Source organism: uncultured Neglectibacter sp. (assembly GCA_937958185.1).
Taxonomy (GTDB): domain Bacteria; phylum Bacillota; class Clostridia; order Oscillospirales; family Acutalibacteraceae; genus Acutalibacter.
The window spans coordinates 1-54,981 of record CALFFN010000031.1 but is presented as its reverse complement, the minus strand read 5'-3'; the positions used below and the strand labels follow the sequence as shown (position 1 = coordinate 54,981).

General features: G+C 51.4%; 38 protein-coding genes and 1 pseudogene. 21 read left to right on the top strand and 18 right to left on the bottom strand.

Annotated features, from left to right (window positions below):
• Nucleotides 1-398: 398 nt before the first annotated feature.
• The 7 genes from AB8996_RS10340 to AB8996_RS10310 form a co-directional block, all read right to left on the bottom strand.
• Entirely contained in the window at nucleotides 399-3,224 is a 2,826-nt protein-coding gene (locus AB8996_RS10340; protein WP_369298903.1) for a TrlF family AAA-like ATPase, read from the bottom strand.
• Nucleotides 3,225-3,541: 317 nt separating this feature from the next.
• On the bottom strand, nucleotides 3,542-5,353 hold the full coding sequence (locus tag AB8996_RS10335) for a restriction endonuclease FokI C-terminal domain-containing protein (protein WP_369298902.1): 1,812 nt from the start codon (nucleotides 5,351-5,353) through the stop codon (nucleotides 3,542-3,544).
• Complete coding sequence (locus tag AB8996_RS10330) at nucleotides 5,346-6,170, bottom strand: Dam family site-specific DNA-(adenine-N6)-methyltransferase (protein ID WP_369298901.1); 825 nt, start codon at nucleotides 6,168-6,170, stop codon at nucleotides 5,346-5,348. Before AB8996_RS10330 ends, AB8996_RS10335 begins: the two co-directional genes overlap by 8 nt.
• A gap of 31 nt (nucleotides 6,171-6,201) precedes the next feature.
• On the bottom strand, nucleotides 6,202-7,209 hold the full coding sequence (locus tag AB8996_RS10325; protein ID WP_369298900.1) for a DNA adenine methylase: 1,008 nt from the start codon (nucleotides 7,207-7,209) through the stop codon (nucleotides 6,202-6,204).
• A 623-nt stretch (nucleotides 7,210-7,832) separates the two neighbouring features.
• On the bottom strand, nucleotides 7,833-9,047 hold the full coding sequence (locus AB8996_RS10320; RefSeq protein ID WP_369298899.1) for a tyrosine-type recombinase/integrase: 1,215 nt from the start codon (nucleotides 9,045-9,047) through the stop codon (nucleotides 7,833-7,835).
• Between the two features lie 85 nt (nucleotides 9,048-9,132).
• The gene (locus AB8996_RS10315) at nucleotides 9,133-10,995 is read right to left on the bottom strand and encodes a UvrD-helicase domain-containing protein (protein WP_369298898.1); all 1,863 of its coding nucleotides are present in this window, start codon (nucleotides 10,993-10,995) and stop codon (nucleotides 9,133-9,135) included.
• A 4-nt stretch (nucleotides 10,996-10,999) separates the two neighbouring features.
• Nucleotides 11,000-13,195 (bottom strand): ATP-dependent endonuclease, encoded by a 2,196-nt coding sequence (locus AB8996_RS10310; RefSeq protein ID WP_369298897.1) that lies wholly within the window; start codon nucleotides 13,193-13,195, stop codon nucleotides 11,000-11,002.
• Between the two features lie 346 nt (nucleotides 13,196-13,541).
• On the opposite strand from AB8996_RS10310, the gene AB8996_RS10305 reads away from it, so the two are divergent.
• Complete coding sequence (locus tag AB8996_RS10305; RefSeq protein ID WP_369298896.1) at nucleotides 13,542-13,673, top strand: hypothetical protein; 132 nt, start codon at nucleotides 13,542-13,544, stop codon at nucleotides 13,671-13,673.
• A gap of 107 nt (nucleotides 13,674-13,780) precedes the next feature.
• Here AB8996_RS10305 and AB8996_RS10300 read toward each other — a convergent pair whose 3' ends face one another.
• The 3 genes from AB8996_RS10300 to AB8996_RS10290 form a co-directional block, all read right to left on the bottom strand.
• On the bottom strand, nucleotides 13,781-14,995 hold the full coding sequence (locus AB8996_RS10300) for a tyrosine-type recombinase/integrase (protein ID WP_369298895.1): 1,215 nt from the start codon (nucleotides 14,993-14,995) through the stop codon (nucleotides 13,781-13,783).
• Between the two features lie 436 nt (nucleotides 14,996-15,431).
• Nucleotides 15,432-15,737: a helix-turn-helix domain-containing protein gene (locus AB8996_RS10295; RefSeq protein ID WP_369298908.1), complete on the bottom strand. Its 306-nt coding sequence runs from the start codon at nucleotides 15,735-15,737 to the stop codon at nucleotides 15,432-15,434.
• 101 nt (nucleotides 15,738-15,838) lie between these two features.
• Nucleotides 15,839-16,018 (bottom strand): DNA-binding protein, encoded by a 180-nt coding sequence (locus AB8996_RS10290; RefSeq protein WP_369298894.1) that lies wholly within the window; start codon nucleotides 16,016-16,018, stop codon nucleotides 15,839-15,841.
• Nucleotides 16,019-16,505: 487 nt separating this feature from the next.
• Here AB8996_RS10290 and AB8996_RS10285 point away from each other — a divergent pair, with 487 nt between their 5' ends.
• From AB8996_RS10285 to tnpA, 6 genes are all read left to right on the top strand, one after another.
• Entirely contained in the window at nucleotides 16,506-17,237 is a 732-nt protein-coding gene (locus AB8996_RS10285; RefSeq protein WP_369298893.1) for a LytR/AlgR family response regulator transcription factor, read from the top strand.
• Nucleotides 17,237-18,208 (top strand): GHKL domain-containing protein, encoded by a 972-nt coding sequence (locus AB8996_RS10280; protein ID WP_369298892.1) that lies wholly within the window; start codon nucleotides 17,237-17,239, stop codon nucleotides 18,206-18,208. Before AB8996_RS10285 ends, AB8996_RS10280 begins: the two co-directional genes overlap by 1 nt.
• 146 nt (nucleotides 18,209-18,354) lie before the next feature.
• A complete protein-coding gene (locus tag AB8996_RS10275) occupies nucleotides 18,355-19,236 on the top strand; it encodes a glycosyltransferase (RefSeq protein ID WP_369298891.1) in 882 nt (293 codons plus the stop codon).
• Nucleotides 19,237-19,238: 2 nt separating this feature from the next.
• Entirely contained in the window at nucleotides 19,239-20,981 is a 1,743-nt protein-coding gene (locus tag AB8996_RS10270; protein ID WP_369298890.1) for an ABC transporter ATP-binding protein, read from the top strand.
• A complete protein-coding gene (locus AB8996_RS10265) occupies nucleotides 20,978-22,711 on the top strand; it encodes an ABC transporter ATP-binding protein (RefSeq protein WP_369298889.1) in 1,734 nt (577 codons plus the stop codon). Before AB8996_RS10270 ends, AB8996_RS10265 begins: the two co-directional genes overlap by 4 nt.
• Before the next feature lie 201 nt (nucleotides 22,712-22,912).
• On the top strand, nucleotides 22,913-23,377 hold the full coding sequence (gene tnpA, locus AB8996_RS10260; protein ID WP_369298907.1) for an IS200/IS605 family transposase: 465 nt from the start codon (nucleotides 22,913-22,915) through the stop codon (nucleotides 23,375-23,377).
• Nucleotides 23,378-23,453: 76 nt separating this feature from the next.
• Here tnpA and AB8996_RS10255 read toward each other — a convergent pair whose 3' ends face one another.
• The 4 genes from AB8996_RS10255 to AB8996_RS10240 form a co-directional block, all read right to left on the bottom strand.
• The gene (locus AB8996_RS10255; RefSeq protein ID WP_369298888.1) at nucleotides 23,454-23,936 is read right to left on the bottom strand and encodes a HipA domain-containing protein; all 483 of its coding nucleotides are present in this window, start codon (nucleotides 23,934-23,936) and stop codon (nucleotides 23,454-23,456) included.
• A 5-nt stretch (nucleotides 23,937-23,941) separates the two neighbouring features.
• Complete coding sequence (locus tag AB8996_RS10250) at nucleotides 23,942-24,106, bottom strand: hypothetical protein (RefSeq protein WP_369298887.1); 165 nt, start codon at nucleotides 24,104-24,106, stop codon at nucleotides 23,942-23,944.
• A 4-nt stretch (nucleotides 24,107-24,110) separates the two neighbouring features.
• Nucleotides 24,111-24,560, bottom strand: a complete 450-nt coding sequence (locus tag AB8996_RS10245; RefSeq protein ID WP_369298906.1) for a helix-turn-helix domain-containing protein — start codon at nucleotides 24,558-24,560, stop codon at nucleotides 24,111-24,113.
• 162 nt (nucleotides 24,561-24,722) lie between these two features.
• A complete protein-coding gene (locus AB8996_RS10240) occupies nucleotides 24,723-24,866 on the bottom strand; it encodes a relaxase/mobilization nuclease domain-containing protein (RefSeq protein WP_369298905.1) in 144 nt (47 codons plus the stop codon).
• 218 nt (nucleotides 24,867-25,084) lie between these two features.
• Here AB8996_RS10240 and AB8996_RS10235 point away from each other — a divergent pair, with 218 nt between their 5' ends.
• The 6 genes and pseudogenes from AB8996_RS10235 to AB8996_RS10210 form a co-directional block, all read left to right on the top strand.
• Nucleotides 25,085-28,021 (top strand): hypothetical protein, encoded by a 2,937-nt coding sequence (locus AB8996_RS10235; RefSeq protein ID WP_369298886.1) that lies wholly within the window; start codon nucleotides 25,085-25,087, stop codon nucleotides 28,019-28,021.
• A 147-nt stretch (nucleotides 28,022-28,168) separates the two neighbouring features.
• Entirely contained in the window at nucleotides 28,169-28,708 is a 540-nt protein-coding gene (locus tag AB8996_RS10230; RefSeq protein ID WP_369298885.1) for a TIR domain-containing protein, read from the top strand.
• A gap of 77 nt (nucleotides 28,709-28,785) precedes the next feature.
• A complete protein-coding gene (locus tag AB8996_RS10225) occupies nucleotides 28,786-30,204 on the top strand; it encodes a hypothetical protein (protein WP_369298884.1) in 1,419 nt (472 codons plus the stop codon).
• Nucleotides 30,205-30,462: 258 nt separating this feature from the next.
• Complete coding sequence (locus AB8996_RS10220; RefSeq protein WP_369298883.1) at nucleotides 30,463-31,185, top strand: hypothetical protein; 723 nt, start codon at nucleotides 30,463-30,465, stop codon at nucleotides 31,183-31,185.
• Nucleotides 31,186-32,139 carry a copper amine oxidase N-terminal domain-containing protein gene (locus AB8996_RS10215; protein ID WP_369298882.1) on the top strand — a complete coding sequence of 318 codons (954 nt, stop codon included), beginning with the start codon at nucleotides 31,186-31,188 and terminating at the stop codon, nucleotides 32,137-32,139.
• Between the two features lie 206 nt (nucleotides 32,140-32,345).
• A pseudogene (locus tag AB8996_RS10210) lies at nucleotides 32,346-32,429 on the top strand (IS200/IS605 family transposase); the annotation flags it as partial.
• Nucleotides 32,430-32,710: 281 nt separating this feature from the next.
• Here the strand turns inward: AB8996_RS10210 and AB8996_RS10205 are convergent.
• Entirely contained in the window at nucleotides 32,711-38,608 is a 5,898-nt protein-coding gene (locus AB8996_RS10205; RefSeq protein WP_369298881.1) for an S-layer homology domain-containing protein, read from the bottom strand.
• Between the two features lie 230 nt (nucleotides 38,609-38,838).
• Between AB8996_RS10205 and AB8996_RS10200 the strand changes: the two genes are divergently transcribed.
• Nucleotides 38,839-39,516, top strand: a complete 678-nt coding sequence (locus tag AB8996_RS10200; protein ID WP_369298880.1) for a response regulator transcription factor — start codon at nucleotides 38,839-38,841, stop codon at nucleotides 39,514-39,516.
• A gap of 37 nt (nucleotides 39,517-39,553) precedes the next feature.
• Here the strand turns inward: AB8996_RS10200 and AB8996_RS10195 are convergent, their stop codons facing one another.
• Nucleotides 39,554-41,089, bottom strand: coding sequence for a hypothetical protein (locus tag AB8996_RS10195; protein ID WP_369298879.1), 1,536 nt, complete (start codon nucleotides 41,087-41,089; stop codon nucleotides 39,554-39,556).
• Between the two features lie 29 nt (nucleotides 41,090-41,118).
• On the opposite strand from AB8996_RS10195, the gene AB8996_RS10190 reads away from it, so the two are divergent.
• From AB8996_RS10190 to AB8996_RS10180, 3 genes are all read left to right on the top strand, one after another.
• On the top strand, nucleotides 41,119-43,089 hold the full coding sequence (locus AB8996_RS10190; RefSeq protein WP_369298878.1) for a sensor histidine kinase: 1,971 nt from the start codon (nucleotides 41,119-41,121) through the stop codon (nucleotides 43,087-43,089).
• Between the two features lie 397 nt (nucleotides 43,090-43,486).
• Nucleotides 43,487-44,200: a flavodoxin gene (locus tag AB8996_RS10185; RefSeq protein ID WP_369298877.1), complete on the top strand. Its 714-nt coding sequence runs from the start codon at nucleotides 43,487-43,489 to the stop codon at nucleotides 44,198-44,200.
• A 163-nt stretch (nucleotides 44,201-44,363) separates the two neighbouring features.
• The gene (locus AB8996_RS10180; RefSeq protein ID WP_369298876.1) at nucleotides 44,364-45,353 is read left to right on the top strand and encodes an aldo/keto reductase; all 990 of its coding nucleotides are present in this window, start codon (nucleotides 44,364-44,366) and stop codon (nucleotides 45,351-45,353) included.
• Nucleotides 45,354-45,525: 172 nt separating this feature from the next.
• On the opposite strand, the gene AB8996_RS10175 is transcribed toward AB8996_RS10180, so the two are convergent.
• Nucleotides 45,526-45,990 carry a hypothetical protein gene (locus AB8996_RS10175; RefSeq protein WP_369298875.1) on the bottom strand — a complete coding sequence of 155 codons (465 nt, stop codon included), beginning with the start codon at nucleotides 45,988-45,990 and terminating at the stop codon, nucleotides 45,526-45,528.
• A gap of 17 nt (nucleotides 45,991-46,007) precedes the next feature.
• On the bottom strand, nucleotides 46,008-47,690 hold the full coding sequence (gene ilvD, locus AB8996_RS10170) for a dihydroxy-acid dehydratase (protein ID WP_369298904.1): 1,683 nt from the start codon (nucleotides 47,688-47,690) through the stop codon (nucleotides 46,008-46,010).
• Nucleotides 47,691-47,898: 208 nt separating this feature from the next.
• Here ilvD and aroD point away from each other — a divergent pair, with 208 nt between their 5' ends.
• From aroD to AB8996_RS10150, 4 genes are all read left to right on the top strand, one after another.
• Nucleotides 47,899-48,645 (top strand): type I 3-dehydroquinate dehydratase, encoded by a 747-nt coding sequence (aroD, locus tag AB8996_RS10165; RefSeq protein WP_369298874.1) that lies wholly within the window; start codon nucleotides 47,899-47,901, stop codon nucleotides 48,643-48,645.
• 25 nt (nucleotides 48,646-48,670) lie between these two features.
• A complete protein-coding gene (locus tag AB8996_RS10160; RefSeq protein WP_369298873.1) occupies nucleotides 48,671-50,806 on the top strand; it encodes an AAA family ATPase in 2,136 nt (711 codons plus the stop codon).
• 108 nt (nucleotides 50,807-50,914) lie between these two features.
• Nucleotides 50,915-51,952, top strand: coding sequence for a lipid II:glycine glycyltransferase FemX (locus AB8996_RS10155; RefSeq protein ID WP_369298872.1), 1,038 nt, complete (start codon nucleotides 50,915-50,917; stop codon nucleotides 51,950-51,952).
• Nucleotides 51,953-52,056: 104 nt separating this feature from the next.
• Nucleotides 52,057-54,858: a glycoside hydrolase family 3 C-terminal domain-containing protein gene (locus AB8996_RS10150; RefSeq protein WP_369298871.1), complete on the top strand. Its 2,802-nt coding sequence runs from the start codon at nucleotides 52,057-52,059 to the stop codon at nucleotides 54,856-54,858.
• Nucleotides 54,859-54,981 lie beyond the last annotated feature (123 nt).

Below are 54,981 nucleotides of genomic sequence, written 5' to 3'. Positions count from 1 at the left end.
ACCTTTGTCAACTGGGGTGTCATGGTGACAGGGGAATGTTAATAATAGGAAAAAGGGTTCTATGTATAAGGACACTCGGAAAAGATTTGTAAACCCAAAATCGGAAAAACTATTCTGACACAAGGAAGAGCCTGCCTCTTGGCAGGCCCTTCTTTTATCCAGGTATTTTAGTTTTTTCCTGTTGTTATCCGGAAAAAATCACACATCATCAATGCGAGACATCCATCCATAATGAGGGCAATTAATTTTAATAATTACTCCAAATATGTGTATCAAGGGGTGCTGGCCATCAGTAGCGAACTTAGTGACGCAAAAATAATGCATTGATTAAAATTTGAATACCATAAGTGATGGTTGCAAGACAAGTTCGAATCCATTGAGACAGATGTTTTTACTGACTAATCAGTATACTTTCTCCTTCTTAAATCAAACGCAGGCATAGTTCCCTCTAGAACATCTATCACATGTTGTTTCATACAAGGATTTTCTATTCCACCAGACTCATATGTAATTGAATGAGTAGCTTTATCCATATAGCAGTAAATCAATTGTTCAGCATCACAAGCAACTGCTATATTGGGATTATGGGTTACTATTATAACCTGCCGTTTTGCCTTTGCAGCACATATACAGGGCACCAATTTATTGTATACAGACTGGTTATCTAAATTATCTTCTGGCTGATCTATGATAATTGGAGTGTTACTTTTACTTAGAGCAAGATAGAATATAAGTAAGACAATTCCTCTTTCGCCTGGAGACAACTCTTCCAAGTTATGAGATCCTACTTGCAATTTATAAAACACATCCAAATAATCAAGTCCATAGAGATAATCATAGAATTCCTGCTTTGAAGATATTTTTTTAGTTGAATTGTCCATATCTTCATCAACAACTTCCATGATGCCATCAATAAAATGCGCTAAGCTGTGTCTGTCGGAAAAGTCAGTTGTCTTGATCATAGTATCAATTGCTTTTTGTCCAGCTTCTTTCCCACGAAATTTGCCAGAAAACTTCGCATTGATATAAGAAAGAACATGCTCGGAGAATGTGGACTCTTTTAGCTGAATTTCCGCAGAGAATCTGATTTGATCCTCCAAATCGCCCAGAAGATTATCAATTTCACTTTCTACTGGAGCATAGATACTTTCATAAAGTTTTGCCAATTCTGTTTTAACAAAAAAGAGAGCGTCCAATTGTGAATTTCTTTCTTGCTTTGCTTTCTGATAATCACTATCCAAATCCATTTTGAGGTAATTGGATTCGTTCTCAAAATACCGAAGGGAGCCTTCTTGGCTTTTTTCCCCAATGATTTTTTCCCTTTCTCCTTCCCATTCCTTTAAATCCGATAAATATTTTTGGTAAACCCTTTCTTCATTATTGGCCATTTCAATAATCGCTTTTTTCTCTTTATTCAATCTAGCCAATTGTCCAGAGAGTCCTTCAGTTTCATCAGAACCATCTAGAGAAAATTGTAATGTTTGCTTTCTTTTATTTAGTTTAGCTAAATATAATTCGATATCATGAATTGGCGTTATAAGATCTAATTTTTGATTTTTACTAGACAAATCATGGGTTTCAAAAAATTCATCGACACGTACTTGCATACTTTGTAGCTCTTTCACTAAAACACGCAAACCCGCAATTAAATCATTTGTTTGGACAATGGAAGTGTTTATTTCCGTTAGTTCATAGCGAGTAGAATCTATTTTTGATGTGACATTGGTTATATCAGTATTTACCCTTTCAAGTTTTTCTTGGTAATTTACATCTTCCTTTTGAGGAGTTGGTTTCTGAACTTCCTTTGGTTTAATTCCATCGTGCCGTTTTAAACCCTCTTGAGCCTTTTTTAAACTGTCAGTAATATGCTTTTTATACTGGGTTGTTTTCTTTTCTTCCAAATGAATAATCCTAGCATTTATTTGACTAAGTTCATCTTGTATGTTTTTCTTGTTGAGAGTCAAAGAAGTTGATTTTATTCTGACAAGGTCTCCTAAAGAGGTAGCTCCTGCGCGTTCAGTCGGATCTACATACGAAAAGACGACACGATCAATTTCCTCTTGAAAGCTGCTTCCTATATCATTACAAACATCTTCGATATACTGTTGCGGTAGATATCTGGCGTCTTCAATAACAGTGTCAAATGATTTAGCATCAAGGTCGATCGTACTTTTGTGTCCATCCCCCCAGACAATAGAAGCCTCATAGTCTTGTGAAAAATTTTTCTGTTGCCGTCTAAATCTTTTCTCGTTTAAGAAAGCAGCCTTTTCCATAGCGTGGCATTTGCATAATTGCCCTACTATATCAGAAAAAGCACTCTTACCACTGCCTTTGTTTCCTATCACTGCAATTAAGCCTGAATTTAAAGGCAAAGTAAAATCGAACCAATTCATGTCAGCAAAAACCGGATTCTTCTTTCGTTTAACAGAAATACACGCAATATTTTCACTTCGCATTTTTCTTTCCCGATCAAGTGCCAAAGGTATCTCACCAACATATACTCGTTCCCGTGGTTGAAATAGACACTGCTTTAGTCCTTCGAACGTTGTATCAGCTTTAATCCATAAGTTTTCTTTTACTACATAATTACGTGGATCGTGATTATCGGAACCAATTATTAAAGGTTTCTCTTCAATTTGTGAAAACACATATTTGCTGTAGTCTTCAACATCTTTCTTTTTCCCAATTTCAAAGAAATCAACTGATTTCGCAATATCTTCTTTTAGCGCTTCTTTGTAAGGAACGCCATTGCTGATTTCTTGATCAATGCCATTTGTTTTTTTGCCTGCATGAATTGACAGAAGTCCTTTCCGGTCATGACAAAACTTTACAGCATCCTCAAATGTCCAGTAAATTGATTCATTGCTCTGTGAAGATTTCGCTCTCTCTCGAAGCATTATAGCTTCAAAATCACTTTGCAAATCATCAATATTCATCTGATCTGAGAACAATAAATTGAAATGCAAATTATTTGAACCTTTATCCGTTCTCAATTCAACACCTGGAAAAAACACAATTTCTGGTGCTAGTTCACGTAACCGCTTTATCCGTTTTGCATCAATTCTAAAGTGATCCGTAATTGCAACTGCACAAATATCATTCTCCTTAAGTGCCTTACACAGAAGTTCATCGGCATCGTTCTCATTGTACTTATAATCATATGAGGAGGCCGTATGCAGATGTAAGTCCCATCTACGCCATTCTGATCCCTTGGAAGTTTGCATGTTGTGATTCCCTCCATTCTGTGTCAATGAAATTATAATTATTAGTCAAAAGTTCGTTTCATTTTTTGCGATTTTATCTGAGAACTGATTAAATAAGAAGTTTCAGCAACCAGCGTATTACGCTATTTTTTCTATTAAACAATGCATCCTGTGCCCGCAATGCAAAAACACATTGCTGGCTTCTCCTTTATCCCATATACCGAAATAGTATCACTCCGTTCGATAATAAGCCTTTGTACATTTCTTTTTTACTTTAACGGGAATAATTTGCTTTATTAGATTTATTAAATAATAAAGCAGCAAAAGAAGCAAACCGCTTACACGCTTTCACATCCAGCTTCATCGTTGCCCCTTAGTACCTCAAAGCTCTCCTCATACGCCAATTCCCCGGCACTGACTCTTTCTGCAAACAGCAGCAGATTCTTAGCAGAAATCACCGAGCCGCAATAGCCCGTTCTGTCGTGGATATAGCGGATATTATCCAGAAAAGAGCCTCGAAACTCTGAAGAAACAAATAGGAAGCTGAAATTTTGCACTTCATCGCTGAAGTTCTCCCACCAGTGGTTACGATTGATGTCACTTCTAGATTTGTTTTCTTCAATGTAACGGATCATTTCATCCGCCTGCGTGATTGGCAAGTTATAGCCATTGGAATAGGCTTTTGTATCGACAATCACACCGTCCGCATGTTTATAGAACAGACCATCTGGCTTTCGAGAACCGCCGAGATGCAGACCCTGAAAATCCAGTTCTTCTGTCAAGAGGGACATGGTCTCAATTTCAAACTCCCGATTTGAATTGCTGTCGTAAGCCAGATCGATCAATGCCAAATATCTGTGGTCAATGCTGGTTAACTGCGCTCTCACTTCATCTTTCACTACAGAAAGTTCCGTCCTTTCTGTGTGCACAGCCTCAACAGGGATTTCCAACTGAACGATTTCGTCTTTCAGCTTATAGCGTGCATCTCTGCATTCGATTTCCAGACCAATATTGGTGAAATTCTGCAAATCGTCCAGAATTGTCGCTGTTGAAGCGTCTATCTCTCTGGCAGCAAGATACAATCGAATCTCATCCACGGTTTTGGGAGTGGTAAGAGATTTCAAAATATGGCATCTTCGATTGCGAAGATAGACACTATCAGGTGCCGCAGTAGCGAGCATATTCCAGAACACGATTTTCGGGGTACGACGATGTCTGGTTCTTCCTAAAATTCGATTTACATGGGTCAACCCTTGCGTTGTAATCATGTAGCTCTGTCCGATTTCAGCTGTGTATCTTCGACCAAGATAGTATTCTGTAACTGTTTTTGGAACCTTTTCGACCCAGCCGATTTTACACATCCACCCGGCAATCATTCTGGCATATTTGTCGCTGCTGCCTTCAAAATTCTGCCTAATATCTGTCTTTTCGGCAAGAGTGGCTGCCGTGCAGATTCCGCCTACATAATAGGACTGCGGCAGGGAAGTAAAACCGGCTTCTCCAACAAAGCCAAGCCGTCTGCCAATCTCAAATTTTGTCAAATGCCCTTGTTCTGCTAACAGTTTTAAGACACGGCAAGCAGGCGGATAGGACTCCAATGCTTGTCCGATAATTTCCTTTTCTTCTTCGCTGTAGCTTTCAGATAGGGCAAAGCGCCGTCCCAATTCTGAAACACTGCATGTATCCGTGGCGGAATCATAGCTGAGAAACGATAAAGAAATTCCCCAACGGATAAAGCTGTCTGTCGACCAATCGCTCTGATAGGGTTTCTTCTCACCATTTGGCATGTTTTTCTGTGCAGGTACGGCAGCCTGTCCGATACCAGAGCAAGCGGCGTTTCCCCGCCCGCCTTTGCGGACAATCCTTTCTGCTTCTTCCTCACTGTAACCAAACATTTCTATATTTTCTGTAACAGTAAGCTGATTAGCAGAACCGCTTCCACGCAAGGAATTATAGGGAACGGCATTGCAGTTCTCTCCCGTAATCGCCGTTATCAATTCCTGCCGCCCATATCTTTCCGGAACAAAGGTAGGAATTACCCTCTCCCGCAGCAGCGCATTTAGTTCCGAATCGGGAGTAATAGAAGCTAACACCCTCTTCAAATTCTCAAAAGAACCGCCATCCTGAACCCAACCGAAAGCCCTACTCATTCGTGATCAGCACCTCTTTTGTAAGAGTGTTTCTATCGCTCAAGTGGTAACTGCAATTCCCGTACCCACGGTCAATCACATGCACAGTATACTTCTCCGCCCACCGCTTCAGCTCGGTATGCTCCTGCCCTTTGTGCTCGGTCACGTTTGAGAGTGCAAATTTCACACCCCGATCAGACAGGGAATCCAGAATACCCATAAGATCAAGGTCATCGTCCCTTGACCAACCCTTAAATCCCCGTTTCCCGTCATTGTAGGAGCCGATACTGAGAGAATAGGGCGGATCGCAATAAATCAGATCGCCTTCTTCCAAAACGGAGAAATCGAAGTCTCGGAAGTCCGCACTGGAGAATGCGAAATTTTCGATCCGCTCCATGAAAAATCGAAGCCTCTCTTGCAGCGCTGTGTTAAAACTGCTGCGGTTCCTTCCAAAGGGATTGTTGAATTCATGTTTGGAATTAAATCGGAATTGGTAATTGAAGCCGTAATTCATGAGCAGATACAAATCCAAGGGATCTCTTTCCGAATGATTGTAAAAATTCCGAAACGCCAGATACCCTTCCTCATTCTCTTTTGAAAGCCCAAATTCCTCCATGCGGGCTTCCGCATGAGCTAAAACAGCCTCATAGCCGTTTTCCTGAAAAGCCTTGTAAATGTTGATGAGATAGCAATTGATGTCGTTGCAGTATACGTCTGCAGCGTCTTCGTTTACTGAAACATCCAGCCCGCCAGCGAAAAGATCCACAAAAGTATTGCATTCCGGAAGAAGGGGCAAAATCTGTTCCAGCACCCGGTATTTGTTTCCTATGTAATTCATGGGGCTTTTGAGCAGAACGGTATTCATTTTGTCACCTCATATCGACAAAGTAGATTTGTTCTTTCAACCCAGCGGAGTTGTTCGGTATCTTGCTTTTGTATCGTCTGTAGGAAATCTCTTTCAGTTTTACAGTTCCAAATCGAGAAAGTATGTTGGTAAGTTCATCGGTAGATAACAGACCTTCGTTGTTATAGCTTACGATTGCGTATTTTGATTGCAAGTTCTCAAACAAAGAAAGGAATGCGTTTTTCACTTTTCCCTTAACACAGAAATCTGACCTCTCATAATCCCTCATTCCGGTAACTCCATGCAAAGCAGGAGAATCATAACGGGCGATGGTTTCCAGCACATGATAATTTGGGCTGTACTGCCTTTGATTGTAGGGCGGGTCGATGTAAACAAGATCAAATTTCTTGAGCTTGCACAGTTCAACTGCATCCATACAGAACGCCTCACACTGATAACGGCTTGGTACAATGGGAACGGGTTCCAAATGCAGCGGCTTGTATGTTCTGGCATCCCAATGCTTGAGATAAGCTGCATAGACCCCTGCAATATTGGAAACATAGGGAACAGCGGAAAGCAGAGAGGCAAGTAAATAATAATACTCTTTTTTGGTGATTTCATCGTTTTGAAACCAAGTCTCAATCTGTTGCCGGACAGCGTCAATCTTTTTTGCGGTTTCCGGTTGAAAATACATTCTTTCGGAATGGGGGCTGGGGGAAAAGTTGTTGTAAACAAAAGCGTCTGTTAAATCAACCGGTTCCGTTAAATGATTCAGATACGCAAACACATCAGCGATATGCAAGCGTTCAAAGGAGGGAAAATCGTTAAGCTCCAGTGAGCCGCGAGCTAGAACATAACTCATATACATCAAATCGTTACCAATGACCCGATAACCCTTTTGCTTTAGAAATCGGGAAACGACGCCGGAACCGCTGAACAGGTCGCCAACTGTTTCAATGGGTTCATGGATCTCGGTACGAATTGCATCGCAAATATCTTCAAGCAGTAACGCCTTTGAACCAATGAAGCGCATTGTTTTTCCCCCTGCATTAATACCAACAAGATATGCCTAAAAGCTAATAGTATCATACCACATCTTGGTGAAATGTGCAATACTCGTTTTCGAATTTTTGTTCCCGCTTTGATGAATGATTTCAACACTTTGGGATTACCTTATTTCTTTGTTTACAGCGTCACGGATTTTGACTTGATCTTTGACTCAGAAATCCGCATATCATCAATAAATCATCAGAAACCTTTTGAGATGTGTGCTTTGGATTCAGAACCGCTCTACACTGCGGAAAAATCCAGCTGCAATGTGGCTTAATGCAATTTCCACATCCACTCCAAAACCGCGTGCCGAGGGTTCGAATCCTTCTGCCCCTGCCAAAACAAGGGAGACAAGCCTTGCGCTTGTCTCCCTTGTTTTCGTGTGTAAAAAGCTCGAAAACTGGCACGCGGAGCGTGCGGAGGGGTGAGCGAGCGCCAGTGGCGCTCTGGTGCGAACCGACCGAGCCGACAGGCGAGAATCGAATCCTTTGAAGCTCCAAATCTGCGCCTTTTTTCGTATCCGGTGGGTTCTGTTCGCACTGTTTCCGTTTGTTTTATCATCAAAAAATCATCAATCCGAGGGCGCCGCTCTGCGTGCTTTCGGCTTTATAAGTTGAACCCGTCTGTGATTCCGTTCAATCGCTGGGTGTCTTTCTTCACATAGTACATCTCAGTGATCTGGGAAGTTGAATGTCCCAAAAGGTCTGCCACCTGTCGGGGAGAAAGAGCCTTGATCGTTCCGTTTGCCTGCTTCACACCATTGACCAATCTTGTGGCAAAGGTATGCCGGAAGCTGTGTAGACCTTTTTGCTCGATTTCTGCGGCTTTCAAAATGCGGTAGTACCTTTTGCGGAAATTTACAGGGCGAGTATAACCGCCCTGTTCATCACATATCAGCGGTGCGTTCTCGCCGAAATTCCGCTCTCGGCGTAGAGCTTCTATCATCTCTACTGCCGTGTCGTTCAGCGGCACAGTACGCTTGCTGGTGGCAGTTTTCGGTTTCCCTACCTTCACTTCTCGACCAGGAACAGCTTCCGTTTCCACTCGTTTTGAAGTCTCTTTTACCCCTTGACGAACAGTCAGCGTGCGGTTTTCTAGATCAATGTCGCTGTTGAGGAGACCTAGGAGTTCGCCCGTCCGCAAGCCGGTATTCAGCATGAGAATGTAGGCTGCCGGCTGCTGGTACTTGGGTTTTCCGTTGGAATAGGTACTGAATGCTTCTATCTTGAATTTCTCTATTTCCTCTGGCGCGAATACCGTGATGGTTTCCTGCGTAGGCAAGTCTTCCTTGTTTTGCGCCGCCATGAAGTTCGCTTTTTTCATCATGGGAACGCTTAACATGGGATTCCGATTCAGCAGCTCCTGTTCTGTGAGGTAGCGGAAATATTCACCAAGTAAGTCGTGGACTTTCTTGACCGTGGTGTAGGCATAGCCCTTTTCAAGCCAATAGTTGAGAACAGATTTCAAGTCAGCAGACATGATATCTCCGACTACTTTTTCTCCAATCAAGGGAAAAATCTGGTGCTTCGCCGTACACTCACAGCGGTCGTAAGTACCTCTTTCTACGGAAGGAAATTTGAACACTTGCAGCCAGTGCGTCATGCTTTCTCTGAGTGTTTTCCGGGATTCATCTGACTCAGTGAGTCGCTGGTTGAACTCAGCGATATAGGCGGTCATTTTCTTGTTGACCTCTGCCTTGGTCGTGCCAGAAAAGGATTTCCTTTTTCTTTCGCCTTGCTCGTCCATGTACCAGACTGTCCCGCCCCAGCGGTTGTCTGTGCGTTTGAACGCCTTGCCGTTGGTAAGTAACTTTTTCTTCATAGTTCAACCTCCTTTCTCTGACGAAAACATTCTTCCGTCAGCAACACAACATACCACAGAGCCTGCGCCTATGTCTATGATTATTCTAGAGAATAGTAATCTCGTTTTCAGAAAACCAGTTATTTGATAATGCTGTGTTCTTGACGGAATCGGCATCTTCCGTATAGGCCACAACAGCCAAACTGTTCTGAGCCCGTGTGCAAGCAACATAAAAAAGACGGGCTGTTCTCGTAATGCCTGTATCCTTGCCCTCTCGCTCGTTCTTTAAGTCGGTATCAGTTTTTGACTTAGCCCCAAATAATTTTTCATAGCTGAACAGAAAACCACGAGCTTGCGCATCGTCCATAATAACCATAACTCTCGGAAATTCAAGCCCTTTAACACCTTGATGAGTGGCAAAACGTGTATTGTCTGTAACATATAACGAATATCTTTCCAATTCGCCAAACGGGGCTGACAACGCTGTTCTTAGAGCAATTATCTTTTGATTCTCGCCTTCATATTGTTCTGCCAATAAGTCATTTGCCCGGCTGCCAACTTCAAATAAGCCTGTATCTCGGATTGATTTTAAAACATCCAAACAAGATGGGACTCTATTCTCTGACCAAAGTTCCATTAAAGATTCCACGGCGCTTTCAGCGTTTTGCAGAGCTTCGGCTTGGTTTTCTATTTTGACTGCAAGTGTTTTGCTATCTAACATTGGTGAATATTTTCTAATAATCTTTGCAACCTCAAAGTCATTCTTTTCCTGATACGCTTTTACTAATGGCAGCACCATTTTCGCCAAAATCGACAATTCTGTAATGGAGCCATCACGCAATGCCGTGTCAAACTTCCCTGAGTCATTCAGCGGCATATACAAATTGGAAAAGCCAAATCTGCTGGCGGCCATGTGGTGCTCAAGGATCAAGCTCTTATATGTTGCTTTATCACCCCAGCCATCATCCCCGGTATCTATGGCCATCATTTGGGCAACCTTATCCTCGATGGGATCTTTTTCAGCAGCAGATGAGGTAATAAATAGTCTTACCATTCCTGTGTCCGCATCAGATCTTGCCTTCTGCTTCTGCCCATCAACCGTACTTCGGATTGCATTTGCCAGATCTACTATGCGTGTAGCGCTTCGATGATTCATGACCTTCGTCGGCTTTGCCCAATCGTCAGGAATACAACCCGCAAGATTTTCTTTCCCGTCATTGTAGATCCTTTGCATAGTATCTCCAAACATACCGACTATAAATTTATCTTTATGTTTTTCACATACGTCAAGCAGGGCATCAATTAATTCTTTCTTTGTATCTTGACTTTCATCGATGAGCAGTATTGGGTATTTTGCTACTAAAATATTCTGCATGGTTGGTTCTGCCATGATAAAAGCTGTACTCATTTTGATAACTTCGCTATGGCTAAGCGAATCAAAACCGACATTATCGCCATTGGGGTTATAAGAGAACTTTTTTGCGGTTTCAATTTTCTCTAGGCGTTCTTTTTTCCGCCTAATATCTTCAGCTCTTTTTTCACCTGCCTTACCACCACGCCCCTTAAGTTGTTTTTCCTCAAGTTCGCTAATTTCCGTTTTAACAGATTGCCTGACCCATTCTTTTATGTCTGCTTGGTAGCTCTTAATTAATTCCCACAGGAAACTATGTATCGTGGACACAGAAAAAATTGGTTTGTACTGCAATCTTCTGGATATCTCATCGCACGCTGCATTGGTATAGGTAATAACTGCAATTTGCTTACCATTCATCGCGAGGCTTTCGCCGCGGTCTTTATCAAGGAAAGTGAGAATGTTAATCAAACTCCTGGTCTTGCCAGAGCCAGCACCGGCAAATACAAAGAAGCATTTCGGGTGCTCTACAGAAAAACAATTTTGAATCTCTTGATCAACATGATCGTCAATATGATTGTCTGTGGAGTTTTTTCCCATCAATGTAGAATCTGTCATTACCTTACTCCTCTGGCTTTAAATAAGCCTGCAGCCACTCTAATCCCTCAGCGATATAAGCTGGAACTGTAAGTTCGCTGGGATCAACGGCATAAATCAAATCCAATGCAAACTCAGCCTTCTGATCGGATTTTCCATCCCGGAGTGCATCGTATATTCCTTTATGTAATTTATCAAAAGAACTTACCGACTTAACCTTATCGCTTACATTTTTTATTAAACTTCCTGTATCGTCACTAGGCATATCCTTGAAGAGTTGAAAATTTGTGTAGACGAGACAATCTTCAAATGTGCTTGCGAGTGCTTCTTTATCGGTACCATTGTAATTAATCATAACTGGCGTCTGATACGCAATGCGAATAGAATACTTGCATGCGCCTTCTTTTACAACTTCCTTTTTAGCAAATGGGATGGCTAACAATTCGTCTAAATCTTTTTTTCCTACAATCCAACCCGTGATAGTATAATTGCTACTGATAAGACCTTTACCACGTTCTGGAAAGGCAGCCTTATGATGTCCCTCTTTTTCTGCAGTATCCAGGTCTGCAATAACAAGCGTAGGTAAGCACAGTTTTTCAAGTAGCGGATTAAGGCGATGCGAGTGTCGTCCATTTATACTCAATATCGATATATATCTTTGATACAGTCCTGGATATTTATTTCGAATAAAATGTGGCAACAACATATTTTCCGCCGATCCTTCAACAAGAATGGCAGCATCAGCAAAAAACAAATCACAATGGGTCGTCTGCAAGTAACGTGTGACAAATTTGCCAGTTTCATCGCCTTTACCAAATACCTCGGAAAGATTGATTACTTTTGATGTCGCAATATTTCCTTCTGATCCCTCAGATAGCCGTTTAAAATAGCGCAAATCAGCAAAATTAGTTTCTCGGGCAATATGGCTAGAGTGGGTACTAATTACTAATTGAGTATCAAAATGCTCATTTTCCTTGATGAATTTATGGTTCGTCAATACATCGTATGATTTGCGAATGAACACTTGTTGTACTTGCACATGAAGATGTGCTTCTGGTTCCTCGACCAAAACTAAATGCAAAGGTTCTATCACTGGATTATCGTTCTCCTGTGTCCGTTTAGCTTTGCCTTCGCGCATCCAATCATCCCTGAAACGCATGAGATCGAAGACCATAGAGATTAGATTTTGGTATCCCAGACCATTGTATTTCTCTGGTAGCTTTAGCGTATCATCTTTTTTGCTAAGCGCGTACTGGACAGCAGAGTCATGCTTTAGTGTTTCAGCCGTAGTCATTTTTGTCACAATCGTAAGCCTAGGATCAGCCACTCCTGGATATCCAAGACCTTCTAGCTCGTGGATTGCAGGTGCAAATTTAATTGCAAGATTTTTGTCAAAAGCCTTTTTAGCATCTTCAGTGGCTTTCAATATGTCTAAGTCTTCGGGTGACGGGGATTTTTCTGGATCGAGATGTTTATCATAGTAACTACGCATCTGATCCGATAACTGTCTTTTAGCTCGCTCATTGCTATCCGAACTATCTGGATCTGCGAAACCTCGTTGAGCGTCAATCATATCGACTTTAATGATTCCTTTCAGCGGGTTATCCGTAAAACACTCCATTTCAAAAGGTGTGGCTTGCGGAAGGTCTTTATTGGATTGGGCAGGATCAAGAATGAACGCCTTCATCGAAAAGTATGCATTCAAGTTACGTTCAAGAAACTCGCACAAATCCTTGGGATACAGGTTGATGTCTACTTTTCCTTTTGCTTTTTCCGTTTTGCGTGCCGCAAAATAGGTCTCCCGATATTCTGCAAATAGCTTAGAGATATTCTTAGGGAAGAAAGCAAGACGGACACCTAGCTTTCCGCCGCGCCACTTCAGAGTTGGAATTATCCCAGCTACATAATGGATCTCACTATTGGACACGTCTAACCAAATATCCATTTGGGGAACAAGTGACTCCCATTCCAGTAGATCTATAGGCTCATTGCAGCTTTCTTGAGTCCATCCCTCACCAATCTTATTGATATCCACACGTTTAGAAATGGTGATATCATTAAAGGTGAAATTGCGGTCAGCAAGGAATTTCCCGAGTGCATCCATAGCGGATGTCTTGCCACTATTGTTTGCACCAACAAATAGCGTGGCTTTTTCGCTAAAGTCGATATTACATTGTAGTAGCTTCCTGAAATTCTGAATATTAATTGACTGTATCCTCATACTGTACCTCCGTTTCAACCGCAGTGAGCAATTTAGATCATTATACCATATAACCGAGAATATTCAAACCATAGTGAGGGTATCTGGTTGCGCTATCTGTGCACCAATATGTAACATGAACGGCAAGACGTGTACCGACATTCAAAAACTGGTGCGGGTTTAATTAAATGTGTCACTTTTTATGAAAATTGGTGCAAACGTGTCAAAGTGTGATATAATAAAAAAATAGGGACGCTGATATCCATTGTTGACGTCTTGACACAAAACAGCCCGGTATCACAAATGCGATACCGGGCTGTTTTCGTTGTGGGTACAAAGTCCTGAAAATGCGGTACGGCTGCGCTTTGTGCGTGCGTGTCGTGGGGCGCTGGTCGCCGGTGGCGACCAGCGCCGTTCTCAGCTGTCGCTTCGGTCGGTGTTGGGCGTGTGCCACCGGCACACAACACCCGAGCCGACAGGCGAGAATCGAATCCTTTGAAGCTCCAAATCCGCTCCATTTTTCGTATCCGGTGGGTTCTGTTCGCACTGCTTCCGTTTGTTTTATCATCAAAGAATCATCAATCCGGCTGCGCTGTTCTGAGGGCTTCACAGGTTGAACCCGTCTGTGATTCCGTTCAGTCGGGTGGTGTCTTTTTTGACGTAGTACATTTCGGTGATCTGGCTGGTGCTGTGACCGAGTAAATCTGCTACCTGTCGGGGAGAAAGAGTCTTGATTGTTCCGTTTGCCTGTTTTACGCCATTCACTAGATTTGTGGCAAACGTATGCCGGAAGCTGTGTAGACCTTTCTGCTCGATTCCTGCGGCTTTCAAAATTCTGTAGTACCTTTTGCGGAAGTTGACAGGGCGGGTGTAGCCACCATTCTCGTCGCATACCAGCGGTGCATTTTTGCCGAAATTGCGCTCTCGGCGTAGAGCTTCTACCATCTCCACCGCTGTGTCGTTCAGCGGCACAGTACGCTTGCTGGTGGCAGTTTTCGGCTTCCCTACCTTCACTCCTCGACCAGGAACAGCTTCCATTTCCACTCGTTTTGAAGTCTCTTTTACCCCTTGCCGAACAGTCAGCGTGCGGTTGCTGAGATCAATATCGCTGTTGAGGAGACCTAGGAGTTCGCCTGTCCTAAGCCCTGTGTTCAGCATGAGAATGTAAGCTGCCGGCTGCTGGTACTTGGGCTTTCCGTTTCTGAACTTCGAGAACGCTTCAAGCTTGAACTTCTCGATTTCTTCCGGCGTAAATACCGTGATGGTTTCCTGCGTGGGCAAATCCTCCTTGTTTTGCGCCGCCATGAAGTTCGTCTTTTTCATCATGGGAACGCTCAGCATGGGGTTCCGATTCAGCAGTTCCTGCTCTGTGAGGTAGCGGAAATATTCTCCCAGCAGGTCGTGGACTTTCTTGACCGTGGTGTAGGCATAGTCCTTTTCAAGCCAGTGATTCAAAACTCCCTTGAGGTCAGCGGCTGTAAGATCTCCGACTACTTTCGCTCCAATCAAGGGGTAGACCTGGTGTTTTGCCGTACACTCACAGCGGTCGTAGGTGCCCCGCTCCACAGAAGGAAATTTGAACACTTGCAGCCAGTGGGTCATACTCTCTCTGAGTGTTTTTCGGGATTCATCTGACTCAATGAGCCGCTGGTTGAATTCAGCGATATAAGCGGTCATCTTCTTGTTGACTTCCGCTTTGGCCGTGCCGGAAAAGGACTTCCTTTTTCTCTCTCCAAGCTCGTCCATATACCAGACCGTCCCACCCCAGCGATTGTCCGTGCGTTTGAACGCCTTGCCGTTAGTCAGTAGTTTTTTCTTCATGTTCTCACTTCCTTTCCAGCACCACAGACTACCACAAAGCCTGCGCCTATGTCTATGATTGTTCCGAAAACTTTTCTTTGTTTTCTGCGGTCCAGTTTTTGAAAGGGGTCTGTCCTTCCATTACTCCCCCTTCAAGGGGGCAGGGGGGGAAAAGTCGGGCAAGCCCGGCTTCTGCGGACGGCGTATAGCCGTCTGCTATGCTTGCCCTGCCCTAGGGCAGGAATCCCGTGTATAGCGGTTTGTGAAATGCACTCAATCGGCATTGCCGGGTGGGGTCAACGCTGGGTTTATCCTGCTCAAATATAATCCATTTTTTCAACGGGGCTATTTCGTAAAAGTCGAGAACAACCCTACCGCCACTCTTTCCCACAGCGGCTCAAATTTGCCGTTTGACCTGCTGAGTGGTGTCCCAGCCCTACCGGCAAAACAAAACCGCTTACGGGGGCCTTTCTGCGCCCAACGACTGCCGCTCGTTGTAAAACTCCAGTGCGGACTGGATTGGGCGGATTGTGAATTTGAGATTCCCGTTCCATTTTGAGCCGTCCTTGCGGAACACAGAAGTCTTTTCAGTTTCAATCAAGCCTCTATTCTCAAGGCTGGAAACATATTTCTGAACGGTGTTTCTGCTAAGCCCGACCGCCTTTCCAATTGTCCGAAAACTGGGATAACAGGTAAAACTTTTCCGATCCTCACAGCGGAGGAGATAGGAATACACAGCGATCTCTCCTGCGGAAAGTCCCAGTGAAAACAGGCAGTTAGGGGTCTTGAAATAATCTCGATTGGGATTCAGTTTTGAATATTTCTGGAAGGTTGTCGAGCACCGCCAGACACATTTTCTTCCACCTACTGAATGAATTTTTCTTTGGAAACAACCAATCGGTTCCCGATTTTGAGAGTAGGAAAGCCCTCCTGATGGAGCAATTCATAGCTGCTTGCTGGTGACACACCAAGCACCTCACCGACCATCTTTGCATTGAGGAAGAGAGGTAGTTCCTCATAATTCTTGTACTTACTTTCGGTCAATCGCATTCTCCTTTCTTTTACCAATATAAAATTTTCGGTTCCGCTTCAGCGGAATCCCACCGTTCTGAAATGGTGGGAAGCAAAACTTTGGAAAGATGAAAACTTGTTTTCATCTTTTGCGCCGTTTTACCTGAGACTGTTTCCTAGGAGCTGCCGGTTTCTGCCGGTGCGTTCCCGTTCCGATGGGTGGTCAGTCCATCAAACGCTCGTCCTTCGCTCGGAGGAGTCATGGCGGGATATTTCAACTCAGACGGTCATTTAATTTTCGTTGGAACTTCATTGTAACACCCTTGTCAACTGGGGTGTCATGGTGACAGGGGAAGGTTAAGAATAGGAAAGAGCACTCCGTATATCAAGGTTATTCCGAGGTGATTCATAAACCAAAATACGACCCCATGCTACCCGTAATTTGATTTTACTCCGTTTTCATGTTATCATTGGGCTTACCGCATTTTATGGAAATTGAGAAAAAAGGAGGGGTTTGGGTATGCGTATCCTGCTTTGTGACGATGATGAATCCATTTTGACCCAGCTTGAGGGGTATTTGCAAGAATACTTTGCGGAAAATCATTTGCCGAAGCCGGAGCTGTGCCGCTATACCGACGGACAGCGGCTGTTGGATTCGGAAGACCGTCCCGACGCCCAGCGGATCGACATAGCCTTTCTGGACGTGGAGATGCCCGGCACCAGCGGCATTGAAATCGGCGCAAAGCTCAAGGAACGAAACCCTTACCTCAAGGTTTTCATAGTGACTTCCTATGCGGACTACCTGGACGACGCCATGCGGTTCCATGTGTTCCGTTATCTCTCCAAACCGGTGGACAAGCAGCGGCTGTTCCGCAATTTGCGAGATGCGCTCTATCAACTGAGCGTGGATACAAGACCGATCTGCATCGAAACTGTGGAGGGTACCGTCACCCGGTATGCAGACGAGATCGTTATGGCGGAGGCACGGGGGCATAAGGTCTTGATTTACACAGTAGATACGGTCTATGAATCCCGGCAGGGAATCCGGCACTGGGAACAGCTGTTGGAGATCGGCTGCTTTACCCGCACCCACCGCAGTTTCCTTATCAACATGAAATATGTGGCGTCCTTTTCCCAGAACCTGATTACTCTTGCAACTCCCTCAGGGCAGGAATACACCGCTTATCTGGCACGGCGGCGGTATCAGGATTTCAAAAGCGCTTATATGCTCTACGTGGAGGCGATGCGGTAATGAAAGAGACTCTTGCGCTGTTTTTGGGATTTTTTCTGCTGGCGCTCAGCGGAAAACTTCTGTATTTTGGATATTCCAGACTTTGCAGCCGGCTGGATAGGAGCCGTTCCGGTTCTTCGAAGGACGTTACTCCCGCTGCCCTGGTTCTGACCGGTTTTTCCCTGACCACCCTTTTCATTCTGCTTATGATGGTGTACACCGCCGCCATTACGGGAATACAGCTTACCACCGGGTCCTTTGTGCTGGCAGGGCTTCTGATTCTGGCGATTGATAACCTTTTGCTTTTCGCAGGCTACCAGTACAGCCGGCAGGCTGACCAAAGAAATCTTTCCGACCAACTGATGCTCCAAAAACAGCAGGCTGAAATGGACTATTACAAGGCGTTGGAAGAGCAATATGACAGGCAGCGGGTGCTGATCCACGATATCCGAAAGCATTTGGAGACTCTCCGGGATCTGGCGGGCGAGCAGGAGAACAACGCCGTGTCTCAATATGTTTCCGAACTGGAGAAATCTCCCGCTCTGCAGAACCGGGTACGCTTCTGCGGAAATCCTACTTTAGATGTGATCCTGTCCCGGTACGGAGAAATTTGCAAAAGGGAAGATGTGAAATTTCTGGTGGATATCCGCAGCCAATCTGTGGATCATTTGGAACCGGGAGACATGACCGCCCTGTTCGGCAACCTGCTGGAAAATGCGGTAGAGGCGGCAAAGGATGGGGAAAACGCCTATCTGGAGCTGGCAGTAGATACCCGCCCGGGCAATTCCCTGATGATCTCTCTGGTAAATACCTGCGAAGAAGCCCCAAAAGAAGATGGAAAGGACGGCTTTCTCACCCGGAAGCCTGACAAGGAACAGCACGGGATCGGACTGAAAAGCGTTTCTGGTGTCGTCAAAAAGTACGACGGCACGTTCCGGCAGTATTATGAACCGGATAGGAGATTGTTCCATACCGTGATCCTTCTCCAATAAAAGCTCCTCAGTGGGAGCTTTTTTCCTTTTCTGCCAACTTTTCTTCTGCCAAAATAGGGCGATTTTGAACCGTTCATGCAAAAGGGCTTGAAAAGAGATACGCCGTTTTCTATACTGCAATTACAAATTCAGATGGGGGAAGCGCCATGAAAAAGATTTCTGTAATCGTTCCCGTGTACAACAACTCAAAAGAACTGCGGCTCACCGTTGATTCCATTTTAAGCTCAGATTTTCCTCTTGACCAGGTGGAAGTTTTGATCTGCGACGACGGCTCCAGCGAGGATATGAAAGCCGTGGTGCGGGAATACGAGAATGAAATTGCGATTCGTTATTGCTGGCAGGAGGACAAGGGCTTCCGCCCCGGCACAGCCCGGAACATGGGAATCCGTGCGGCAGAAGGCGAGCTTTGTTTGTTCCTTGACAGCGGCGTGATCGTGACCGGCTCCTGCCTTTCCGAGCACTACCGTTTGTATCAGAAGCAGGGAGAAAGGCTTGTGGTGATCGGGTATGTTTACGGCAACGACCTGACCTCCGATTTGGACGAAATGCGGGAAATCATTGACAGCCACACCCCGGACGAAGCCGCCGCCATCATGGAAAGCCGGAATATGAAAGACGGCCGGGAGCGGGATTATGCCCAGTGCGGCGATGAACTGTACCGCTGGCAGGCACCCTATCTCGTGCTGTGGAGTCTGCATTTCTCAGTGCCCACAGAGTTTATGCGGAAAAACGGTATCTGGTTTGACGAATTTTTTAACACATGGGGCTGCGAGGACAACGACTTCGGGATTCAGCTTTCCGACCATGGGGCAAAGTATGTGCTGGGAAGAAACGCCAAAGCCATTCATTATCCGGCAAACCAGCGCAGCTATGACAGGCTGCAAAACGACCCGGAGTTCCGGGCGGGCTGGCAGAAAAACCGGGAATACCTGAAACGGAAATACCCAGATCACCCTCTGGTGCAGCTTTGGCTGGCAGAAGGAGGCAAAGCAATAAAAGCCCTGCCCCTGCTTGATAAGGAGGATTGAAAATGGACGGAAATCCGCTTTTACGTTTCTATATCGACAACAAAAAGCACCTGCCGGGGTTGATCATTATTGTGGGGATCTCTCTCGTGTCCGGCGTGCTGAAAATGCTTTCCGCCACCTATTGGGGCAAAGCGGTGGATTTTGGCGTAGCGGGCATGGTGCAGGATATGATCCTCTCCGCCGCTCTGATGGCGGTATTCATTCTGCTGGACTGTGCCCGCACGGCGTTCCACTATCATGTGATCGGACGCATTACGGAAAATATGTTTTTGGAGGTGCGGAGCAGGGCTTTTGCGAAGATCACCCATGGGGACACGGCGGTGCTGGAGGAAAAATTCCGCACCGGGGATATCGCAGTTCGTTTGAACAACGACATCGATTTTCTCAGCACCTTTTCCGCCGGGCATCTGAGCAATTTCTCCCGGCAGATTTTCTCCGGTCTCTTTGGGCTCACCGCCTGCATTTTCATCTCCTGGCAGCTTTCCGTCGCCTATCTTGTTATTCTGCCCCTGTCCCTGGGGTTGGTAAACGCTATCAGCAAGCCCATTCAAACGCAGGCTAAGAAATCCATGGACCATACCGGTTCCGCCATGAGTTGCGCTGCAGATGCTGTTTCCGGCGCACTGACCCTGAAGGCATTTGCCGGGGAAAGCGCCATGGAAAAGCAGTTCGGCAAGGCTGTAGATGCTGCCTATGAACAGTCTGTACACACGGAAAAACTCACAATGAAGATGACCTGTGTACGCTATATCGCCAATGTGACCCAGACAATGGCCCTATTTCTCATTGGCTCCCTGCTGGTGTCCAGCGGAAAACTCAGCGTGGGTATGTTTATCGCCTTTGTCACCATGAGCAATTATATTACGGACGCTTTTTCCCAGTCTGACTACATGATACGAACTGTGCGGTATACCATCTCCTGCGCCCGGCGGTACTACGAGGTCATCGACATTCCCGATGAGCAGCCGGGCAAGGTTTCCCAGCCTGTCAATCAGGAGCCCTGCACAGCGGAAAATCTGGAATTTTCCTATACCACGGCCGACAGGAAAATTCTCCATGGGATCAATCTGCGGATCCCGCAAGGACAGAAGATCGCCATTGTGGGGGCAAGCGGCTGCGGAAAGTCCACCTTAATCAAGCTGATCTGCCGATTCTATTTCCCGGACAGGGGCAGCCTGAAGCTGTTTGGGGTTGAATCTGCCGATTGGACGCCGGATGCACTCCGGGAGAAGCTTGCAATCGTCACCCAGGATTCTGCATTGTTTGACGGCAGCTTTTTTGAAAATGTTGCGTATGGCAGACCGGGGGTTACACGGGAGGAATGCGAAGCCGCTTTGAAAAATGTAAGCCTGTGGGATTTTGTCAGCAGCTTCCCAGAGGGCATGGATCACCAAATCGGGGAGAGCGGTCAGACACTTTCCGGCGGACAGAAGCAGCGGCTGTGCATTGCCAGAGCCATGGTCAAAAAAGCGCCGCTGGTTTTGCTGGACGAAGCCACTTCCGCTCTGGATTTACAGACGGAACGGGAGGTGCAGGCCTCTCTGGAAAAGCTTTTGGAAGGGCGTTCGGCAGTGATCATTGCCCACCGGCTCTCCACCGTGCAGAACGCAGACTACATCTACTATATGGAGCAGGGAGAAATCACCGAAGATGGCACACCTCAGGAGTTGCTTCAGAAAAAAGGAAAGTATTATGAAATGTGTATGCTGCAGGGGCTTGTGAAAAGGGAGGAAAGCGCTTTATGAAACGAAAAACCTCTGGCTTTACACTCTATCGTTTTGCGTTCTCTTTTCTTCCCCATCGTGGAAAGTACCTGCTGGGCGTGACGCTGGGTTCCTGTGAACTGGCCCTGCTCTTTGCCCTGCCCTATGTAAATCAGGTGCTGATTGATATTGTTACGGGAGTAAGTGCCGAAAACATTTTTCTCACCCTGCTTTTGCTGCTGTGCCTGTTCCTTTTGCTGGTCCCGCCGGTGGTGTACGGAAACTACCTGCAAAGCGTTTCTGCTGCACAGGGGCTTTCCAATCTGAATAAAACCATGTTTGATCATATTTTGCATTTGCCCCACTCCGCACTGACGGGATATAAGACCGGGGATTACATCACCCGGCTGACAAACGACGCCAACCGCAGCATGAATACCTTCCGTTCTTTTGGAACGGTCAACCTGATCCGCTTTGCGGTGGTGTTTCCCGTCACACTCATCCTGCTTATCATAAACGATTGGCGCATTGCGGCGGCGGGAATTGTATACGGTGGGATCAATCTGGCGCTTTCCCTGTACCTCAATCCGCTGGCAAAACGTATGGACAGGGACGCAAAAGAAGAAATTGCGGGTTCCGCATCATTTCTAATTGAGGCGCTGCGGGCGATCCCGGTGATCCGAGTATTTGTCATGCACAAGGTACTGGCAGAACGCTATCAAAAAATCTGCGCTGTCATTCGGGAAAAGCGGATCAGATATCAAAATATCATTGGCATCACTTATGGCGTGGTGGATTTCTTCGCCCAGTCCGCTCAGGCTGTGGGCTTTCTTCTGGGCGTGTTCCTGGCAGGGAGCGATACCACGCTGGGCAATGCAGTGTTCAACGCCACCCTGATGGGCATGATGGCTGATTCCGTCTATCGGCTCAGCACCTTTCTGCTTCTTGCCCAGCCCAATCTGGTATCCATGGAACGGGTGCGGGAACTGCTCAGCCTGCCTTTGGAGGATTTGGAACAGGGCGAAACCGAGGTCGATACAGAGCAGGAAATTGCTGTGGAGTTTCAGAACGTGTGCTTCTCCTATGACGGGAAAACAAACGCCATTGACCATCTGGACTTATTCCTTCGTAAAGGAGAACACCTTGCCATTGTGGGCGGCTCCGGAGGGGGAAAATCCACAGTCGTCAAGCTGCTGGAAGGCTTCTATCCGCCTGACAGCGGGACGATCCGCTATTTTGGAAAAACCGGGCTTTCCCTTACCACTATCCGCCAGCTTTTTGCCTATGTGCCGCAGGAATGCACCTTGTTCGACGGCAGCATCGAAGAAAATATCCGGCTGGGAAACCACCTCGCCAGCCGGGAAGAAGTGGAACACGCCGCAGAGCTTGCGGATATCCATGAATTTATCAAAGGCCTGCCGGAGGGGTACGGAACTCAGGTAGGAGAACGGGGAAACCAGCTTTCCGGCGGGCAAAAGCAGCGGATCGCCATTGCCAGGGCGATCCTGAAAGGAGCGCCGATCCTGCTCCTGGACGAGGCCACCGCTTCTCTGGATTCCGCTGCAGAAAAGGAGGTGCAACGGTGCCTGGACCGCCTTTCTGCTCACATGACCACCGTCACTGTGGCGCACCGCCTTTCCACCATTGAAAGCGCTGACCGCATTTTGGTAATGGGGACGGGCAGGATAGTGGAAGAAGGCTCCTTCCGGGAGCTTTTAGACAGAAACGGACCTTTCAGAGAATTATATGAAAGCCAGCAAAAGGAGAAGTAAAAAATTGGTTCCCCACCGATAAAATGTGAGGAACCAATTTTTATTTCATTTATACCCTCAACCACCGGCTATGCCGGTGGAGAACGAAAAAGCGATAGCGACAATTATAGAAAGAAGGACCTCCTTTGATATAATAAAGGCAGGTAACGCCAACCGCACAAAAAATCAAAGGAGGTCAGTCCAAATGGACGAGCAAAGTACATCGCAAAACGCTTGCGATTTCACACTACAAAATGGAAGTGTCAATATCACATCGTGCTGGTACCAAAATATCGAAGGAAGGTAGTGTATGGGAAATTAAGGGCAGATATAGGAAAGATACTGAGAAAGCTATGCGAATATAAGCATGTGGAGATAGTAGAAGCCCATGCAATGCCGGATCATATCCATATGTTACTGTCCATACCGCCCAAGTACAGTATAGGGGAGTTCATGGGATACCTAAAGGGAAAGAGTACGCTGATGATATTCGAGAGACATGCAAATCTAAAGTATAAATATGGCAGGAGAGTATTTTGGGCAAAGGGGTATTATGTGAGTACGGTGGGAGGCAATCAGAAGGCAATTCAAAAATATATCCAAGACCAGGAGAGAGAAGACCAAATCATGGATCAAATGAGCTTCAAAGAGTACGAAGACCCCTTTAAGGAATTAGAAGAAATGTAAAAAGAAACGCCAAACCAAAACGTGCGGTTGGCGTTTCTCATTTGGCGCCTTTAGGCGCTGCCAGTATCATACCCTTTTAGGGCTTATCATTCATACCACGTCCTTTGGGCGTGGTATTGATTTCATCTTCCAGAACAGCTTCCATAATGGTTTCGCCCGCTTGCGGATAAAGACAGCTGCCGCAGTCGTACACGGGGGCAAGTTCCATCGTGTCCTTTTGCGTATCGTACAAAAAACCCCAGTTGCCATTGTGGCGGTCCCAATTTCCGATTAGGGCGTCTGCGATGAACATTTCCCAGAATCGATCTATCAGCAGCTTGCTGTCGATCGCCGTCTGTTCTTCAAAAGTGTAGAGAATGTCTGTAAGCTCCGTTCCATAACCATTTCGTTCCGAATCAATCATCTGGTTTTTCAAAGAGGCAAAATCCTGCAAAACGACCCCGGGACTTGTGAAATCTTTGCAGGCAACGACAACTTTTTCTTTTCCACGCACAGTGAATGTTCCCAGCAGCGTTTTCTGAACGGGAACCCCGATGCTTTCATAAATCTGACAGCCCAAATACTCTAAAAGCAGCTGTTGCTATAGCTTAATATTTGACTTTTCGAGGCAATCGGCGGGAATTTCAGCATATATTGCTCGCCCTCGTATAGAATAGAAATTTTGCTGCCATTGGCCCCGGCATAAGCCTTATTTCGCTTTTGCATTTTTGTAAAGTCGATGGCTTCCATTTCATCACGGCCTTTCCATTCTCAGATACTTTTCCCGTAGATACCACGCCCGTTCCGGACTGATGATTCCATTGATTTCTGCATTATTGATATCTGTTTGCAAATTGCAGTAATCGCAGTCCCAGCGCAGATAGTTCTCACCGTTGTCCAGCTTCTGCCATGCGCTTTGCATAGCGCCGATAGAGTCCTGCAAAAACTCTGGCAGTCCGCATTCCAGATAAGAAGAATCTTTGGGCAAACCTCTCGTATCCTCATGCGGCGAGGACAAATTCATAATGTCCTCCATGGTGCAGTCTAGAGCTTTTGCGAGCTGCTGCACTGTCTTGGCGGAGCAGCGCCCGATTTCACTCCGCCCGGCGCAGATATCCATGATTGTGGTCTTAGGCACTCCGCTGATTTTGGAAAGATAATATTTGCTCATGTTTCGCTGTGACAAATACCCTTGTAAATCCATTGCGCTCACTCCCCGAATTCTCTGTTACCATTATATCGGTATACCGACCGAATGTCAACTGGGAAACTCAGTTGCTTTTCTTTGCTTCCAGCATATATGCCTTGCGATTTTATCTGTTGCCATACTTCAACGCTCATTAGTTAATCTTTTCAGGGGCTTCGTTTATTGCATGAATAAATTTTTGAATATAACCGCTTTGCGATGGAGCTTCTTGCCGTTCACATAGCTGACAGAGTTTACGATGATGTGATTATGTAGGTGTTTAGTATCCACATGGGTGGCAATCGTTGCCTCAAAGTCAGGAATTTTTTTGAGTGAGTTGCTTGCCCTGCTCCAGGGCAGGAATAGAAGATTATTTACTTTTGCAGATTAACTTGTATAAATAACTCTTTTCTTTGCAAGTTTCATTTATGACATGGTTCTAAATGTATTGACTTTTTTTGACATAAAGACTATAATTTTAGATACAATTTGCAATTAGATATATCTTAGGCATAAAACCATGTGTCAAAGGGGAGGCGTCTATGTTTATCCAATCACTAGAAAACAACCGCATGTTTCAACTTTTGGCAGCCAACCCCAGTCAAGAGGCTAAAGCCTATTATGGAATGCTGTTTCCGATAGCAGCGATAACAGAAGAAATGCTAGAGTATATTAAAAATGTATTTCCCTCATTTACATCTCATGGTTTTTCTCATTCTTTGCGCATCTTGGACAATATTTACCTGATATTGAGTAAAGATTTGAGGGAGAGTTTAACTCCCCCTGAACTTTTCTGTTTAATTATGGCAGCAATGTTTCATGATATGGGTATGGCAGATCCCAATAGAAAAGATCGGTATGAGCAGCGTGTTAATCACCACCTATATGCAGAAGAGCCATTGAAAAAGTTTATGGATGAACATTTGACCCTAATCAAAGAGCGCAATCGTCTTTTTAACTGTATCCTGTTCACATGCGAAGCTCATGGAATGACACTGGAAGCGTTTTACTCTGATCCACGGTTTTATAATGAAGATATGATTGGTGGATATGTTTTACGTTTCAGTTTGCTGGGGGTTTTATTGCGCATTGGCGATCTTCTGGATATGGACGAAAATCGTACAAGCAATTTTATCCGAAGGTTCTATCCGTCCTACTTTCCCGATGATTCTGTTTTGCATCATGAACGACATGAGCTGATCGAACTGTATTCGTTGCTTCCAGAGCAGATTACTCTCAAAGTTCTGGCTAAAAATATTGATGAACATCACATCTGGGAAGGATGGCTTCATTATTTAGATGAAGAGCTTCTTCATGCTAACGCGGATCTTCTTTACCGTTTGAATGGAAATTTCCGCTTTCCACATCTTCAATACGAAATAAAGCCAGCGCCAGGAAGTGAATATCAGACGGAAGAAATGCGCTTTGAGTTAACTGACGAAGGTGCTATTTGGAACATTCTTTCTCAGTCTGTATATACCGAGGAGTACGATTTTATTCGAGAACTGGTACAAAACGGAATTGATTCCGTTTTGATGCGATCGTATATTGATCCTGCTGCTACGCTGCCCTATCCTTCGCCAAGATCATGGGGTATGTGGGAGAAATCGGGACAGGTGGTTGTTGCCTATTCGGAGCATGGCGGCTTACTTATCGTTTCTGATACTGGAACAGGAATGGATTTAGACGCCATAAAATCCTTTTTGTTTCGTATTGCGGATTCCGGCTATCGTCACCAAAAAGATTGTCGTTCTTATCCGTTCCCATCTATTGCCAAATTTGGAATAGGATTTATCTCTTGCCTTTCCAAATGCGAAGAAATCAATCTTTTTACTCAAGCAGCTAAAGATGCTCCTTGCTATAAGATTAGGCTGTTTTCCAATTCTATTCGAGCTTACTTTGAAGAGACTGAGTCAGTGGAGGATTGCGGCACAACTATCTGCGTAAAACTCAAGCGTCAATATTCGACTGAAGATGTGAATACATATCCTTTTCACACATTCTCTTACCCCAGTGTTCCTGTGAAGTGGATAAATCTGGACACTATGGAAGAAGAGATACTGAATTTGTGTAAACGTGGCGCATTATCCCAAAGACCTGGCTTTGATCCCTTTTACACTATGCCCTATCTTAAGTTCGCCGCTTGCTATGAAATTTTTGAAAATGCAAGAAATCAGGTTTATTTGGACTATGAGCGGCAGATAGGGTTGTTGCAGGAAGGTCTGGATTCCTTAGAAAGCGCAGTAGTTGACTGGAAAAGATTAGTAAGCCGGGGTGAGCTTGAAAAAACTGTATTTCAAGGACAACTAATCTTTTTGATGCGGAGTCTAAAGAACAAAGAGCCTTTTGCAGACACGCAGAAAATGCTTGCAAATTTTTTGCAGGAAAGCCAAACATATTCCAAATCTCAATTTAAATTTGAAATATCTAGCATTCTGGACAAAATTGCTACCGGTATTGATGCATTGTCCTTTGAAAAATTTAAGATACAAAATCAGATGAACCTTTTTGCTAGCCCCAAATCGGTAGTCGGTGCTGCTGCTATACTACCGCTTTTGGAAGACTCTTCTGCTGCAATTTGTCTGTCGGAAGATTTTGACATAATTGGTGTAGCAAAAGAGAGCCATGGGAGATCCCAACTTTTGCATTCCAATTGCGGTCTGATTTTGATTCAATGCGTTTTTGATGATTGGAGTGCCGGAATTGAATGGCGGTCACTTCATGGGTTTCTTTTCAATCGTGGTTCGATTGTAAACGCCCTGACCAGTATGTGGACAGAAGACCCATCCCAACCTCCATCGGCGACAGTTTCCCTGTCTTGGCTGTCTACTTTTGATCAAGACTGTGATTTTGAGGACGTTATGGAAGACCAAGTTGATAAACGAATTTTTGAATATTATAAAGATAGTACTATTACAACTCATTATTCTAAAATATTTTTATCAAGATCTAAAATATGCCTTGCCACTGAAACGCAGGAGGAATCATACAACGACCTTAAGGATTTTGTAGAAAAGTCGTCAGAAAGGAAACCGCCTCAGGATTACATAGAAGATCTTATATTTGATTGGGAAATGAGTTCTTATGCGGAAGATGAAAACCCATTTGACCAAATCAAAAATACAGACAACATTTTTTCACAGGATGGAATCAAAATTGAATTCGATTCCTCGAAGATAGTACCTCTCGGCATATGCAAAGCACAAGTTAACCTAAGCGCGGGTGTCGGATTTGATCTGAATGTTGGGCGACGTTATATCGATGAAAGCCACGGAAAGATTGACTCATGGTTGGCAAACACAGGAAATCACATCCAAGAAGAAGTCTCTAAGCAGCTAATAACTGCAATTGAATCCTATGGATTGTCTTGGGACTCAGGGACGCTCTGTGGTGACATTGACAGTGAAGACTACTTTGAGAGAAAATCTAAAATGCAAATCGGACGAACGCTAAAAAGAATGGAAGGAAAAGTATTTTGAAGCTCTATGATCAAATGCAAAACGCAGAACGTGAGCTTATGTTTTTCTCATATTTCATATGATTTTCTCCTTTCTCTCTGGCTTTCTGTGCTTTATTCATTGAGTGTCAAATTTTGACCAATCATGTAAAATGGAGGGTGAACTGTAATGGAGTACTGTTATGACATCGCGCTGTCTTTCGCAACGGAAAATAAGGATCTGGCAGAAAAGGTATACCATTATGTGCGGGGACAGGACATCCGGGTGTTTTTTGCCCCTTCCCCGGAGGCGCAGACGGTGTTGAGCGGGAGGAACCAGAGGGAGGTGTTCTACCGCATCTTTGGGGTAGAGGCGGAATATGTCGCTTTGTTCGTGTCGAAAGAGTATGTGACCAAAGAGGTGCCCATGGAGGAGGCCAATATCGCTTTCAGTACGCATAAGAGCGACGGGAAAGTCATCCCCGTTTATTTGGATGGAACGCCCCTGCCTGAAGAAATGTTTGACCCCAGGAGCACCAATTATTTCTCTTCTTCCAACCCGGCTGAAATCGCCTCCCATCTTGCCAACCGCATCAAGATGGACAGGCAGGTCACGCGGGAAGGCGGGAATCCCGCAGCTTTGGGGAATGGGATGAACATCCATGACAACACGGCGGGAACGCAGGTGTTTGCGCAGACAATCAACATAGGAAAGAAGGATAACACATGAATACAGATGCTGCGCAGCCGCATGAGAAAGATGCGGCACCTGAAAAGGAACAGGATGTTGAAATCGGAAAATCGGAAGTGGCGTCTGATACGGAACAGCCCGGGAAGGGCGCCGATATGCCTTTCCATATCCCAAAGAACCCCGATGAATTAAAAAAAGAAAGAAGCAAGTTCCAAAGCTTTGAAGCATCGGGGAATTATGCAAATTACCAGGTGTTCGTGCAGAACATGAATCTTGAAGGTCCGCAGCAATATAAGGAGGTGCCGGTCCAGGAAAAGGACAAAAAGAAAGCGCGGTTTGATTTAAAAGAACCGGCAGACTGCGCGGAATTTGTAGAAGAATACAAAAACGGGGAGTATTTGGCGCTGACCATAATATTGGCGGTGTTTGACATCGTCTCGATAAACGACCTGCCGGACATGGCGGAAAAGCTGATGGATGCTTTGCCCGCTGTGGAAGAGGTGGATCAGAATGGAAATGTGGTACGATCCCGCAGCAGGGAACCGTACCTTTCCTTGCAGTGCAAATTGGCGGTGATAGGGGCGGGGACTTTCGTCCGGGGCGATGGGCAGCGCTGCGTGGGCTTCGGAAGCAAATCAAAGCAGGTGCTGCGCAATATTAGGGAGCAGTTCCCCGCACTGCGTGTTCCCATCATTTCATGGCTGATAAAGGTGAACGACAACTATAAGTACAAGACGGGGTTTGACGCGCAGCAGATGGTACAGGCTTTTTCAAGGGTGATCGCGCTGGATTTTGCCGACGCAAAAAGAGAAATATTCCCAAGGCTCTATTCCAGACCCGAAAATATGCTTTTTCTGGGCACGTTGGCTTCCACCCTGCTGAAGGACCCCTCCTTGGAAGATGACGTTCTTTCTATCACGCAGACTTGGGCGGAATCGGGAAAATGGCTTTGGAAATCAGCCCTGTTCGCCTATGCCAAGCTGGACGTCCCGGAAGCTTGCGGAAAGCTGAAAGACCTGCTGCAAAAAAATATTGCCACGCATATGGAGGGCTTCTCTGAAGCGGATATGTTTTTCCTTTCCCTGGCTCTCTCCTGTTCCGTACATGTCCGCACCATGATGTGCGAAATACTGTATCAGAAGCTGTCCAGCAAAACTTCCAAAAAAGTAGAAAAAGACGAAGCGGCAGGTTTTTATCTAACGCTTGTCACTTATTGCTATTACTATGTGAATGAAAGGTCTCTTGAGCTGCCTTTGGTTGTGTGCGATACCAAAGAACAGCAACAGCTCCTTGCCCCGGCGCTGGCACAGGTTCTGTCAAGCCGCGACAGCCGAAGATGGCTCTTCGACCTGTTAGAGCTGTACCTGAAGGAGATTTCCGGCTATTCTGTGCCAGCGCGGCTTGTAAGGCATACTGCTGCCTATTTCAGCAACATGATGCGGTCTGCCCCGGTTTATAAGGAGGATGTATCCGCGCTTTTGCGGAAATGTTCCTGCGGCATGACGCAGGAAATTTTTAAGCTGTTAGGCATATGAAGACCTTTTCATGGCTTTCAGTCAAAGAAGCAGGATTTCCTGCGGAAAAATAGAAAGGGAGGAATACATAGCATGACGGAATTTCAAAATGACCTGATTTTACAAGACGTGCCATTCAAGGGGGGCTTTTTCCCCCAAATCCCCAACTACCGAAAGGCCGGCTCGGCTTTTATTTTGGCGGAGGGGGCGAATGACGACATTTTGGTGTCGGCTAATACGACCACCAGGGATTTGCGGGTGGGGAAATATACCCGTCTTGTGGAAATTTCCACCCATCCCTATACAAAAGAAATTGACTTTACCGCCGCCAGCAAAGAAGGGGCATATTCCTTTTCCGTGTATGTAAAGGCGGTTATCCAGGTGACGAACCCCCTCACCTTTTATGTGAATCGGAACCTGGACGTGAACGCCTACTTCAAAAACCTGTTTACCATGGACGTCAGGAAAATAACCAGGAAATACAGCATCCTAGACTATGAAGGGATGGACGAGAAGCTGACAGAAAAGCTCTCCTCTTACAACAGCTTTGATGACTCCACTGGTTTTTCATACCGGGTATCCGTGGTGACGGCGGAGCCAGGCAGAGACGCAGAGGAGTATGTGAAGAACTACGGTAAGCAGCAACTGGACATGAAGCTGAAAGAGAGCGCCCGGGGACTAACCTCGCCCCTGTCCGGGAGCATGGTTGAAGCACTGAAGACGGCTGTAGTGGAAGGAAGGATGACGGAAGAGGAAGCCTTCCAAAAAATCGCGGAGAACGAGGACAAAGAGTTTGCTAGGGCGGTTAAGCGCGTAGAAACCCTGCGGGAAAGTGAGATCCTGACGGATGAGGAATCTAAGACGTATGGCAAGGTCAAGATTTTGGGAGGAATGTCGGAGAGCGAAAAACTGCTCACTGGGCAAGCTGCAAAAAAGGCGGCGGGCCAGGAGGGAAAGGACAGCGATATGATTGACGCTATGTATAATGATGAGGAAGAATAAATGGAGTGGAACGTATATATTGAAACCTTTCTGTCGTGGCCGCTGATAGGTCGCGTGGTCTGCGTGCTCTTTGTCGTGGGAGTGTGCGTTTTGGGGCTGCTTTTGGGGAAATATCTGCTTCGGCTGCTGTCTGTCATCCCGCTTTTATTGAGCGGCATCACCCGCGGGCTTTATATCATAGTGGAGCGTCTTATTGCCATGCTCCACAAGAGGTATGGCGGCGGTTTTTATGATATAGCAAATAAGGTATCACAGACAGCGGAAAAAATAGATTCCATGCTGCGGAGCTGGTACGAGCTCTGGCACCATGTGAAACACGTGAAAGCCCGGTGGGTGCTGCTGGTGTATTTAGTCGCTGTGCTGTATATAGGAGGCGTGCCCATGCTGACGGGAACTCTAGATGTCCCTATAGCGAGTGGTGCAAGGGCATATTTGCGGTGCGAAAACTCTTTTGTCAATTGGTTGGAGAGCCGCGGCTTATACCGTGATCCGAAGAAGATCGCACGGGAAGAGGTTTTCATACAGATGGACAGTGGAAGCGCCCTGCAAAAGGGTCGTCTGATTAAGCCGGATGCCGGACCGATCCTGGAGAGCGGTCGACCTTATATCCCTATTCGGGGCGCGATGGAGGGCATTCTAGGGGGAACCGTAGACTGGGATGGAAAAACGTCGAAGGTGGTTGTGCAGTTAGGGCAGACGGTGGTGGAGATGTCCACAGGCACGGCGGTGTCCGTGAACGGTGAGAAAAGGGAACTGGTGTACCCCCCTGTTAAAATAGATTCTAAAATCTATGCAGATGCCGAGGAGTTTTTGGGGCTGTTCGGCTTGTATTCTTATTGGTATGAGGAAGAGGATCTTCTAGTGGTCTGCGATGCGCCCGGCGGCAAATTCGGTCCCCTTACCCTACAATGGGTTCAGGAACAGCTGAGCGGTTCAAATGGACGGCACCAATAAAACAGCGCAGGATTGACTTTGTGGGAAACGGCACGGCTTTTAGGCTGTACCGTTTCCCTGTTTGTATCTCAAAAACCACTCGCTGGGCGAGTGGTTCAAAAGAGGCGAGAGCCGATGAAGTATACAAAAAACTTTCTTTATTTAGAATAGAAGTGCGGTCTGCCAACTGCACAGAAAACAAAGGGAGATCATTCAATACGAACGACATGAACAGTTTAACGCATACAACATGGAATTGCAAATATCATATAATGTTTACGCCGAAATATCGGAGGAAAGGAAGCTACGGTTTTTCTGCATAAAAGAGGACCTGCTTAGCAGGTCCTCTTTTATAGGGAATTTGAAAACTCAGGAATCGGCAGAGAAACGGCAGGCTTTTCTTTGTTTTCGGCATCTCAAAATTTGAGCTGTTGCCTGCTCTGAAAATCTGCATATCATCAATAAATCATCAAGCTGGGGGAGAGCTGCTGCGTTTTCTCACCGAATATATATCCGGCGATGGGGAACTGCTGCTCAGAGCGGCAGGCGCAGCAGCACAAAAGACTACGGGACCCCCAGATGCGTTTTACTTTTATTTTCTTAGAAACCGCATAAGCACAGCTGCGACCTCAGCGCGGGTGGCCTTGCCCTTCGGGTCGAGGAGCCCGCTGCCGTCCTTGCCGGTGAGGATACCTTCCTCCACGGTCCAGCGCAGGGCGTCTGTCGCCCAGTCCCCGGCTTTGCTGCTGTCGGGGAAGCTGTCCAGCGTGCCGCTGGTGGCAGGCTCTCCAGCGTACCGCCAGAGCATGGCGGCAAGCTGTTCCCGGGTGATAGGATCATTGGGACCGAAGCTGCCGTTGTCGTAACCCTTGACCACGCCGTTCCCGCTGCCCCAGACTACCGCCTTGGCGTACCAGCTGCCCGCCGAACAATCGGGGTAGGTCAGCGCGCCTTCGGGTTCCGGGCTATCCTCCAGACGCCACAGGATAGTGGCGATCATGGCACGGCTGGTGTCCAGGCTGGGTGCAAAGTGGGTACTGTCAGTGCCCACCATCATGCCCTGTTCATACACGTACTTTACGCTGTCGTGGAACCAGTCCCCGGACTTTACGTCCTTAAAGGGATTCCAGGCGGGGAGTGCGCCTGCCCTCTTAAAGATGACCTCAATGGTGTGGCTGGTCGTGATCTTTTCAAAGGTGTATTCCGTCACGGACCCCACGCTCTTGCCGTCCACCAGCACATCGGCTACCACATATCCCTCGTTGGGGGTAATGGCGAAGGTCTTATTGCTGTTCCGCCTTACCAGAATCGCACCACTGGGATCGATCCTGCCGTTCCTGCCCGCTGTGGCGGTGAGGGTATAACGGGTGATGGTTTGGGCGGCGGTGTACCCGATGGCATAGGTGGAGAACTTACTGGCGTAAATGTATACCTTGCCCACGCCGTCAGCATAGAACCTGCCGTCTGTAAAGTTTTCAGTGGGTCGGGTGCTGAGCCCGGTCAGCTTCTCAGCATCGTTCACGCCGTGCTTGCGATAGACGGTCACATCTTTCTTCCCCGTGAAGTCATAGGGCACGACGATCTCCAGCACCTGGTCTTCGGTGTCGGTGATGACCTGGGGCTCCTGGTCGTTGATCTGCTTCTCAAGGGACAGGTTCAGGTACAAAACATCGTCCTTCTTGCCGGAAATTACCGTGTCCAGCTCTGCCTTGTCGGCGGGAGAATCCTGCTTTTCTACGGTGAGCTTAACCGTGACGGTCTCGCCGGGAGCCGCCGTCTCCTCCTCGGCAACGGCGTCCACGCCGCCCACTACTACGGCGGGGGTATCGCTGCCCTTGACCTCCACCACACTGTTAGTCTTTCCCTCGGGCATTTGAATGTTTTGCTCAACGGCACTGGCGTTGGTCATCTCCACCAGAATGGTCTTGGTGACCCGGTCTTTCTCGGCGGCTATGTTATAAAGCCCCGCCGGAACGCCGCTAAAGCTGTAATTGCCCTGGCTGTCGGTAGTGGCGGTGGCGATCACCTCATTTCCCAGCATAAGGGTCACCGTGGCGGAGGACACGCCGTTACCCTCGTGGTCCATGACCGTGCCGGAGATGGCATAGGTGAACTCCCGCTCATAGCCGCAGGTGTTACAGGTCTTATCCTGGTCGTTGTCATAAACGTGGGCGCCGTAAGCCGCGCCGGTCTCGCCGCAATTGGCATAGTCGGTAATACCGCAGCCGCTGGCGGTGCAGGCGTGCCAGTGGCCGTTGGCGTCGCTGGTCCACGCCGTTGCCCAGGCATGGCTGTGGGGCGGCGTATAGACCACCACGTCGCTGTTGATCGCCGTGCCGTCGGACCAGATGACCCGGCAGAGGTAGTTTCCTGACGTGGCGGCGGTGAGTTTGGGGTTAGTCTGACCGGTGAGGGCCTCGCCCGGAACGGCGCGGGTCAGGGTGGCGGAGATGGCGGGGGCTGTCTGGTCGCTGCCATACAGACCGTCTATTCTCAGGTCGTAGCCCCCGTCCGCCGGAATGACGTAGGTGATAATGGTGTTGTCCCCATTGGTGACGGCGGTGCCCACATAGGAATAGCCCTCGGGATCGCCGTCGAAGGGGTACCACACCTGAACGTACTCACCGGGCTCATCAAAATCGCGAACCAGCCCCAGCTGTCCATCACTGGGCTTGTCGGCGGTGGACAGGGTGACGGTCACCTTGTCGCCCCGTTGCAATGCCAAGGTGAAGTAACCGGGGGTATGGATATCAGTACCCTCGGAGGCCGTCCACTTGCCGTCAGCAAAGGCGGAGGGCTGGTAGCAGCCACCCATGTACTCCTCTCCATAGATTGCGGCGTTTTCGGTGGTGATATCGGTGGTGGTCACCGTGGCGGGATACCACTGGTAGGCGGGCACGCTGGCGGGAGCGCCGTTGGCGTGGACGGTGTAGTTGTTCCCGGCGTTGGGCTGCTGGGTGATGGCGCAGATGTCCAGGACCAGGTCTTTGTTTTCCAGCTGGCCGATGAACAGCCTCTTGGTGGCGCTCTGGAAATAGTCGGTAAAGTTCGCCTGACCCATGTGGGTGGTCCACCCCTCCAGCAGAGGCATGGCCTCCGCTTCGGGATAATCCACCGCCACCCGCCAGGGAGCGGCGGGCCGGGTCAGGGGCCCGGTCAGGGCAAAGTGGGTGCTGTCTTCCCAGGTGGTGTCGGGATAGCTGAAGTAGACCTCCGCCTGGTCCGTCCCGCCCTGAATGGCCACATTCCCGGACAGGGTCAGGCTGTCCGTCTGCCAGCAGTTGACCCAAAGGCCGTTGCCGTTCCGGGAGACCAGCTTGCCGCCGTAGAGGCTGAGGCTGCCGCCGTTGAAGCCCACGGCATTTTTGTTGGAGCCGCTGGCGGCGGTGTTTTCCACCGTGCCGCCGTAGAGGGAGAACTGATAGTCTGCCTCAATGGTGGCGGCGTTGCTATAAGCGCCGTAGTTCGCACTGGTGATTTTGCCGCCAGCGCCGCAGTCGCAGAGGTTCAGCACGCCGTTGCCCTTGTTGTAGGTGGCTTGAATGTCGATGCGCCCCTTCCCCAGATCCAGGGTGTGACCGTTCAGGCAGAGGTTGGTGGGCGCGCTGGCGGCGTCCTGGATATAGATGCTGGCGTTCAGTGTGATATCGTCGGACAGATAGTAGTTTCCGCCGCCCAGGGTGTAGACACCATTGCTGTCCGGGATCAGGGCCGTGCCGTCCACGCAGAGCTTGCCGCCTGCCACAGTGAGGACCTTGTCAAAGGTAACGGCGGCGTGGACGGGGTCGTGGGCGCAGGTCTCGCCGCAGACGGGGTGGCTGTGGCTCTGCGTGCCGGGCTTGCAAATCTGGACGGTATGCCTGCCGTCGCCGCCCGCCACGTCCCGGATCGACAAGGAGGTATCGGCGGAGGTAAAGCGACCGGAGTAGTCCTTGTCCGCCGGGGTAGTAAATGTGTAAGGGCTGTTTTCGGTAATCGAATTATAGTATCTCACGTTGAATTGCCCGGTCAAGTCATCGCCTACCTGCAGTAAGCCGCTCGCGGAAGTGAGAAAATAAATATCTGTGTTTGCAACAATGCTAGGAGCGCCGGAGAGGGTAACGGTTTGATCTCCATTAACTCGTATTCCAATACCTCCCTTGATCGTACCTCCGCTGATGGTCCCGCCGCCGGAGCCGGCGTTGGCGCCGCCGCCGGAGCCATAATCGGCAAAGCACACCCCAGCGTGGTAATTATCGGTGGTAATGGTTCCGCCCTCCATGATAAAATCAGTAGAATGTACCACCACAACGCCTTCCGAGGGCTGATCGGCCTTCAGCGTTCCGCTCTTGATGGTCAGCCGGCCCAACTGCCACAGGTAGACAGCGTCGCTCTTGGACGTGATGTCCGCTCCGTCCACGGTCAGTTTACCGCTGTAGGTTACCTCAATGCCCCCGTGCGCGCCTGTGCTGTTAAAGGCGCCGCCGTAGAGGACCGCCTCGCCCTCGGCCTTCAAGATGCGTGTTTCGCGGTCGCCGGTCACGCTGCGCGTATCCTTGACGCCGCCGCCGCTCCGGCAGTCGCAGGTGTTGAGGACCGCCCCGCTCGCCACCGTAATAAAGGCTTTTTTATAGCTGCCGCCATGATAGGTGATGGTATGGCCGTTGAAGCAGAGGTTGACCTTCCCGCTCACTTGGATTTCTTTCTCCGTCTCAATGTCCCCGTCCAGGTAGTAATTTCCCTCGCTCAGGGTATAGGCGTCCTCAAACACGTCGCCGTTGACCATCTCCGCCGTCAGAGCCTTGTCAAAGGTCACCGCCTCGTGGGTCTCGTCCCCCTCATGGGCGCAGGTCTCGCCGCAGACCGGGTGGCTGTGAGACTGGGGCTTTATAAAGTAGACCTTACCGTCCTCCAGCTTGAGGGGGTAGTCCTCCGGCTTGTCGCTGGAGAGCTTGGCGAAGTCGTCGGCGGTGACGGTATAACCGTTATGGCCCTGCACCGCCAAATAGGAGTCGGCCGCATCCATGTCCGGCCAATAAAGAGCCAGGCCGATCTTGGCGTTTTGCCCCAGAGGGCCGGAAAGTTCCATATAACAAGGGTCATACATGAGCACGTTCTCCGTATCGTCTTCTGTGTCGTTGCCGGTGATAATGACATCCCCCCGTACCCGGAAAACGCTGCCGGAGCTTTGCATCCATGCGCCTATGCGGTTCCCGGTGATGGTCCCGCCGTCCATGAGGAAGACGCCGTTATCATACACGTACACGCCGCAGCCGGTGTTCGTGGTGATCCCTGTTATGCTGCCGCCGTGCATCTGGAAGACGCCGCCGCTCCTGACTCCTACGCCGTATTCCCCATTGTAGGCCGAGTTATAGCCACGGCCTGCGATGACGCCGCTGTACAGTTGAAGCTCGCCCACTACGCTGATCACCGGCTGGCCAGTTCTGTGGGTGAGGGCCCCGCCGCCGGCGCAGTCGCAGATGTTCAGAGCCGCCCTCGTGGGGACCATAATGGCAGCTGTGCTAAATATACCGTCCACCTTGACGGTATGGCCGCCCAGGCAGAGGTTGACGGTCCCCTGGGGAACCGTCCACGCCTTAGAAAGGGCCACGTCCCCGGTGAGCACATAGTTCCCCGCCGTGTCGGGCAGGGAGTCCGTCTTGTTCCAGGCGGTGAAGTTCACCTGCGTGCCCTCAGTGGCCGAGCAGTCCGTGCTCACGGCGTGGGTGTGGGGCGGCTCTTCCTTGGCCGCCCGCAGAATGGGTCTGCCCAGGGCGGCATCCATCTGCCATACTGTATCGAAATCCCAACCGCTGAAGCTGCTTTGCGCTGCGAAGTCCGCGGTCGGCATACCCGTCACACCGCTTGTTGTGCCCGCTGCCGTATAGACGCTGTTGTCATAATAGCAGCCGGTTACTGTGGATCGGCTGAATCCGATCACGCCGCCGATATCGCTATCATTGATTGTACTTGTGACCGCGCCTGTGTTATAGCAGTATCTCACGGTTGTTTCATAGTTCTCTCCAACCACGCCGCCGACCCATGTTCTTCCCGTGACCGCGGCTGTGTTATAGCAATTTTCCACTGTGCCTTTGTTCGTTCCAACCACGCCGCCAATGCTGCTGTCACCCGTGACCGAACCGTCAACACCGAGATTTTTGACCGTGCCGCCTTCGCCGATACAGCCGAACAGACCTTGAGCAGAACTGCTGCTGTCGTTTATATATAAGCCCGTTATCTTGTGGCCGCCGCCGTCAAAGGCGCCTTGGAATTGGTTGGCGCTTGTGCCGATGGGCGTCCATGGATTTTCCTCGCTGCCGTTAAGGTCGATATCCGCCGTCAGGGTGACGGTCTTGCCCTGGCAGGCATTGCCGCTGTTCACGCTGTCGCGGAACACTTCCAGCTCCGCCTTGGTGGAGATGGTGGTGATCTCAGCCGCCATCGCCCCTGTGGGCAGCAGGCCCAGCAGCATGGTCAGGACCAGCATCAGGCTGGAAATTCGTTTTTTCATCGTTATTTCCTCGCTTTCTCAATGGATCATTCTGTCCTGGAACGCTCCGGGGCAGAGCGGGGCGTGCCCCGATTTGTGACAGCTTCTGCACCCTGCCTTAATGAAACCATTTTATCAGAGACCGGGGAGGATTTCTACATTTCCCAAAAATGTGACGAACCTGTGACTTTTCTTCGGAGATGGCGTATGGTATGATAAAATAAACAAACTGCAAAAAAGGGGGCGGGGAGATGTTCCGAGTATTGCTGGTGGACGACGACGCCCATATCATAAGCACCAACCGTGCCTATCTGGAAAAGCAGGGCTACGAAGTGGTCACCGCCGCCGACGGGGACGAGGCTCTGTCCGCCGCCGCCTCTACCGCCCTGGACGCCATCGTGCTGGACGTGGAGATGCCGGGAGTGGACGGGGTAGAGGTCTGCCGCCGGATCCGGGAGGTCAGCGCCATACCCATCCTGTTCCTCTCCGCCTATGCCGACACCGACGACCGCATTCGGGGTCTGCTGGCCGGGGGAGACGACTATCTTGCCAAGCCCTGCTCCCTCCAGGAGCTGGAGCTGCGGCTCCGGGGTCGTATCCTGCGCCGGGAAAACGCCGAGCGGCGGGAGGTGCTGAGCTTCGGCAGCCTGACCATCGACCTGGGGCTGCGGGAAGTGCGTTTTGGGGAGCGAACGGCGAACTTCACCGCTCTGGAATTTGACCTGCTGGCATTTCTGGCCCGCCATCCGGGGCAGGTGTTCTCTTACGAGGAGCTTTACGACCGGGTGTGGAAGTCCCCCATGAACCAGGGGGTCCACAATATGCAGGTGTGCATGGCCCGGGTGAGGCAGAAGCTGGAGCGGCTGTGCCCCGAGGGGCAGTATATTGAGACCATTCACCGCAAGGGCTATCGCTTTTTGGGCAGATAAAAAGCCGCCCCGGCGCCAAGACCGGGGCGGAACCTTGCTATTTTCGTTTTTTGTGGGTCACAAAAACACCTACCAGGACGCAAAACGCAGCGCCCGCCGCTGCCAGGAGGACTTGCAGGATCGGGTCAGGGCTTTCCGCTCTGACCGTCGCCGCAGAGGGCGATGGCGTGGGAGCCGGGTCCGCAGAGGGAGTGGGCGGCGCGTCGAGGGTGCCGTGCCCCGCGGGCGGCGTGGGGGCTGGCTCCGCAGAGGGTGGCGCCGCAGATGCGGTCTCCTCTGCAGGCGGTATGGCAGGTGCGATGGTCGGGTCCACGGTGGGCGCGGGCTCTGTCACGGGGGTTGGCGTCGGAGTAAGAACCGAAGTGGAAGCAGGCGTTGACGTCGGGGTGGGTACAGGCGTTGGAGCGGGCTCGGGGGTCCGGCTGGGTTCGATAACGGCGGTGCTGCCGCCCCGGTTGCCGCCCTGGTCGCTGGGCTTGGTCTCCTCCTTGGGCAGCAGGACCGCGTCCGAGACCCAGTAGAGGTGCCCCCGCTCATCAGCCGCCCGGACACGGAAGTACCGGGGCGCGCTTCCCTGTACGTGGAACAGGCAGGAGATGCCGGACACTTCCTCCTGCCACGTAAAATCCTCACAGCGATCCCAGGTCGCCCCGCCGTCGGTTGAGATCTCGCCCCAGACATTGTCCCCGGCGTCCTCTGGCAGCTCCTTCAGCCGCAGCTCGGCAACGGCGGAGGTATCCCCCCGCCATGAGGTGCTCATGATCACGAGATGGTCGGGCTTGTACCAATGCACGGTGAGGGCCAGCCGGCGGACGGAGGCCAGAGCCTTCCCGGTCTCGTCTAAAAACGCCCCGGTCAGAGTGCATTCTCCGTTTGTCTGATCCTCGTAATCGTCCAGGTCCCATCGGAGGGTAAGAGTGGTCTTCCACTGGGCGCCCCGGTACTCCAGATAGGTGTCCAGGGTTTCCGGCAGCATGGTCCCGGTGAGAACGGTCCCCTCCTCCAGCCAGAGGTCCCGGGGCTGATCCCAGAGATTGTTCACCGTTGTCGGACCCCAGCTGACCAGGTCGTCGCTCAGTTCCGTGCTGTGAGCTTCGACCGAGCCGCCCTCCTCCTGAACGATCAACAGCCCCTCTCCGGTAAGCTCATCAAGGGTCACGCCCTTCAAAACAAGACGTCCTCCCCTGCGCACCACAATAAGACCGTTAGTGGAAAGGGCGCCATGGAGTGCCGGGCTTTTCTGGCTCGGGTCATCGTGGGACATGGTGCCGATGGAGAGACAGCCGCCGTCCTCGATCACGATCTGTCCGGCAAGCTCCACGGTCAGCTCTCCGGGATAGAAGCCCTCAGGAACATCGACGCCTGTGGGTCTTGGGGACACTGTTTCATAGGAAAGAGTTTTTCCATCGCCGATGACCTGGGCGTCCAGGGTCACCTGATAGGCGCCGTACGCTGGCAGTTCCCCGCCGGGCCGCGACCCCTCCAGGGTCATGGCAAAGACCGCCGGAGACTGGAGAAAGCCCAGCGTGACCGCCAATATACATAACCAAATACTGAATCGTTTTCCTGCCATAGGGTAGTCCTCCTGCGAGGTGTGATGTCATGTCAATGAAAAAAGAAATGAAACGGAGCCTGGCGCTCCTGCTGGTCCTTTTGCTGGCGGGAGCCGCGGTCTTTATGGGGCTGTACCGCTGGGACAACAAATACACCGCTGCCCTTCCCGGCGGGAATGGGTACAATGTGCTGACCGGGGACGGCTCCCAGGTGGCCTTTTTGGTGGACGGCTGGGAGTATTATCCCGGCGAGCTGCTGACCCCGGAGGACTTGACAGACCGAACGGCGGCGCGCCACACCTACGCCGGGGAATACCCCAACTTCTCTCACTATCTGGGGAGCCCCTACGGTGCGGTCACCTACCGTCTGACCCTGGAAAACCGGGGTGCGCCCCGGGAGCTGTCGCTGTACCTTCCAGAGCTCTTATGCGCCGGGCGGATCTATGTAAACGGCGCGCTGGTCGGAGCGCAGGGGAGCGTAGAGCCCTACAAGCCCCATGTGATGGACGGGGTGTACGCCTTTTGGGCGGAGGAGCGCGCCGAGATCATCATTCAGTGCGCCAACTACACCCACTACTATTCCGGGCTGTACTATCCCCCTGCCGTGGGAACGCCCGCCGCCATCTCCCGAATGATCGTCCAGCGGGTGATGGTCTACGGCTTTTTGTGCTTTGGATCCCTGGTGGTGGCCCTTTCCAATCTGGCCCTGTGGCTTTTTGACCGGGACAAGCAAAACCGGCGGCTGGGGCTTTTGTGCCTGGCTTTCGCCGCACGGGTAAGTTATCCCTTCCTGCGCTTTTTGGGCGTGCCGCTGGTGCGGACGTTATACGCCCTGGAGGACTTCTGCGGCGCGGCTGTGCTCCTCCTCGCCATTCTGCTGGCGGGGGAACTGAGCAGCGGCGCGGTACGGGCTTATCACCGCAAGCTGACCTATCCCGCCGCAGCCAGCCTGTGCGCTATGACGGTGGTCTTCCCGTTGTTTATTCTACCATACGCGCCCCTTTTCATCAACACCTATGGGGTAGTGTTGTTCCTTTGGAAGCTTTTGGCAGGGGTCTATCTGCTGCTTTTAGCCATACGGGGACTTGAACAAAGCAGGGCTCTGGCGCGGTATCTGCTGTGCGCCGCGGGGCTGTATGGGGCGTCCATTGCCCTGTCGGCGCTGACGGTCAACCGCTTTGAGCCGATCCGGGGGGCTTGGCCGGAGGAATACGGCGGCTTTGCCCTGGTGGCAGGCTTTGCCGCACTGATGGTCCACCGGGGGGTGCTCCTGGCAGCGGAAAACCGGCGGCTGAGCCTCCATTTACAGGAGGAGGTGGACCGCAAGACCCGGGCCATGGAGACCCTGCTGACCGAACGGCGGGAGCTGCTGGCCCATCTGATCCACGATGTCAGAAATCCCGTGACTGCCCTCAAAAACTACGCCGAGCTTGTGCAGATCGGCAATGTGGCGCTGGACCAGGAGACCGCCGGGTATCTGGACGCGCTCAGCGAACGGGTCGGGGTGGTGGAGGAGCGGCTGGAGCTATTGCAGGGTTTCTCCCGGGGGGAGCGGGGACTGCTCTCCCTTCAGCCCATCTGCCTCAATGACTTTTTGGGGCGGTTTTATGAGGATAATTGCCCGGACATAGAGCTGTTCGGACAGACCTTTTCCCTGGAGCTGCCACAGGAGGAATTGATCGTATCCGGGGACGAGGAGCGGCTGCGCTCGGCGTTGGAAAACCTCTGTTATAACGCCTTGTCCTTTACGCCCGAGGACGGGACGGTCAAGCTGTCTCTGCTCCGGGAGGAAGAATGGGCGGTCATTTCTGTCACGGATACCGGTGCGGGGATCGACCCTGCCGACCTGCCCCATGTGTTTGACCGGGGCTTTACCCACCGCCCCGATGGCAGCGGTCAGGGTATGGGTCTGTTCATCGTCCGCGCCATCGCCCTGGAACATGGCGGCACGGCAGAGGCAAGCTCCCGGCTGGGCGCCGGCAGTACCTTCACCCTGCGGCTGCCGCTTAAGCGGCTTTGAATGAATGTGCATGCCAAAGCGGCGTATTTGCCCACGGTTTTCCAGTGAAGGGGGGCAAAGCGCCGCTTTTTTCTTTCCCGGAATAAGGTTTGGAAAAACCGGCGTTTGGCAAAAAGAAGCGCCGTACACTTCCAGGCTCTTGTGGGAAATGCTTGCAGGTTACTCATATTACATTTTGAATTCCATGCCTTTCAGGCATGAACAACCAACAAAATAGGCATTTTACAAGCAGGGTTTTCTTCGCTATACTGAATTTGCAGCCAAGGGCGACCGCCTTGGCAGCAAATGATGAGAAATATGTTCTGTCAGGAACGCTGTCGGGAGCCGGATAACGGCGGAATGCCAGAACATAAAATTTGCGAAACGGGATCAGGAAGGAATGACCTGCATGAAGAAAATGACCGCTTTATTGCTTGCGCTGCTGGCGGTGTGCGTTTTGACCGCCTGTGCGGGGGAAGGCTCGCCCAGCGGCGCTGTGACTACCCCAAATACGGCAAATCCCAGCAGCGAAACCGTTTCTGGCTTTGCCAGCTCCGCCGCGAGTGAACCGACGCCCGTGCCCCAGCCCACTCCTGTGAAAGAGCCTGCTGACGAGACCACACCCGGACCCGACGCCGATACAAAGGTGCTGGTCGCTTACTTCTCCGCCACGGGCAACACCCGCCCGCTGGCAGAGTATCTGGCAGAGGGATTAAGCGCCGACCTCTATGAGATCGTCCCGGAAAAACCCTACACGGACGCCGACCTGAACTACAGCGACAGCGGCAGCCGTTCCTCTGTGGAAATGAACGACCCCAATTCCCGTCCCGCCGTCAGCGACCCGGTGGAGAATATGGAGCAGTACGACATAGTATTTGTTGGCTACCCCATCTGGTGGGGACAGGCTCCCAGGATTATCAGCGCGTTTCTGGAAAGCTATGACTGGAGCGGGAAGACCATCATACCTTTTTGCACCTCCGGCAGCAGCCCGATCGGCTCCAGCGCTGCGAGCCTTGAGAGCTTGACCGCAGGCGCGGATTGGCTTCCCGGGCAGCGTTTCAGCAGTGACACAAATCAGGAGGAGCTGTTGAGCTGGGTCGACGGCTTGGACCTCCCGCTCACGGCGGAATAATCCTCGTCGTTTTGGAAAGAGCGGGGCAGTTGGTACGCCGCGGTTTCCTTATTTTTCCGGCACGATAAGGGATACGGGAAGGGCTATTGGGCATTCCGGGGCTTTCCCGATACCATACAGATATCCAAACAAAACAGATGGCAAAGGAAAAGGAGGAGTTTTTATGAAGTACGCAAGGCTTGGCAATTCTGACTTGAACGTGTCCCGTATCTGCATGGGGTGCATGGGCTTTGGAGACCCCGGAAAAGGAATGCACAGCTGGACGCTGGACGAAGCAAGCTCCAGGGAGATCGTGAAGCGCGGGCTGGAGCTGGGGGTCAATTTTTATGACACCGCCATCAGCTATCAGGGCGGCACGGGGGAGGAGTACCTGGGACGTATCCTCCGGGACCTTGCCCGCCGGGAGGACGTGGTGGTGGCGACAAAATTCCCGCCCCGCGGCCCGGCGGAGATCGAAAACGGCGTGACGGGGAAGCAGCACGTGCGGAACATGCTGGACGCCAGCCTGACCCATCTGGGTATGGACTATGTGGATTTGTACATCATTCATTCCTGGGACTATCACACGCCCATTGAGGAGACCATGGAAGCCCTGAACGATGCGGTAAAGGCGGGAAAGGTGCGGGCACTGGGCATTTCCAACTGCTATGCCTACCAGCTTGCCAGGGCAAACGCCTTTGCCGACCGGGAGGGCTACGCGAAACTGGTCTCCGTACAGGGGCACTACAATTTGATTTTCCGGGAGGAAGAAAGGGAAATGGCGCAACTCTGCCGGGAAGACAATATCGCCATGACGCCCTACAGCGCTTTGGCGGCAGGCAGGCTGTCCAAGCGCCCGGGCGAGGCGTCCAAGCGGTTGGAGGAGGATAAATTTGCCATGGGCAAGTACAATGCCACGGCTGAGCAGGACGGGAAGATCATTGCCCGTGTGGCAGAGCTTGCCGACCGCCACAATGTGTCCATGACAGAGGTTTCCCTTGCGTGGCTGCTGACGAAGGTCACTGCCCCTGTGGTGGGCGCCACCAAGCTGCACCACATTGAGGGTGTGGCAAAGGCGGTGGACCTGGAGCTGACCGCCGACGAGCTTGCCTATCTGGAGGAGCTGTACGTCCCCCACGCGCTGGTAGGCGTTATGGCGCAGAACACACGGTAAAGCAGCGATTAAAAAAGTACGGCTGTGTGCCAATACAGGGAAGCCGCGTACCAGATCGGGTACGCGGCTTCCTTTTTGTATCTGTGATTATGATAAAATAGCGGTGAGATCGGTACAACTGGTTCGCGGACAGGTATCATGGACGGCACAACGGTATCCCGGCAGGGAAAGGCTATTCCTGGCACCGTTCCTTCAAATACCGCTCTGCTCCTGCCGAAAAGAGGGCATACCGCTTTTCGGCAGCTTCCCGGTTTTCTTCTTTCCAGACGTCAAAAATCAGAGAACGCTGCCGGTACAGCGCTTGGCAGAGCGTCCGCGGCGTATAGCCGGGTCCTGCCAAATGGAACAGCTTTAGAATACGGCTGTCCAGCAATTTATTATAGGAATCCTTTTCCATGATCCCCGGGATATGGGAAATCAGGTCTGAGCAGCGTCCGGCGTAGTATTTGCAGGGCTTACAAATATCATCGCCTTCCGTTGTCAGGCGAAGGGGCAGCTCCGGGTTCTCCAAAACCAGATTGCCAATGCGGTAAAAATCGTGCCCCATGGCGGGGTCGGGCACGAACCGTTCCAGCCCGCCGCCGTACAGCTTGATGATGTCCATAAAATGATGTGGCTTTATCGTAACAGGTTCCATAGGGCTTCCTTTCGTTTTCAGGAGCGGGTGAAGCTTCCCAGCACGCCGGAGGAATAGCGGGACGGGCGGGGCTTCCAGTTTTTCCGGCGTTGCGCCAGGACTTCCGCGATTTCCTCCTCGGGCAGCATCTTTCCGGCAATGCCGCAGATGCGCAGGACGCGGGCGGGAATGTCGATCTCCAGCAGGTCCCCCTCCTCCACCAGCGCGATGGGACCGCCCTCGGCGGCTTCCGGCGCAACGTGCCCGATGGCGGGACCCTTGCTTGCCCCGGAGAACCGACCGTCGGTGATCAGGGCAATGGAAGCGGCAAGCTGGGGGTCGGAGGAAATGGCTTCCGTGGTGTAGAACATTTCCGGCATTCCGCTGCCCTTGGGACCCTCATACCGAATGATGACCCCGTCGCCGGGCTGTATCTCATGGCGCAGCACGGCGGCGATGGCGTCCTCCTCGCAGTCAAAGGGGCGGGCGCGGAGAATGGCTTTGTGCATTTCCCTGGGCACGGCGCTGTGCTTTACCACGCTGCCCTTCGGCGCGAGATTTCCTTTCAGCACCGCCACCGTACCGTTTGTGCCGATGGGATTGTCAAAGGTGCGAATGATATCCGTGCGCTGAAGCCCCGTCTGCCTTAAATATTTGTCGCAGCCCTCATAGTAGCCGTTATGCTTTAAGTCCTCCAGATTTTCGCCTAAAGTTTTCCCGGTGACGGTCAGCACGTCCAGATGGAGCATGGACTTGATCTCCTCCATGATCCGGGGCACGCCGCCGGCATAGTAGAAATACTGCGCGGGCCACCGCCCGGCAGGGCGGATATCCAGCAGATAGTGGGCGCTTTTGTGAATGCGGTCGAAATCGTCCGGGGAGAGGGAAACGCCAAATTCCGCCGCGATGGCAGGTAGGTGGAGCAGGGTATTGGTGGAGCCGGAGATCGCCGCATGGACCATTACGGCGTTCTCAAAGCTCTGTGCCGTAACGATCTTCCGGGCGGTCAGCCCCAGGCGGCTCAGTTCCGCCGCCTGTTCTCCCGCTTTTCGCGCGGCTGTTTTCAGCTCCGGGCAGGTGGCGGGCATCAGCGCCGTGCCCGGCAGCATCAAGCCCAGCGCTTCCGCCATGATTTGCATGGTGGAGGCGGTGCCCATGAAGGAGCACGCCCCGCAGGACGGGCAGGCATGCTGCTTATAATAGGTCAGCTGCTCCTCCGTGATCTCCCCACGGCGCCGCATGGCGCTGTATTTGCCGATCTGCTCCAGCGTCAGCAGGTCGGGTCCTGCTTCCATCACGCCGCCGGTGACCATGATGGCGGGAATATCCACCCGACCCATTGCCATCAGCTGGGCGGGAACGGATTTGTCACAGCTGGACAAAAACACCCCGGCGTCAAAGGTGGTGGCGTTGACATGAATTTCAATCAGATCGGCAATGGTGTTCCGGGAAGCCAGGGAATAATTTCCCCCGTCGTGCCCCTGGGACATGCCGTCGCACATATCGGTGGCAAAATACAGGGCGGATTTTGCCCCTTTGCTGTCCGCCCCGGCGGCGGCAGCCTGGGAAAGCTCCAATAAATGGGCGCTGCCCGGGTGGCTCTGCCCGTAGGTGCTTTCAATGATGATCTGGGGCTTTTCCAGGTCCTCTGGCGTCCAGCCCATGCCCATGCGCAGAGGGTCCATTTCCGGCGCGATTTTCCGCACTTCCTGACTTTTCAGCATATCTAAAATTCCTCCCATAGCGGCTCTGAAAGCTTTTATCCTTTTCCGGCATCGGATACCATAAAATTATAGCATACCTTTTTCTCCTTTTCCACGGGACTGCGCAAAAATTTCTTACGAAACCGCCGGAAAATTGACTTTTCCCCCTTTGGTCAGTATACTGGTGTAGAATGGGAGAAAGTGGGAATGGTAAGGACGGGAGTTGATGTTTGTGAAAACGGTAGAGGTCGCGGGTCTTCGCTTTGGCGAAGGCTTGCCGAAAATCTGTATTCCGTTGATCGGCGGAGGAATGCCCGCCCTGCTCAGTGAGCTTTCCTGTGTAAAGCACCTGCCTGCCGATTTGTACGAGTGGCGGGGAGACTGCTTTTTCGGCAGCTTTTCCGAAGCTCTCCACGCGCTGGGGGAGGGGCTGTCCCATGCGCCGCTGCTGTGCACCGTGCGGACAAAGCCGGAGGGCGGCAGGGTGGAATTATCCCCGGAGGCATATGAGGCGTTTTTGTCCGGGCTGTTGGACCAGGGCGGTTTTCAGCTGCTGGATATCGAGCTTTCCTGCGGGGAAGACCGGGTGCGGCGGTTAATTGAAAAATGCCGGGAAAAGGAAATAGGCGTGGTGCTGTCCCGCCACTGCTTTGCCCATACGCCCAAGGAGGACGAGATCGTCCGCACGCTGGAAAAAATGAAGGCGCTGGGAGCGGACCTGCCCAAAATGGCGGTAATGCCCCAAAGCCCCCGGGATGTGCTGACGCTGCTTTCCGCTACCCTGCGGGCGCGGGAGAGCATAGGGCCTGTCATCACCATGTCCATGGGAGAGCTGGGAAAGCTCAGCCGGGTCAGCGGGGCGGTCTTTGGCTCCTGCCTGACCTTTGCCGCCGGGCAGGGTCCTTCCGCGCCGGGGCAGATCAACGCCGAAGACCTTCGCGCCATGCTGGAGGATCTGAATCCGGGAATCTGAAAAGACAAAAGAGGGAGATTTTTCCATGAAAAACGATATTGACGATTTGCTGGAAGCCATGTTCCGGGGCGGGAAGCTGAACCTGAAATCTTCCGCTGGAGAAAAGCAGGAGCGAAAGCCGAAAACGCCGGCGGAAAAGACCTCCTCGGCAGCTTCGGGAAGCGGGGGAGTCTCTCTGGAATGGGACCCCGCCGAAAACAGCGCTCAGGCGCAGCGGGCGCTGGACGCCGTAGAACAGGTAAACGGCGGAATGCCGGCAATGCTGCAGCGCAATATTGAGCAGCTTACCCAGGCGGCAAACGACGATCTGAAGGAGCTGGAGCAGCGCCTGCAGCAGGACGGCGTAGCGGCTGTGTCCGCCGGGAACGGTGGCAGCGAAAAAGACCTGGAAGCTGCCTTTGCCGCCGCCGAAAAGGAAGCGGGCGAGCAGGTGCTGGGGCAGGACGAATTTCTTTCCGCCCTCATCATTGCCTTCAAGCGCCCCTTTGTGGCGGGCGCGGGGGAGAACGCCCCGCTGTGCAGGGCGGCGGTGCTGGGAAAGCCCGGCACGGGCAAGCACAGCGCCCTGAGCGCCATTGCCGCTTCCCTGGGACGGCAGGGCGTGCTGAAAAGCCCGAAGCTTACCGCGGTAGATTTGGGAAATTACCGGGAAGCCGGCTCGGAAAAGCTTTTTATTCAGGACCTGTACGCCGCTTTGAAAAGCGGGGCAAGCGGGCTGGTGTTCGAGCATTTTGAAAGCTGCCACCCCTCCGTGCTGCCCCTGGTGTCCGCCCTGTTCCGGGAAGGAGAGGTGCCGCTGCCCAGCCGCTATGCGGAGCAAAAGGGGCTGCTGGTAGATATTGGAAACGCTTTGGCGCCGGGGGTGATCTCCTCCCTGTCCGGCGCGGGGAAATATCTGTTTTTGGTGACGGAGAAGCCGGAAACCAGGCTGGCGGATTCCTTTGGAATGCCGTTTTTGTCCGCGCTGGACGACATCTGCGAGACAAAGCCATTTTCCCCGGAAAGCCTTCTTGCCATTGCGGACAGGGCTTTGCAGGAGCTTTGCGCCAAAGCGGAAAAGCAGCTGCACTTCACCCTTACTTACGACGATACCGCGAAAAAAGCGCTGGCAGATGCGTTCCGCCCGGAGCAGGGCGCGGCGGCGCTCCGGGACGGGGCGGAGCAGTTTTACGGCGCGCTCAGTGAGGCAAAGCTCCGGCAGGGGCTGAGCGGGCTTTCAGGCAAGCTGACCGGGGACGAAAACGGTTTGCTCCTTACTTACGAGCGGGACGGGGAGGAAGCCGTCCTGCGGGCTGCCGGCGACACGGGAGACGCCGCCCGGGAAGCGGCGATAGAAAGCGTAAAGCAGGAGCTTTCCGAGATCGTGGGGCTGACGGAGATCAAGGAATACATTCTTTCGCTGGAGGACAATTTCAAAATCCAGCAAATGCGCCGGGAGAAGGGACTGAAAGCCGAATCCCCCTCCATGCATATGATCTTTACCGGGAACCCCGGCACGGGCAAAACCACCGTTGCCCGCATCGTTTCCCGGTACTTGAAAGCCATCGGCGTGCTGCAGGGCGGGCAGCTCATTGAAGTGACCCGCGCCGACCTGGTGGGCAGATACGTGGGGCATACCGCGCCTCTGACCCAGAAAGCCATTCAGTCCGCTTTGGGCGGCGTGCTGTTTATCGATGAAGCCTATTCTCTGTTCCGGGGAAAGGACGACAGCTTTGGGCTGGAAGCCATTGACACGCTGGTAAAGGGCATGGAGGACCACCGGGACGACCTGCTGGTGATCTTGGCAGGCTATTCCCGGGAGATGGAGGAGTTCCTCACCGCCAATTCCGGCTTGCGCTCCCGGTTCCCGAATCTGATCGAGTTCCCCGATTATACGGCGGAGGAGCTGCTGGAGATCACCAGAAGCATTGTGAAAGGCAAGGGCTACCGCTTGGCGGAGGACTGCGACAAGCCCCTGCTCGCCTATTACGGGACCATGCAGCGGGAGGGGGACCCCCGCACCAACGGCAACGGGCGTATGGCGCGGAACAAGGTGGAGGACGCGATTTTAAACTGTTCCCGCCGGAACATGAAGCTGCCGCCGGAGCAGCGGGACCTGGAGCTTCTGCTGCGGTCGGATTTTGAGCTTGAGGAGAGCGCGCCGCCGGAAACGGCAGGCTGAGCTGCAAATAGTGAGAGCCGATGGGGTTTCCCGTCGGCTTTTTCCTTTCCCTGTTACCTTTTCTTCGTTTTACCCGTCTAATCCATAAATGGCGAAAGGAGAAGGAACATGGAATTTCTCGATTTTACAAACGCGGAAGCGGTGGCGGAATATGAAGCCTTTGTGGAGGAAATGGGCGGTAGCTTTATGCAGTCCGTCCGCTGGTGCGGGGTGAAGCAGGACTGGCTCCACGAGGCGGTGATCGTCCGGGACGGCGGCGGGCGCATCTGCGGCTCCATGCTGGTGCTGGTAAAGAAGTTCCCGCTGCCTCTGAAAGCCTTTCTCTACTCCCCGCGGGGACCTGTTTGGGATTATGAAGACGCCGCCGTGCTGCAGGAGCTGCTGCTGGGCGTTTGGCAGCTTTCCCGGAAATATCATGCCTATTCCTTCAAGCTCGACCCGCTGATCGAGGAGACGGACAGCAAAAAGATTTTCGCCCTTCGCGCGGCGGGGTTTTCTTTCCAGCCCTGGCAGCCGGACGAAAAAACCATTCAAAGCCGGAACAATTACATTCTGGAACTGCAAAACAGAAGCGAGGAAGAGCTGCTGCGCTCCTTCAAGGGCAAGTGCCGCTACAACATCGGCCTGGCAAAGCGTAAGGGCGTGACATGTACGGTGTGCGGCAGGGAGCGGCTGGGGGATTTCCAGCGGCTGATGGAGGAGACAGGGAAGCGGGACGGCTTCCGGGTGCGCTCCCAGGCATACTTTGAGGGAATGATGGACGCCTTGGGGGAGAAATGCCGCCTGTACCTCTGCGAATATGAGGGGCAGCCCCTTTCCGGGGCGATCTGCGTGCAGTACGGCGGGCGGACCTGCTATGTGTACGGCGCGTCCACCGCCGCCCACAGGGAGGTCATGCCCAACTATCTCATGCAGTGGGAGATGATACGCTGGGCGGTGGAAGCCGGCTGCGCTGTATACGATTTCCAGGGCGTGCCCTGCTGGTACGACCCCCAGCACCCGAACTACGGCGTTTACCGATTCAAAACCGGCTTCAACGGCCGGCTCGCCATCTATGCCGGGGAATTTCGCATGGTCTTCGCCAAACACTACAAATCTGCCTTTGACCGGGCGATGAAGCTGGTGGGGTATCAAAAGCTGGCGTAAATTTTTATAAGGGCAAAACGCTTTTCCATCTTGTGAATTTCCATAGATTCTGTTATAATCAAAACAGAATTTCGGAATATCACACAAGTTTGGGAGGCAGAAGAATGGAAGCAAAGAAATTTGACCCCAAGGCATATGCCGCGAAAGCAAGAGAGACCGTGGCGGAAGGCGCGGTGCTGCTGCGCAATGAGAACCATACGCTGCCCTTTGTAAAGGGCACAAAGCTGGCGGTGTTCGGGCGCAGCCAGTTCAACTATTACAAAAGCGGCACAGGCTCCGGCGGCTTGGTGAACACCGCCCCCGTGCCGGGTATCCCCGAGGCGCTGGAAGCCGACGGCACCGTGGAGATGGACGGCATTGTGAAGGCTGCCTATGAGACCTGGCTGAAGGACCACCCCTTCGATGTGGGCGTCGGCTGGGCGGCGGAGCCCTGGTACCAGGAGGAAATGCCGCTGGACACGGCGCTGGTGGAACAGGCGGCAGCCAGAAATGACGCAGCGCTGGTGATTTTGGGTCGCACCGCCGGGGAGGACAAGGACAATTCCGCCGCCGAGGGCAGCTACCTGCTGGCACAGGCGGAACGGGAAGTCCTTCAAAAGGTCTGCGCCGCGTTTTCCCGGGTCGCCGTGGTGCTGAACACCGGCAGCATTCTGGACATGAACTGGGTGGAAGAATATAAGCCCGGTGCTGTGCTGTACGTTTGGCAGGGCGGTCAGGAAGGCGGGCTGGGCACGGCGGACGTGCTGGTCGGGAAAGCCGTCCCCTCCGGCAAGCTGTCCGATACCATTGCGCGCTCCATCGACGATTATCCCGCCGCCGGGAACTACGGCAGCGAAACCAGAAATGTGTATGCCGAGGATATCTATGTAGGGTACCGCTATTTTGAAACCTTTGCCCCGGAAAAGGTGCTGTATCCCTTTGGCTTTGGGCTTTCCTACACCACCTTTGAGCTTGTTCCCGGAGAAGTGAGCTGCGACGGCAAAACGGTGCGGTTCTCCGCTACGGTGAAAAATACGGGCGATACCGCCGGCAAGGAGGTGGCGCAGGTCTACTGCGAAGCCCCGCAGGGTAAGCTGGGCAAGGCTGCCCGGTCGCTGTGCGCCTTTGAAAAGACAAGGCTTTTACAGCCCGGTGAAAGCCAGACGCTGACCATGGAATGTCCCGTGTCCGCCCTTGCTTCCTACGATGACAGCGGCGCTACAGGGCATAAGTCCTGCTGGGTGCTGGAAGCTGGGGAATACCGCTTCTATCTGGGCACGGACGTGAGGACCGCCACTCTGGCAGGCTCTGCCGATCTGCCGGAAACCGTAATTGAACAATTGGAGGAAGCCTGCGCTCCTGTGACAGCCTTTGACCGCCTGCGTCCCGGGGAAAAGCGGGACGGCATCTATGAAAAGACCTGGGAAGCCGTTCCCCAGCGGACGGTAGACCCCATGGCGCGGCGCAGGGAAGCCCTGCCGGAAAGCACTCCCTGCGCAGGAGATAAGGGCTGGAAGCTGAAGGACGTGGCAACGGGAAAAGTTACCATGGAGCAGTTCCTTTCCCAGCTTACCGATGAAGACCTGTGCTGCATCGTCCGCGGCGAGGGAATGTGCTCCCCCAAGGTCACCCCCGGTACGGCAGGGGCGTTCGGCGGCGTGACCGACAGGCTGCTGGAGTACGGCATTCCCACGGGCTGCTGCGCAGACGGTCCCAGTGGCATTCGCATGGACTGCGGCACCCGGGCGTTCTCCATGCCCAACGGCACCTGCCAGGCGTGCACCTTCTACCCGGAACTGGTGAAAGAGCTGTACGAATACGAGGGTATGGAGCTGCGGAAAAACAAGGTGGACACCCTGCTGGGACCCGGCATCAATATCCACCGCCACCCCTTGAACGGCAGAAACTTTGAATATTTTTCAGAGGACCCCCTGCTTACGGGGAAAATGGCGGCGGCGCAGCTGCAGGGAATGCAGAAGTACGGCGTTACCGGGACGATCAAGCATTTTGCCTGCAACAGCCAGGAATTTCACCGGACAGATGTGGAAGCGGTGATCTCCGAGCGGGCTTTGCGGGAGCTGTACCTGAAAGCCTTTGAGCTGGCGGTGAAGGAGGGCGGCGCCTATTCCATCATGACCAGCTATAACCCCATCAACGGTTTCTGGGCTGCCAGCAATTACGATCTGCTTACCACCATTCTGCGAAAGGAATGGGGCTTTGCCGGGCAGGTCATGACCGACTGGTGGGCAAAGGGAAATGACGAGGGCGAGCTGGGCGAGCGCACCAACATGGCGTCCATGGTGCGGGCGCAGAACGACCTGTATATGGTCACAGCCAGCGCCGAGGAAAACACCAGCAACGACAATTCCGCCCAGGGGCTTGCTTCCGGCACGGTGACGAGAGGGGAATTTCTCCGCAGCGCCGCCAATATCTGTAAATTCCTGCTCCGTTCCCCGGCATTCCCCAGGCTGTGCGGGGAGGAGACGGCGCTTGACAAAGAGCTGGCGGAAGCCCCCTCTCTTGACGATGGCGACGCCGGGGAGATCTACTATGCCGAAAGCGGCGCTGACGGCAGGGTAGAGCTGGATACCTCCGTGATCCGGCTGGAAAAGGGGCAGAATACCCGGTTCTCCGTAACGGTGAAGGAACGCGGGCTGTATGAGCTGAAGCTTTCCCTGCGCAGCACCGACAAGAACGACGTGTCCCAGCTGCCTATCTCCATTTTCCAGGACAGGAATTTGCTGGGCACGGTGACCCTGACCGGCAGCGAGCGTGACTGGAAAACCGTCACGATGGACGTTCCCGGCTTCTCCGGCACGTTCTATCTGCGGTTCTTCCCCGCGCAGACCGGGCTTGCGATCCAGTCCTGCACGCTGGAGCTGAAAATGACGCTGGACGAGCTGATGAAAGCGCGGCAGTCAGAATAACGGAAACGAAAAGAAGTGCCGGGCGTGAAAACGTCCGGCATTTCTCTATGGCGCCATGAGGCGAAATAAATCCCCCGGTTTTACCGGGGGAGATAAAAAAGCGGAGCAAAAGAAATAACCACC

Coding starts and splice junctions, on each gene's coding strand:
- AB8996_RS10160 (WP_369298873.1), top strand. CDS start 48,671: ATGAAAAACGATATTGACGATTTGCTGGAAGCCATGTTCCGGGGCGGG.
- AB8996_RS10175 (WP_369298875.1), bottom strand. CDS start 45,990: ATGGAACCTGTTACGATAAAGCCACATCATTTTATGGACATCATCAAG.
- AB8996_RS10315 (WP_369298898.1), bottom strand. CDS start 10,995: ATGACAGATTCTACATTGATGGGAAAAAACTCCACAGACAATCATATT.
- AB8996_RS10275 (WP_369298891.1), top strand. CDS start 18,355: ATGAAAAAGATTTCTGTAATCGTTCCCGTGTACAACAACTCAAAAGAA.
- AB8996_RS10215 (WP_369298882.1), top strand. CDS start 31,186: ATGGAGTGGAACGTATATATTGAAACCTTTCTGTCGTGGCCGCTGATA.
- AB8996_RS10320 (WP_369298899.1), bottom strand. CDS start 9,047: ATGAAGAAAAAGTTACTTACCAACGGCAAGGCGTTCAAACGCACAGAC.
- AB8996_RS10270 (WP_369298890.1), top strand. CDS start 19,239: ATGGACGGAAATCCGCTTTTACGTTTCTATATCGACAACAAAAAGCAC.
- AB8996_RS10200 (WP_369298880.1), top strand. CDS start 38,839: ATGTTCCGAGTATTGCTGGTGGACGACGACGCCCATATCATAAGCACC.
- AB8996_RS10155 (WP_369298872.1), top strand. CDS start 50,915: ATGGAATTTCTCGATTTTACAAACGCGGAAGCGGTGGCGGAATATGAA.
- AB8996_RS10300 (WP_369298895.1), bottom strand. CDS start 14,995: ATGAAGAAAAAACTACTGACTAACGGCAAGGCGTTCAAACGCACGGAC.
- AB8996_RS10205 (WP_369298881.1), bottom strand. CDS start 38,608: ATGAAAAAACGAATTTCCAGCCTGATGCTGGTCCTGACCATGCTGCTG.
- AB8996_RS10250 (WP_369298887.1), bottom strand. CDS start 24,106: ATGGAAGCCATCGACTTTACAAAAATGCAAAAGCGAAATAAGGCTTAT.
- AB8996_RS10310 (WP_369298897.1), bottom strand. CDS start 13,195: ATGAGGATACAGTCAATTAATATTCAGAATTTCAGGAAGCTACTACAA.
- AB8996_RS10190 (WP_369298878.1), top strand. CDS start 41,119: ATGTCAATGAAAAAAGAAATGAAACGGAGCCTGGCGCTCCTGCTGGTC.
- AB8996_RS10150 (WP_369298871.1), top strand. CDS start 52,057: ATGGAAGCAAAGAAATTTGACCCCAAGGCATATGCCGCGAAAGCAAGA.
- AB8996_RS10325 (WP_369298900.1), bottom strand. CDS start 7,209: ATGCGCTTCATTGGTTCAAAGGCGTTACTGCTTGAAGATATTTGCGAT.
- AB8996_RS10195 (WP_369298879.1), bottom strand. CDS start 41,089: ATGGCAGGAAAACGATTCAGTATTTGGTTATGTATATTGGCGGTCACG.
- AB8996_RS10335 (WP_369298902.1), bottom strand. CDS start 5,353: ATGAGTAGGGCTTTCGGTTGGGTTCAGGATGGCGGTTCTTTTGAGAAT.
- AB8996_RS10235 (WP_369298886.1), top strand. CDS start 25,085: ATGTTTATCCAATCACTAGAAAACAACCGCATGTTTCAACTTTTGGCA.
- AB8996_RS10280 (WP_369298892.1), top strand. CDS start 17,237: ATGAAAGAGACTCTTGCGCTGTTTTTGGGATTTTTTCTGCTGGCGCTC.
- AB8996_RS10230 (WP_369298885.1), top strand. CDS start 28,169: ATGGAGTACTGTTATGACATCGCGCTGTCTTTCGCAACGGAAAATAAG.
- AB8996_RS10265 (WP_369298889.1), top strand. CDS start 20,978: ATGAAACGAAAAACCTCTGGCTTTACACTCTATCGTTTTGCGTTCTCT.
- AB8996_RS10330 (WP_369298901.1), bottom strand. CDS start 6,170: ATGAATTACATAGGAAACAAATACCGGGTGCTGGAACAGATTTTGCCC.
- aroD (WP_369298874.1), top strand. CDS start 47,899: ATGTTTGTGAAAACGGTAGAGGTCGCGGGTCTTCGCTTTGGCGAAGGC.
- AB8996_RS10340 (WP_369298903.1), bottom strand. CDS start 3,224: ATGCAAACTTCCAAGGGATCAGAATGGCGTAGATGGGACTTACATCTG.
- AB8996_RS10185 (WP_369298877.1), top strand. CDS start 43,487: ATGACCGCTTTATTGCTTGCGCTGCTGGCGGTGTGCGTTTTGACCGCC.
- AB8996_RS10285 (WP_369298893.1), top strand. CDS start 16,506: ATGCGTATCCTGCTTTGTGACGATGATGAATCCATTTTGACCCAGCTT.
- AB8996_RS10245 (WP_369298906.1), bottom strand. CDS start 24,560: ATGGATTTACAAGGGTATTTGTCACAGCGAAACATGAGCAAATATTAT.
- AB8996_RS10180 (WP_369298876.1), top strand. CDS start 44,364: ATGAAGTACGCAAGGCTTGGCAATTCTGACTTGAACGTGTCCCGTATC.